General features: G+C 65.7%; 52 protein-coding genes. 32 read left to right on the top strand and 20 right to left on the bottom strand.

Going from position 1 to position 49,510, the window contains the following annotated elements; genetic code table 11:
• Both ACIP0B_RS14825 and ACIP0B_RS14830 read right to left on the bottom strand, forming a co-directional pair.
• The coding region (locus ACIP0B_RS14825) for an RND family transporter (RefSeq protein WP_400833059.1) at positions 1–2,207 on the bottom strand (2,207 nt) is incomplete at its 3' end.
• 28 nt (positions 2,208–2,235) lie between these two features.
• Positions 2,236–3,264 (bottom strand): WD40/YVTN/BNR-like repeat-containing protein, encoded by a 1,029-nt coding sequence (locus ACIP0B_RS14830; protein WP_400833061.1) that lies wholly within the window; start codon positions 3,262–3,264, stop codon positions 2,236–2,238.
• A 494-nt stretch (positions 3,265–3,758) separates the two neighbouring features.
• Between ACIP0B_RS14830 and ACIP0B_RS14835 the strand changes: the two genes are divergently transcribed.
• The 7 genes from ACIP0B_RS14835 (at position 3,759) to ACIP0B_RS14865 (ending at position 9,089) form a co-directional block, all read left to right on the top strand.
• Positions 3,759–4,349 (top strand): amino acid synthesis family protein, encoded by a 591-nt coding sequence (locus tag ACIP0B_RS14835; RefSeq protein ID WP_217892384.1) that lies wholly within the window; start codon positions 3,759–3,761, stop codon positions 4,347–4,349.
• A 31-nt stretch (positions 4,350–4,380) separates the two neighbouring features.
• Positions 4,381–5,214, top strand: coding sequence for an alpha/beta fold hydrolase (locus ACIP0B_RS14840; RefSeq protein WP_400833064.1), 834 nt, complete (start codon positions 4,381–4,383; stop codon positions 5,212–5,214).
• Positions 5,211–6,692 (top strand): aldehyde dehydrogenase, encoded by a 1,482-nt coding sequence (locus ACIP0B_RS14845; protein WP_400833067.1) that lies wholly within the window; start codon positions 5,211–5,213, stop codon positions 6,690–6,692. The genes ACIP0B_RS14840 and ACIP0B_RS14845 overlap by 4 nt, the downstream gene beginning before the upstream one ends.
• A gap of 12 nt (positions 6,693–6,704) precedes the next feature.
• On the top strand, positions 6,705–7,190 hold the full coding sequence (locus ACIP0B_RS14850; protein WP_400833069.1) for a flavin reductase family protein: 486 nt from the start codon (positions 6,705–6,707) through the stop codon (positions 7,188–7,190).
• A gap of 139 nt (positions 7,191–7,329) precedes the next feature.
• The gene (locus ACIP0B_RS14855) at positions 7,330–7,734 is read left to right on the top strand and encodes a carboxymuconolactone decarboxylase family protein (protein ID WP_400833071.1); all 405 of its coding nucleotides are present in this window, start codon (positions 7,330–7,332) and stop codon (positions 7,732–7,734) included.
• 37 nt (positions 7,735–7,771) lie between these two features.
• Positions 7,772–8,524 carry a GntR family transcriptional regulator gene (locus ACIP0B_RS14860; protein WP_400833073.1) on the top strand — a complete coding sequence of 251 codons (753 nt, stop codon included), beginning with the start codon at positions 7,772–7,774 and terminating at the stop codon, positions 8,522–8,524.
• A 1-nt stretch (position 8,525) separates the two neighbouring features.
• Positions 8,526–9,089 carry an NUDIX hydrolase gene (locus ACIP0B_RS14865; protein WP_085586815.1) on the top strand — a complete coding sequence of 188 codons (564 nt, stop codon included), beginning with the start codon at positions 8,526–8,528 and terminating at the stop codon, positions 9,087–9,089.
• Positions 9,090–9,322: 233 nt separating this feature from the next.
• Here the strand turns inward: ACIP0B_RS14865 and ACIP0B_RS14870 are convergent, their stop codons facing one another.
• Positions 9,323–9,619 (bottom strand): DUF1330 domain-containing protein, encoded by a 297-nt coding sequence (locus tag ACIP0B_RS14870; RefSeq protein WP_400833075.1) that lies wholly within the window; start codon positions 9,617–9,619, stop codon positions 9,323–9,325.
• A gap of 67 nt (positions 9,620–9,686) precedes the next feature.
• Between ACIP0B_RS14870 and ribBA the strand changes: the two genes are divergently transcribed.
• The 5 genes from ribBA (at position 9,687) to ACIP0B_RS14895 (ending at position 15,050) form a co-directional block, all read left to right on the top strand.
• Positions 9,687–10,796, top strand: a complete 1,110-nt coding sequence (gene ribBA, locus ACIP0B_RS14875; protein WP_400833077.1) for a bifunctional 3,4-dihydroxy-2-butanone-4-phosphate synthase/GTP cyclohydrolase II — start codon at positions 9,687–9,689, stop codon at positions 10,794–10,796.
• Positions 10,797–11,095: 299 nt separating this feature from the next.
• The gene (locus ACIP0B_RS14880; protein ID WP_400833081.1) at positions 11,096–12,121 is read left to right on the top strand and encodes an ABC transporter substrate-binding protein; all 1,026 of its coding nucleotides are present in this window, start codon (positions 11,096–11,098) and stop codon (positions 12,119–12,121) included.
• Positions 12,118–13,062 (top strand): ABC transporter permease, encoded by a 945-nt coding sequence (locus ACIP0B_RS14885; RefSeq protein ID WP_400833084.1) that lies wholly within the window; start codon positions 12,118–12,120, stop codon positions 13,060–13,062. Before ACIP0B_RS14880 ends, ACIP0B_RS14885 begins: the two co-directional genes overlap by 4 nt.
• A gap of 6 nt (positions 13,063–13,068) precedes the next feature.
• A complete protein-coding gene (locus ACIP0B_RS14890) occupies positions 13,069–13,878 on the top strand; it encodes an ABC transporter permease (RefSeq protein WP_085586821.1) in 810 nt (269 codons plus the stop codon).
• Between the two features lie 17 nt (positions 13,879–13,895).
• Entirely contained in the window at positions 13,896–15,050 is a 1,155-nt protein-coding gene (locus ACIP0B_RS14895) for an ABC transporter ATP-binding protein (RefSeq protein WP_400833086.1), read from the top strand.
• A 797-nt stretch (positions 15,051–15,847) separates the two neighbouring features.
• Here ACIP0B_RS14895 and ACIP0B_RS14900 read toward each other — a convergent pair.
• The 5 genes from ACIP0B_RS14900 to ACIP0B_RS14920 form a co-directional block, all read right to left on the bottom strand.
• Positions 15,848–17,212 carry an MFS transporter gene (locus ACIP0B_RS14900; RefSeq protein WP_400833088.1) on the bottom strand — a complete coding sequence of 455 codons (1,365 nt, stop codon included), beginning with the start codon at positions 17,210–17,212 and terminating at the stop codon, positions 15,848–15,850.
• Positions 17,213–17,364: 152 nt separating this feature from the next.
• Positions 17,365–18,798, bottom strand: a complete 1,434-nt coding sequence (locus ACIP0B_RS14905; RefSeq protein ID WP_400833091.1) for an NAD-dependent succinate-semialdehyde dehydrogenase — start codon at positions 18,796–18,798, stop codon at positions 17,365–17,367.
• The gene (locus ACIP0B_RS14910; protein WP_400833094.1) at positions 18,795–19,829 is read right to left on the bottom strand and encodes an aldo/keto reductase; all 1,035 of its coding nucleotides are present in this window, start codon (positions 19,827–19,829) and stop codon (positions 18,795–18,797) included. Before ACIP0B_RS14910 ends, ACIP0B_RS14905 begins: the two co-directional genes overlap by 4 nt.
• A 10-nt stretch (positions 19,830–19,839) precedes the next feature.
• Entirely contained in the window at positions 19,840–20,352 is a 513-nt protein-coding gene (gene fae / locus ACIP0B_RS14915) for a formaldehyde-activating enzyme (RefSeq protein ID WP_400833095.1), read from the bottom strand.
• A gap of 355 nt (positions 20,353–20,707) precedes the next feature.
• Positions 20,708–21,913, bottom strand: a complete 1,206-nt coding sequence (locus tag ACIP0B_RS14920; RefSeq protein ID WP_400833098.1) for an NAD(P)/FAD-dependent oxidoreductase — start codon at positions 21,911–21,913, stop codon at positions 20,708–20,710.
• Between the two features lie 338 nt (positions 21,914–22,251).
• Here ACIP0B_RS14920 and ACIP0B_RS14925 point away from each other — a divergent pair, with 338 nt between their 5' ends.
• Positions 22,252–22,800 carry an RrF2 family transcriptional regulator gene (locus ACIP0B_RS14925; protein ID WP_400833100.1) on the top strand — a complete coding sequence of 183 codons (549 nt, stop codon included), beginning with the start codon at positions 22,252–22,254 and terminating at the stop codon, positions 22,798–22,800.
• A gap of 74 nt (positions 22,801–22,874) precedes the next feature.
• On the opposite strand, the gene ACIP0B_RS14930 is transcribed toward ACIP0B_RS14925, so the two are convergent.
• Positions 22,875–23,210 carry a hypothetical protein gene (locus ACIP0B_RS14930; protein ID WP_400833102.1) on the bottom strand — a complete coding sequence of 112 codons (336 nt, stop codon included), beginning with the start codon at positions 23,208–23,210 and terminating at the stop codon, positions 22,875–22,877.
• Positions 23,211–23,409: 199 nt separating this feature from the next.
• Between ACIP0B_RS14930 and ACIP0B_RS14935 the strand changes: the two genes are divergently transcribed.
• Complete coding sequence (locus ACIP0B_RS14935) at positions 23,410–23,649, top strand: hypothetical protein (RefSeq protein WP_400833104.1); 240 nt, start codon at positions 23,410–23,412, stop codon at positions 23,647–23,649.
• Positions 23,650–23,734: 85 nt separating this feature from the next.
• Here ACIP0B_RS14935 and ACIP0B_RS14940 read toward each other — a convergent pair whose 3' ends face one another.
• Positions 23,735–23,923: a DUF2188 domain-containing protein gene (locus ACIP0B_RS14940; RefSeq protein ID WP_400833107.1), complete on the bottom strand. Its 189-nt coding sequence runs from the start codon at positions 23,921–23,923 to the stop codon at positions 23,735–23,737.
• Between the two features lie 209 nt (positions 23,924–24,132).
• On the opposite strand from ACIP0B_RS14940, the gene ACIP0B_RS14945 reads away from it, so the two are divergent.
• On the top strand, positions 24,133–24,495 hold the full coding sequence (locus ACIP0B_RS14945; RefSeq protein ID WP_400833108.1) for an NUDIX hydrolase: 363 nt from the start codon (positions 24,133–24,135) through the stop codon (positions 24,493–24,495).
• A 4-nt stretch (positions 24,496–24,499) separates the two neighbouring features.
• Here the strand turns inward: ACIP0B_RS14945 and ACIP0B_RS14950 are convergent, their stop codons facing one another.
• The 3 genes from ACIP0B_RS14950 to ACIP0B_RS14960 form a co-directional block, all read right to left on the bottom strand.
• Positions 24,500–24,742, bottom strand: coding sequence for a DUF1652 domain-containing protein (locus tag ACIP0B_RS14950; RefSeq protein WP_400833110.1), 243 nt, complete (start codon positions 24,740–24,742; stop codon positions 24,500–24,502).
• A 112-nt stretch (positions 24,743–24,854) separates the two neighbouring features.
• The gene (locus ACIP0B_RS14955; RefSeq protein WP_400833113.1) at positions 24,855–25,754 is read right to left on the bottom strand and encodes a polysaccharide deacetylase family protein; all 900 of its coding nucleotides are present in this window, start codon (positions 25,752–25,754) and stop codon (positions 24,855–24,857) included.
• 134 nt (positions 25,755–25,888) lie between these two features.
• A complete protein-coding gene (locus tag ACIP0B_RS14960) occupies positions 25,889–26,836 on the bottom strand; it encodes an ABC transporter substrate-binding protein (protein ID WP_400833115.1) in 948 nt (315 codons plus the stop codon).
• 294 nt (positions 26,837–27,130) lie between these two features.
• On the opposite strand from ACIP0B_RS14960, the gene ACIP0B_RS14965 reads away from it, so the two are divergent.
• The 4 genes from ACIP0B_RS14965 to ACIP0B_RS14980 all read left to right on the top strand — a co-directional run bounded on the left by ACIP0B_RS14965 (position 27,131) and on the right by ACIP0B_RS14980 (position 30,256).
• Positions 27,131–28,117 (top strand): aliphatic sulfonate ABC transporter substrate-binding protein, encoded by a 987-nt coding sequence (locus tag ACIP0B_RS14965; protein ID WP_400833116.1) that lies wholly within the window; start codon positions 27,131–27,133, stop codon positions 28,115–28,117.
• A 28-nt stretch (positions 28,118–28,145) separates the two neighbouring features.
• Entirely contained in the window at positions 28,146–28,985 is an 840-nt protein-coding gene (locus ACIP0B_RS14970) for an ABC transporter permease (protein WP_400833118.1), read from the top strand.
• Positions 28,986–29,037: 52 nt separating this feature from the next.
• Positions 29,038–29,718, top strand: a complete 681-nt coding sequence (locus tag ACIP0B_RS14975) for an SOS response-associated peptidase (RefSeq protein ID WP_400833120.1) — start codon at positions 29,038–29,040, stop codon at positions 29,716–29,718.
• A gap of 265 nt (positions 29,719–29,983) precedes the next feature.
• Positions 29,984–30,256, top strand: a complete 273-nt coding sequence (locus tag ACIP0B_RS14980) for a hypothetical protein (RefSeq protein ID WP_400833122.1) — start codon at positions 29,984–29,986, stop codon at positions 30,254–30,256.
• Between the two features lie 47 nt (positions 30,257–30,303).
• Here ACIP0B_RS14980 and ACIP0B_RS14985 read toward each other — a convergent pair whose 3' ends face one another.
• From ACIP0B_RS14985 to ACIP0B_RS14995, 3 genes are read right to left on the bottom strand one after another with little or no spacing between them, the layout of a single operon-like run.
• Positions 30,304–30,456 (bottom strand): hypothetical protein, encoded by a 153-nt coding sequence (locus ACIP0B_RS14985; RefSeq protein ID WP_400833124.1) that lies wholly within the window; start codon positions 30,454–30,456, stop codon positions 30,304–30,306.
• Between the two features lie 58 nt (positions 30,457–30,514).
• On the bottom strand, positions 30,515–30,829 hold the full coding sequence (locus tag ACIP0B_RS14990; RefSeq protein WP_400833126.1) for an AzlD domain-containing protein: 315 nt from the start codon (positions 30,827–30,829) through the stop codon (positions 30,515–30,517).
• Positions 30,826–31,524 carry an AzlC family ABC transporter permease gene (locus tag ACIP0B_RS14995; protein WP_400833128.1) on the bottom strand — a complete coding sequence of 233 codons (699 nt, stop codon included), beginning with the start codon at positions 31,522–31,524 and terminating at the stop codon, positions 30,826–30,828. The genes ACIP0B_RS14990 and ACIP0B_RS14995 overlap by 4 nt, the downstream gene beginning before the upstream one ends.
• Before the next feature lie 143 nt (positions 31,525–31,667).
• Here ACIP0B_RS14995 and ACIP0B_RS15000 point away from each other — a divergent pair, with 143 nt between their 5' ends.
• Entirely contained in the window at positions 31,668–32,054 is a 387-nt protein-coding gene (locus ACIP0B_RS15000) for a DUF2784 domain-containing protein (RefSeq protein ID WP_400833130.1), read from the top strand.
• Here the strand turns inward: ACIP0B_RS15000 and ACIP0B_RS15005 are convergent.
• Positions 32,051–32,578 (bottom strand): DUF3087 domain-containing protein, encoded by a 528-nt coding sequence (locus tag ACIP0B_RS15005; protein ID WP_400833131.1) that lies wholly within the window; start codon positions 32,576–32,578, stop codon positions 32,051–32,053. The genes ACIP0B_RS15000 and ACIP0B_RS15005 overlap by 4 nt on opposite strands.
• A 214-nt stretch (positions 32,579–32,792) precedes the next feature.
• Between ACIP0B_RS15005 and ppnN the strand changes: the two genes are divergently transcribed.
• From ppnN to ACIP0B_RS15020, 3 genes are all read left to right on the top strand, one after another.
• Positions 32,793–34,166, top strand: coding sequence for a nucleotide 5'-monophosphate nucleosidase PpnN (gene ppnN, locus ACIP0B_RS15010; protein ID WP_400833132.1), 1,374 nt, complete (start codon positions 32,793–32,795; stop codon positions 34,164–34,166).
• A gap of 224 nt (positions 34,167–34,390) precedes the next feature.
• Positions 34,391–35,128, top strand: a complete 738-nt coding sequence (locus tag ACIP0B_RS15015) for a response regulator (protein WP_400833135.1) — start codon at positions 34,391–34,393, stop codon at positions 35,126–35,128.
• A gap of 137 nt (positions 35,129–35,265) precedes the next feature.
• Positions 35,266–36,000: a substrate-binding periplasmic protein gene (locus ACIP0B_RS15020; RefSeq protein ID WP_400833137.1), complete on the top strand. Its 735-nt coding sequence runs from the start codon at positions 35,266–35,268 to the stop codon at positions 35,998–36,000.
• A gap of 130 nt (positions 36,001–36,130) precedes the next feature.
• Here the strand turns inward: ACIP0B_RS15020 and ACIP0B_RS15025 are convergent, their stop codons facing one another.
• Positions 36,131–37,561: an FAD/NAD(P)-binding protein gene (locus ACIP0B_RS15025; protein ID WP_400833139.1), complete on the bottom strand. Its 1,431-nt coding sequence runs from the start codon at positions 37,559–37,561 to the stop codon at positions 36,131–36,133.
• Positions 37,562–37,627: 66 nt separating this feature from the next.
• Positions 37,628–38,191 (bottom strand): helix-turn-helix domain-containing protein, encoded by a 564-nt coding sequence (locus tag ACIP0B_RS15030; RefSeq protein ID WP_400833140.1) that lies wholly within the window; start codon positions 38,189–38,191, stop codon positions 37,628–37,630.
• A gap of 85 nt (positions 38,192–38,276) precedes the next feature.
• Between ACIP0B_RS15030 and ACIP0B_RS15035 the strand changes: the two genes are divergently transcribed.
• From ACIP0B_RS15035 to ACIP0B_RS15065, 7 genes are all read left to right on the top strand, one after another.
• Positions 38,277–39,212 carry a DMT family transporter gene (locus ACIP0B_RS15035; protein WP_400833143.1) on the top strand — a complete coding sequence of 312 codons (936 nt, stop codon included), beginning with the start codon at positions 38,277–38,279 and terminating at the stop codon, positions 39,210–39,212.
• 573 nt (positions 39,213–39,785) lie between these two features.
• Positions 39,786–42,686, top strand: a complete 2,901-nt coding sequence (locus ACIP0B_RS15040; RefSeq protein ID WP_400833144.1) for a monovalent cation/H+ antiporter subunit A — start codon at positions 39,786–39,788, stop codon at positions 42,684–42,686.
• Positions 42,686–43,030, top strand: coding sequence for a Na+/H+ antiporter subunit C (locus ACIP0B_RS15045; protein WP_007986256.1), 345 nt, complete (start codon positions 42,686–42,688; stop codon positions 43,028–43,030). The genes ACIP0B_RS15040 and ACIP0B_RS15045 overlap by 1 nt, the downstream gene beginning before the upstream one ends.
• Positions 43,027–44,706, top strand: a complete 1,680-nt coding sequence (locus ACIP0B_RS15050) for a monovalent cation/H+ antiporter subunit D (protein WP_400833148.1) — start codon at positions 43,027–43,029, stop codon at positions 44,704–44,706. The genes ACIP0B_RS15045 and ACIP0B_RS15050 overlap by 4 nt, the downstream gene beginning before the upstream one ends.
• A complete protein-coding gene (locus tag ACIP0B_RS15055; protein WP_400833151.1) occupies positions 44,703–45,191 on the top strand; it encodes a Na+/H+ antiporter subunit E in 489 nt (162 codons plus the stop codon). The genes ACIP0B_RS15050 and ACIP0B_RS15055 overlap by 4 nt, the downstream gene beginning before the upstream one ends.
• Positions 45,188–45,466 (top strand): K+/H+ antiporter subunit F, encoded by a 279-nt coding sequence (locus tag ACIP0B_RS15060; protein ID WP_003225959.1) that lies wholly within the window; start codon positions 45,188–45,190, stop codon positions 45,464–45,466. Before ACIP0B_RS15055 ends, ACIP0B_RS15060 begins: the two co-directional genes overlap by 4 nt.
• Positions 45,463–45,825 (top strand): Na+/H+ antiporter subunit G, encoded by a 363-nt coding sequence (locus tag ACIP0B_RS15065; protein WP_400833153.1) that lies wholly within the window; start codon positions 45,463–45,465, stop codon positions 45,823–45,825. Before ACIP0B_RS15060 ends, ACIP0B_RS15065 begins: the two co-directional genes overlap by 4 nt.
• A 141-nt stretch (positions 45,826–45,966) precedes the next feature.
• Here ACIP0B_RS15065 and ACIP0B_RS15070 read toward each other — a convergent pair whose 3' ends face one another.
• Positions 45,967–46,407 (bottom strand): DUF3995 domain-containing protein, encoded by a 441-nt coding sequence (locus tag ACIP0B_RS15070; protein WP_400833155.1) that lies wholly within the window; start codon positions 46,405–46,407, stop codon positions 45,967–45,969.
• A 93-nt stretch (positions 46,408–46,500) separates the two neighbouring features.
• On the opposite strand from ACIP0B_RS15070, the gene ACIP0B_RS15075 reads away from it, so the two are divergent.
• Positions 46,501–46,887, top strand: a complete 387-nt coding sequence (locus ACIP0B_RS15075; protein ID WP_400833157.1) for a DUF2946 domain-containing protein — start codon at positions 46,501–46,503, stop codon at positions 46,885–46,887.
• Positions 46,888–46,979: 92 nt separating this feature from the next.
• Positions 46,980–49,112 (top strand): TonB-dependent receptor, encoded by a 2,133-nt coding sequence (locus tag ACIP0B_RS15080; RefSeq protein ID WP_400833160.1) that lies wholly within the window; start codon positions 46,980–46,982, stop codon positions 49,110–49,112.
• Positions 49,113–49,510: the final 398 nt, after the last annotated feature.

The raw sequence follows: 49,510 nt of genomic DNA on the forward strand, positions 1-49,510 counted from the left end.
CCAATGGCCAGGCACAAGCCGGTGAACAGCACCGCTTTACCGGTCGAGCGCAAGGTCTGGTAATAGGCTTCCTGCAACGGCAACCCGGCACGCAGGAAGCTCTCCAGCCGGCTGTAGATGTAGATGCCGTAATCCACGCCAATGCCCACCCCCAGCGCCACCACCGGCAGGGTCGCCACCTTCACCCCGATGCCCATGTACGCCATCAGCGCGTTGCCCAGCACCGAGGTCAGCACCAGCGGCAGGACGATGCACAGGGTCGCCGCCCACGAGCGGAAGGTGATCATGCACATGACCGCCACGCAGATGTACACCAGCACCAGGATGGTCAGCTCAGCCTGTTTGATGACTTCGTTGGTGGCCGCCTCGATCCCGGCGTTGCCGGCGGCGAGGATGAACTCCAGGCCTTCCTTGTTGTTGTCCGCGGCGAATGCCTGCACCGCCTTCACGGCACGGTCCAGGGTCTCGGCCTTGTGGTCGTTGAGGAACACCAGCACCGGCGCCAGCGAACAGTTGTTGTTGTACAGGCCGTCGGCCCGGGCGATGGAGTTGTTCAGCACGTCCGGGTTGCGCGACAGGGTCTCCCATTTCAGGTTGCCCTCGTTCATGCCCTTGATCATCTGCTTGGACACGGTCACCAGCGAGATCGCCGACTGCACGCCCTCGGTGTTCTGCATCTTCCACATCAGCTCGTCGATGGGCGCCATCGCCTCGTAGCGCGAGCAGCCTTCGGACTTGGTCTTGACCATCACCACCAGCACGTCGGAACTGGTGGAGTAGTTGCTGATGATGAAGTTGTTGTCCTTGTTGTAGCGCGAGTCCGGCCGCAGTTCCGGCGCGCCCTGGTCGAGGTCGCCGATCTTGAGGTTCTTGCTGTACCAGAGGCCGCCGCCGAAGGCGACCAGCGCGATCAGGATCGACACCGGCGCCACCTTGGAGTTGGCGAAGTTCGACAGCAGGCGCCAGAACGGATGCTCGCGGTTCGCGTCCTTCTTGCTCTTGGCCACGGCGCGCTTGCTGATGCCGACATAGGAGATCGCCACCGGCAGCAGGATCAGGTTGGTGAACACGATCACCGCCACGCCGATGGACGCGCCGATGGCCAGCTCGCGGATCACGCCGATGTCGATGATCAGCAGGGTGATGAAGCCGACGGCGTCCGCCAGGATCGCGATCATCCCCGGCAGGAACAGCTGCCGGAAGGTGCGCCGCGCGGCGGTCAGGGCGTTGTCCGCCTCGCTCGACTGCAAGGCGATGCCGTTGATCTTCTGCACGCCGTGGGAGATGCCGATGGCGAAGATCAGGAACGGCACCAGCATCGAGTACGGGTCGAGCCCGAAACCGAAGAAATGCATCAGCCCCAGTTGCCAGATCACCGCCACCAGCGTGGTGCTCAGCACCGCCACGGTGCTGCGCATGCAGTTAGTGAACCAGTAGAGCAGGATCAGGGTGATGACGAACGCGACGCCGAAGAACATCACCACCATCACCAGGCCGTCGATCAGGTCGCCGACCTTCTTGGCGAAGCCCACGATGTGGATCTTGACGTTGGGGTTCTGCGCCTCGAACTTGTTGCGGATCTTGTCCTCCAGCTCATGGGAGAACTTGCGGTAGTCCAGCGCCAGCAGCTTGCCCTGGTCCTGCGGGTCCGGGTAGGACTCCAGCAGCGGGATGTCGACGATGCTCGACTTGAAGTCGTTGGCCACCAGCCGCCCGACCTGGCCGGACTTGAGCACGTTGTTGCGCAGCAGGTCGAGGCTGTCCTGGGAGCCGTTGTAGCTCTGCGGGATCACTTCGCCGCCGGCGAAGCCTTCCTCGGTCACTTCGGTCCAGCGCACGCTCGGGCTCCACAGCGACTTGAGGCCGGAGCGGTCGACGCCGGAGATGTAGAACACCTCGTCGTTGATCTGGCGCAGGGTCTCCATGTACTCCTTGGAGAAGATGTCGCCGTCGGTGGCCTCCACCGAGATCCGCACCGTGTTGCCCAGGTTCGCCAGGTCGTTGCGGTGCTCCATCATCTTCTCGATGAACGGATGCTTGAGCGGGATCATTTTCTCGAAGCTGGTGGACGGCCGGATCAGCGTGGCCTGCCAGAACAGAAAGATGCTGACCAGCAGGCAGATCACGATCACTGCCGGGCGGTTGTTGAAAATCAGGCGTTCGAGGAACGTCGCCTTGTCCTGATGATGAGTGCTCAAGGAAGTCATAGCCCCGCCTTCTTATTATTGATCCGGCTCATTTGCCCAGCTCGGCGCCGTTGGGCGCCGTGATGCGTACTCCGCCCTGCCCGGTCAGGATCAGGTCGCCGTTGCCGGCGGCGGTGACCGACGACAGCGAAATGCGGTCGGGCCGGTTGAACACGCTGAAGGTCTCGCCGTTGTCGCTGCTGCTGATCACCGAGCCGCCGTTGCCGACGATCACGATGGAACCGTCGTCGAGCAGCGTGGCGCCGGACAGGCCGAACTCCAGGGAACCGCGCGCCGCCTTCAGCTCGACCTGCTCCCAGGTGCCGCCGAAGTCGGTGGAGCGGTAGAGGTTGCCGCGCAGGCCGTAGGTCAGCAGGGTCTGCGGCTGCGCGGTGCCGATCACGCCGAACAGCGAGCCTTCGTACGGGCCTTCGAGCTTTTCCCAGGTCTGGCCCCAGTCGGCGGAGCGGAACATGCTGCCCTGCTCGCCGACGATGAACAGCCCCGCGTCCTTCACGGCGGCGATGGCGTTGAGGTGGTATTGGTCTTCGTTGTCGAGGCGGTCGCTGATGTCTTCCCAATGCTGGCCGCCGTCGGTGGTCTCCAGCAGCGCACCGTAGGCGCCGACGGCGATGCCGCTGCTGGCGTCCTTGAACCAGACGTCGAGCAGCGGCGCTTCGCGCTTGAGGTCTTCGAACTGTTTGGTCCAGGTCAGGCCGCCGTCTTCGCTGGCGAGGATCTGCGCGTCATGGCCGACGGCCCAGCCGTGCCGGTCGTCGACGAAGTACACGGCGGTGAGCAGTTGCCGGGTCGGCACCTTGGCCTGGGTCCAGGTCTTGCCCTGGTCGTCGGAATAGAGAATGTGCCCGCGATCCCCGACCGCCACCAACCGGGCGCCGGCATGGACGACATCGAGCATCAGGCTTTTGGCGGCCTTGGCCGAAGCGGTGGAATAGACCGCGTCCGCAGGCGCCTCGTCGGCCAGTGCGCAGGCCGGAACGGTGGCCAGGCCCAGCAGGGCGCAGGCGGTGGCCAGCAGTGCGGTTTTGCGTAACGCCGGCGGGCGGCAACGAACCATAGACCTTCCCCTATTTATTATTGTTGGGCCATCGGGCCTTCAAGGGCGCCGCAAGGGTGCTCCGGGTGACCGGCCGGTCAGCTGCGCTGCATGCAGCATAGTCCTGAAACCCGCAGTCCAGAGCCCCTTCGGATGCTGGCTCATCCTATCGGGCTTTGGAAACGTCTGACAATCGGCGCCACGTTATCTTTTGTTAACCGCGAAACCGGTCTGTTGCAGACGAATGCTTGCTCGCGAATGCGCCAGGCCAGGCCACAAAGACGCGGGCCGGAGCGGCCCCATCGCCAGCAGGCTGGCTCCCACAGGGATCTGGGGTGAATGCAGAGTCTGTGGTCACAGCAGAACAATGTGGGAGCCAGCCGGCTGGCGATGACGGCTGAATGAACGGCCATTCGCCGGATGGATGACGCAAAACTTGCGAAGGGGACTTGCGCGATAGGTATTATGGTATACCATCAGACGCACAGACACTCTCAATCCCCACGGAGCAGCCCATGAGTTTCGAAATCCGCAAGATCGTCAGCTACGTCGAAGAGACTTTCATCGAAGGCGGCAAGGCCACCGACACCCCGGTGACCATGGTCGGCCTGGCGGTCGTGATCAAGAACCCGTGGCTGGGCCGCGGCTTCGTCGAAGACCTGAAACCGGAAATCCGCGCCAACTGCTCCGACCTCGGCGCACTGATGGTCGAACGCCTGGTGGCCGCCATCGGCGGCGCCGAGAAGATCGAGGCCTACGGCAAGGCCGCCGTGGTCGGCGCCGACGGCGAGATCGAGCACGCCTCGGCGGTGATCCACACCCTGCGCTTCGGCAACCACTACCGCGAAGCGGTCAAGGCCAAGAGCTACCTGAGCTTCACCAACAAGCGCGGCGGCCCCGGCACTTCGATCCAGATCCCGATGATGCACAAGGACGACGAAGGCCTGCGCTCGCACTACATCACCCTGGAAATGCAGATCGAAGACGCCCCGCGCGCCGACGAGATCGTCGTGGTGCTCGGGTGCGCCGACGGCGGCCGCCTGCACCCGCGCATCGGCAACCGCTACATCGACCTGGAAGAGCTGGCCGCCGAAAAGGCCCAGTGACCACAATAAGAAAGCATTGCAGGAGCGCTCCATGATTCGGCTCACCGCTGAACTCACCCCCGCCGGCACCAGTTATCTGGCGACCGGCCTCGGCCAACCCGTGGTGCTGATCCACGGCGTGGGCCTGAACAAAGAAATGTGGGGCGGCCAGATCGTCGGCCTCGCCTCGCAGTACCGGGTGATCGCCTACGACATGCTCGGGCATGGCGCCAGTCCGCGACCGGCCGCCGACACCGGCCTGCTCGGTTACGCCGATCAGTTGCTGGAGCTGCTGGAGCACCTGCAACTGTCCCAGGCCACCGTGATCGGGTTTTCCATGGGCGGCCTGGTGGCACGGGCGTTCGCCCTGCACTACCCGCAGCGCCTGCAAGGGCTGGTGGTGCTCAACAGTGTGTTCAACCGCACCGAGGAGCAGCGCGCCGGGGTCATCGCCCGCACCAGCCAGGCCGCCGAGCACGGGCCGGACGCCAACGCCGAAGCGGCGCTGTCGCGCTGGTTCAGCCGCGAATACCAGGCGGCCAATCCGGCGCAGATCGCCGCGATCCGCCAGACCCTGGCCGGCAACGACCCGCAGGGCTACCTGACCACCTATTCGCTGTTCGCCACGCAAGACATGTACCGCGCCGACGACCTGGGCAGCATCCAGGTGCCGACCCTGATCGCCACGGGCGAGCTGGATCCCGGCTCGACCCCGGAGATGGCCGAGCAACTGGCCCGGCGCATCCCCGGCGCGAAGGTCGCCGTGCTGCCCGACCAAAGGCATATGATGCCCGTAGAGTCGCCGCGCCTGGTCAACCAGATGCTGCTGGAATTTCTCGAATCCGCAAACGCCCGACAAAACCATATAAAGGGGATCGTTGCATGACACTCGCACGCTTTCGCATGTGCATCGGCGGAGACTGGGTCGACGCCCTGTCCGGCAAGACGTTCCAAAGCCTGAACCCGGCGCTGGCCGAGCCCTGGGCCGAGCTGCCCGATGCCGACGAGGCCGATGTCGAACGCGCTGTGCAGGCGGCCCAGACCGCCTTCGACAGCCCGGCCTGGCGTGGCCTGACCGCCACTGCGCGGGGCAAGCTGCTGCGCCGCCTCGGCGACCTGATCGCCGAAAACAAGGAACAGCTGGCCCAGTTGGAAAGCCGCGACAACGGCAAGCTGATCCGCGAGACCCGCGGCCAGGTCGGCTACCTGCCGGAATTTTTCCACTACACCGCCGGCCTGGCCGACAAGCTCGAAGGCGGCACCCTGCCGCTCGACAAGCCCGACCTGTTCGCCTACACCGTGCACGAAGCCATGGGCGTGGTCGCCGCGATCATTCCGTGGAACAGCCCGCTGTACCTGACCGCGATCAAGCTCGCGCCGGCCCTGGCGGCGGGCAACACCATCGTGATCAAGCCGTCCGAGCACGCCTCGGCGACGATCCTGGAACTGGCGCGCCTGGCCCTCGAAGCCGGCATCCCGCCAGGCGTGGTCAACGTCGTCACTGGCTACGGCCCGAGCACCGGCGCCGCCCTCACCCGCCATCCGCTGGTGCGCAAGATCGCCTTCACCGGCGGCGCGGCGACCGCCCGGCATGTGGTGCGCAGCAGCGCCGAAAACTTCGCCAAGCTGTCGCTGGAGCTGGGCGGCAAATCGCCGAACATCATCTTCGCCGACGCCGACCTCGACAGCGCGATCAACGGCGCCATCGCCGGGATCTACGCGGCGTCCGGGCAGAGCTGCGTGTCCGGCTCGCGCCTGCTGGTGCAGGACGAGATCTACGACGAGTTCGTCGGCCGTCTGGTCGAGCGCGCCCAGCGCATCCGCATCGGCAACCCGCAGGACGACAGCAGCGAGATGGGCCCGATGGCCACCGCCCAGCAACTGGCCGTGGTCGAAGGCCTGGTGGCCGACGCCCTCGCCGAAGGGGCGCGCCTGCGCATCGGCGGCAAGCGCCCGGCGGGCGTGGGCGACGGCTGGTTCTATGAGCCGACGCTGTTCGAGTGCGACCGCAACTCGATGAAGATCATGCAGGAAGAAGTGTTCGGCCCGGTGGCCTCGGTGATCCGCTTCAAGGACGAGGCCGAAGCGCTGGCGATCGCCAACGACTCGCAGTTCGGCCTCGCCGCCGGCATCTGGACCCGCGACCTGGGCCGCGCCCACCGCCTGGCCCGTGACGTGCGTTCGGGGATCATCTGGGTCAACACCTACCGCGCGGTGTCGGCGATGGCGCCCATCGGCGGCTTCAAGAACAGTGGCTACGGACGCGAAAGCGGCATCGATTCGGTGCTGGCCTACACCGAACTGAAAACGGTGTGGATCAACCTTTCCCAGGCGCCGATGCCTGATCCCTTCGTGATGCGCTAGGAGTCCTGCGACATGATCGAACCCGGCATTTACAAAGACGTGATGGGCTCGTTCCCGTCCGGGGTCACGGTGGTCACCACCCTCGACGCGGACGGCGGCATCGTCGGCATCACCGCCAGCGCGTTCAGCGCGCTGTCGATCGACCCGGCACTGGTGCTGTTCTGCCCCAACTACGCCTCCGACACCTACCCGGTGCTGCGCGACAGCCAGCGCTTCGCGATCCATTTGCTGTCCGCCGACCAGACCGCCGAAGCCTATGCCTTCGCCGGCAAGGGCAAGGACAAGGCCAAAGGCATCGCCTGGCACCTGAGCGAGCTGGGCAACCCGATCCTGGACAAGGCCACGGCGATCATCGAGTGCGAGCTGTGGCGCGAATACGACGGCGGCGACCACGCGATCATCGTCGGCGCGGTGAAGAACCTGATCCTGCCCGCGCAGCCGGTGACGCCGATGATCTACCACAAGGGCAAGCTCGGCGCGTTGCCGACACTGGCCTGAGAAAAACATGCAAGTCCCTGTGGGAGCTGCGGTGCGACGATTCGACTTGCCAGCGATGACGTCGGAACATTCAACATCAATGCCGACTGAACCACCGCTATCGCTGGCAAGCCAGCTTCCACAGGGTTTGAGGTGAGACATGATCAACGAAAAGTACGAACAGGGTTTGAAGATCCGCACCCAGGTGCTGGGCGACGACTACGTCCAGCGCTCGCTCCGCAACGCCGACGACTTCACCCGCCCGCTGCAGGAAATGGTCACCGAATATTGCTGGGGCCATGTCTGGGGCCGCGACGGCCTGTCGCTCAAGGAGCGCAGCATGATCAACCTGGCGATGATCTCGGCGCTCAACCGCCCGCACGAACTCAAGCTGCATGTGCGCGGCGCCTTGCGTAACGGCTTGAGTCGTGAGCAAATACGCGAAATTCTGCTTCAGGTCGGCATCTACTGCGGCGTTCCCGCGGCCGTAGACAGTTTCCGGCTCGCCCGTGAAGCCTTCGCCGAAGCCGACGCCGAGGCCTCCAGTCAACACTCGGCTGTCTGACCGCACCGCAAGGACAGCCACATTTAGAGCGGACTCCATGAAACGCCTGCCACTCGACGACAGCTTCAAGGTCAATCGCAACCCCGTCACCCTGCGCGAGATCGTGCTGGACAAGCTGCGAAGCGCCATCATGAACTTCCAGCTCCTGCCGGGCGACCGCCTGGTCGAACGCGACCTGTGCGACCGCCTGGGCGTGAGCCGCACGTCGGTGCGCGAAGCCTTGCGTCACCTGGAGTCCGAAGGCCTGGTGGAGTTCGCCGACGCCAAGGGCCCGCGCGTGGCGATCATCACGCTGGCCGACGCGGTCGACATCTTTGAGCTGCGCTGCGTGCTCGAAGGCCTGATCGTCCAGCTGTTCACCCTGCGCGCCAAGGCCAAGGACATCAAGGCCCTGGAGAAAGCGCTGGAGGAGAACCGCAAGGCCCTCAAGGACGGCGAGCTGCAACAGGTGATCGACTCGGTGCAGGGTTTCTACGACGTGCTGCTGGAAGGCTCCGGCAACCACATCGCCGCCACCCAGCTGCGCCAGTTGCAGGCGCGCATCAGCTACCTGCGGGCGACGTCGGTGTCCCAGGAAAACCGCCGCGGCGCCAGCAACCAGGAAATGGAAAAGATCGTCGAGGCGATCAAGAGCGGCGATCCGCTGGCCGCGCACCAGGCGTCGGTCGACCACGTGCGCGCCGCGGCCGCCGTCGCCCTCGACTACCTCAAGCGCAAGCAGGAAGAGACCGGCGCCACCCCGGCGATCACCCTGCCCATCGCGCTGAAAGAACCGCGCATAGGCCGCTGACATGTTCAGCCCGAGCTTTTGCCCGAAATGCGGCGGCGCTGACCTCGGTCAGCAGGTGCCGCCGGGCGATACGCACGAGCGCCTGATGTGCCGCGGCTGCGGCTACATCCACTACGTCAATCCGAAGATCATCGCCGGCTGCATCATCGAGCAGGACGGCAAATACCTTTTGTGCCAGCGGGCGATCCCGCCGCGTCCAGGCACCTGGACACTGCCGGCGGGCTTCATGGAAAGCGGCGAGACCACCGAGCAGGCGGCCGTGCGCGAAGTCTGGGAAGAAAGCGGCGTGCGCGCCGAGATCGTCTCGCCCTACTCGATCTTCAGCGTGCCGAAGATCAGCGAGGTGTACATCATCTTCCGCGCCATCGCCCTGGAGATCACCGGCCAATACGGCCCGGAAACCCTCGACTGCCAATTCTTCGCCCCCGAGGACATCCCCTGGGACAAGATCTACTACCCGGCGATCCGCCAGATCCTCGAACGCTACATCGAAGAGCGCCAGGCCGGCGTCTACGGCATCTACGTGGGTAACGACGACAGCGGCAAGATTCATTTCATCCGCTGATCGCGCTCCCCTGCAGGAGCGAGCCTGTTCGCGATGACGCCACCCGCCGCACCATCGACGGTGCCTGAAACACTGCCATCGCCAGCAGGCTGGCCCCCACAAGGGAACGTCGCTGCTGCGTGCCGGCCAACACCGCCCCCTGTGGGAGCGAGCCTGCTCGCGATGAGGCCGTCAGCCACACCCTCCACGGTGCCTGAAACACCGTCTTCGCCAGCAGGCTGGTTCCCACCAGGTCAGAGTGGTGCCACGCCTTCGACGATGATGACTTCCGCCCTCGCCCACTCCTCGCGATAGCTTTTCGCTTCCTGATACGCCGCCGAGCGATAGCACGCCACCGCCTGCTCGTAACTGTCGAACTCAATCACCACGCTGCGCTGCGGCGTCGCCCTGCCCTCCATCGCTTCGCTGCGCCCGCCCCGGGCGAGGAACCGTCCGCCGTACTCGGCGAACGCCTTCGGCGCGCGTTGGGTGTATTGGCTGTAGTGATCGGGATCGGTGACGTCCACGTGAGCAATCCAGTAAGCCTTCATAGTGACCTCTCGGTTGAATTTGTATTATGGTATACCACAAATATCCAACAGACACCGGGAGTCCAGCATGGCCTTCAACCGCATCGAAGAAATCCTCGAAGATTACCGCCTCGGCAAAATGGTGCTGCTGGTCGATGACGAGGACCGGGAGAACGAAGGCGACCTGCTGCTGGCCGCCGACCGCTGCACACCCGAGGCGATCAGCTTCATGGCCCGTGAGGCCCGCGGGCTGATCTGCCTGACCTTGACCGACGAACACTGCCAGCGTCTGGGCCTGGAGCAAATGGTGCCGAGCAACGGCAGCGTGTTCAGCACCGCGTTCACCGTCTCCATCGAAGCGGCGGTGGGCGTCACCACCGGGATCTCCGCCGCCGACCGCGCCCGCACCGTGGCCGCGGCGGTGGCGCCCGGTGCCTGCGCGGAGGATCTGGTGCAGCCCGGCCACATCTTCCCCCTGCGCGCCCGCGAAGGCGGCGTGCTGACCCGCGCCGGGCACACCGAGGCCGGTTGCGACCTGGCGCGCCTGGCCGGCTTCACGCCCGCTTCGGTGATTGTCGAGGTGATGAACGACGACGGCACCATGGCCCGCCGGCCGGACCTGGAAGCCTTCGCGCGCAAGCACGGGATCAAGATCGGCACTATCGCCGACCTGATCCACTACCGCCTGAGCACCGAGCACACCATCGAACGCATCGGCGAACGCGAGCTGCCGACCGTGCACGGCACCTTCCGCCTGATCACCTTCGAGGACCGCATCGAGGGCGGCGTGCACATGGCCATGGTGATGGGCGAGCTGCGCCGCGAGGAACCGACGCTGGTGCGCGTGCATGTGATCGACCCGCTGCGCGACCTGGTCGGCGCCGAGTACAGCGGGCCGCGCAACTGGACGCTGTGGGCGGCGCTGCAGCGGGTCGCGGCCGAAGGCCATGGCGTAGTCGTGGTGCTGGCCAACCATGAGTCCTCCCAGGCGCTGCTGGAGCGGGTGCCGCAACTGACCCAGCCGCCGCGGCAGTTCAGCCGTTCGCAGTCGCGGATCTATTCTGAAGTGGGCACCGGGGCGCAGATCCTGCAGAACCTGGGCGTCGGCAAGCTGCGCCACCTCGGGCCGCCGCTGAAGTATGCCGGTTTGACCGGCTACGATCTGGAAGTGGTCGAGAGCATTCCCTTCACCGAATGATTCCCCTGTGGCGAGGGAGCTTGCTCCCGCTGGACTGCGCAGCAGGCCCGGCCTTCGGTGAAGCGAGGGTCGCTGCGCAACCCGGCGGGAGCAAGCTCCCTCGCCACGGCCTGTGTTCCATGAGTGCTGAAGTCAAAGCTGCCGGATAACCGGTACGGCAAAATGCTTGCACAAAGCTTGGAATACCATAATATGATATTCCATAGACCGGACGAGCCGACCAAGCCGTCCCTCTACTGCTCCCGACAGGCGGGCAACAACGCAAGCCCGCTGAAAAACACAACAATGAGGGCGTGAAAATGGTGTTGAACAAAGCTGCAACCGCAATCCTTCTTGCGGGACTGCTGAGCGTGACCGGCCACGCTGCAATGGCCGCCGAAAGCGTGAACTTTGTCAGCTGGGGCGGCAGCACCCAGGATGCGCAGAAGCAGGCCTGGGCCGACCCGTTCAGCAAGGCCAGCGGCATTACCGTGGTGCAGGACGGCCCCACCGACTACGGCAAGCTCAAGGCCATGGTCGAAAGCGGCAACGTGCAGTGGGACGTGGTCGATGTCGAAGCCGACTTCGCCCTGCGCGCCGCCGCCGAAGGCCTGCTCGAACCCCTCGACTTCAAGCAGATCCAACGCGACAAGATTGACCCGCGCTTCGTCAGCGACCACGGCGTCGGCTCGTTCTTCTTCTCCTTCGTGCTCGGCTACAACGAAGGCAAGGTCGGCGCCAACAAGCCCCAGGACTGGAGCGCCCTGTTCGACACCAAGACCTACCCCGGCAAACGCGCCCTGTACAAATGGCCGAGCCCCGGCGTGCTGGAGCTGGCCCTGCTGGCCGACGGCGTGCCGGCGGACAAGCTCTACCCGCTGGACCTGGACCGCGCCTTCAAGAAACTCGACACCATCAAGAAAGACATCGTCTGGTGGGGCGGCGGCGCGCAGTCGCAGCAATTGCTCGCCTCCGGCGAGGCCAGCCTCGGCCAGTTCTGGAACGGCCGCACTTACGCCCTGCAGCAGGACGGCGCGCCGGTGGGCGTGAGCTGGAAACAGAACCTGGTGATGGCCGACATCCTCGTCGTGCCGAAGGGTTCGAAGAACAAGGACGCGGCGATGAAGTTCCTGGCCAGCGCCAGCAGCGCCAAAGGCCAGGCCGACTTCTCCAACCTGACCGCCTACGCCCCGGTCAACGTCGACAGCGTGGCGCGTCTGGACTCGACGCTGGCCCCCAACCTGCCGACTGCCTACGCTAAGGATCAGATCACCCTTGATTTCGCATACTGGGCCAAGAACGGCCCGGCCATCGCGACACGGTGGAACGAATGGCTGGTCAAATGAAAATGACGGCCACCGCGTCCCGTCCCTCCACTGCCGCCGGGAGCGCCGCCAGCGCTGCCGGTCCGGCCCCGGCCAAGGCGAGTGCAATGGCGCAGGCCCCGTCCCTCAAACAACGCTGGCGCGGCGCCGGCAACCTGGCCCCGGCCTTGCTGTTCCTCGGCCTGTTCTTCCTGGCGCCGCTGATCGGCCTGCTGCTGCGCGGCGTGCTGGAGCCTGAACCGGGCCTGGGCAACTACCAGCAGCTGTTCGCCAACTCGGCCTATGCGCGGGTGCTGCTCAACACCTTTTCGGTGGCCGGGCTGGTGACCCTGTTCAGCCTGCTGCTGGGCTTTCCGCTGGCCTGGGCGATCACCCTGGTGCCGCGCGGCTGGGGCCGCTGGATGCTCAACATCGTGCTGCTGTCGATGTGGACCAGCCTGCTTGCGCGCACCTATTCGTGGCTGGTGCTGCTGCAGGCCTCGGGGGTGATCAACAAGGCCCTGATGGCGCTGGGCATCATCGACCAGCCGCTGGAGATGGTGCACAACCTCACCGGCGTGGTGATCGGCATGAGCTACATCATGATCCCGTTCATCGTGCTGCCGCTGCAGGCGACCATGCAGACCATCGACCCGATGATCCTGCAGGCCGGCTCGATCTGCGGCGCCAGCCCCTGGACCAACTTCTTCCGGGTGTTCCTGCCGCTGTGCCGGCCGGGGCTGGCGTCCGGCGGGCTGATGGTGTTCGTGATGTCGCTCGGTTACTACGTCACCCCGGCGCTGCTGGGCGGGGCGCAGAACATGATGCTGCCGGAGTTCATCATTCAGCAGGTGCAGTCGTTCCTCAACTGGGGCCTGGCCAGCGCCGGCGCCGCGTTGCTGATCGTCATCACCCTGGTGCTGTTCTACTTCTACCTGAAGCTTCAGCCGGAATCCCCGGTTGGCGCCAGCAACGCGAGGTAAGCCGACATGCTCCTGACACCCAATGCCATGAGCCGCCGGATGCGCCTGGGCCTGTACGCGACGACCGGGCTGATCGGCCTGTTCCTGCTGCTGCCCATCGTGTTCATCGTGCTGCTGTCGTTCGGCTCGTCCCAATGGCTGGTGTTCCCGCCGCCGGGCTGGACGCTGAAGTGGTACGTGCAGTTCTTCTCCAACGCCGACTGGATGAGCGCGGCCATGGCCAGCCTGAAGGTCGCGGTGCTGACCACGGTCTGCGCCGTGGCCCTGGGCCTGCCGACCGCCTTCGCCCTGGTGCGCGGGCGCTTTCCCGGCCGGGAAATGCTCTACGGCCTGTTCACCCTGCCGATGATCGTGCCGCTGGTGATCATCGCCGTGGCGGTGTACGCGCTGTTCCTCAAGCTCGGCTACACCGGGACGATGTTCGCCTTCGTCGTCAGCCATGTGATCGTCGCCCTGCCGTTCACCATCATCTCGATCATCAACTCGCTGAAGCTGTTCGACCAGTCGATCGAGGACGCGGCGGTGATCTGCGGTGCCTCGCGCCTGCAAGCGGTGTTCAAGGTGACGTTCCCGGCGATCCGTCCGGGCATGGTCGCCGGCGCCCTCTTCGCCTTCCTCGTCTCGTGGGACGAAGTGGTGCTGAGCGTGATGATGGCCAGCCCGACCCTGCAGACCCTTCCCGTGAAAATGTGGACCACCCTGCGTCAGGACCTGACACCCGTGATCGCCGTCGCCTCGACGCTGCTGATCGGCCTGTCGGTGCTGGTCATGGTGATCGCCGCCGCCCTGCGCCGGCGCAACGAAATCCGCGCCTGAGCGCCCAGGAGTACGACATGAGTGCCGTGATCAAAGACGCATCCCAGCAGAGCGACAAACCCCTGGTCAGCCTGCGCCACCTGAACAAGCACTACGGCGACTTCGCCGCCGTGGACAACATCTCGCTGGACATCAAGGACGGCGAGTTCCTCACCTTCCTGGGCTCCAGCGGCTCGGGCAAGAGCACCACGCTGTCGATGCTCGCCGGCTTCGAGACGCCGAGCAGCGGCGAGATCCTGGTCAACGGCCAGTCGCTGGTGAACGTGCCGCCGCACAAGCGCGACATCGGCATGGTGTTCCAGCGGTACTCGCTGTTCCCGCACCTTTCGGTGCGCGACAACATCGCCTTCCCGCTGATGATCCGCAAGCTCTCCGCCGCCGAGCGGGACAAGCGCGTCGATGCGATGCTCAAGCTGGTGCAGCTTGAGCAGTTCGCCCACCGCCGGCCTTCGCAGTTGTCCGGCGGCCAGCAGCAACGGGTCGCCATCGCCCGGGCGCTGGTCTACGAACCGCGCATCCTGCTGATGGACGAGCCGCTCGGCGCGCTGGACAAGAAGCTGCGTGAAGACCTGCAGGATGAACTGCGCCAGCTGCACCGGCGCCTGGGCATCACCATCGTCTACGTGACCCACGACCAGGAAGAGGCCATGCGTCTGTCCCAACGTATCGCGATCTTCAGCCACGGCAAGATCGTCGGCCTGGGCAGCGGCTATGACCTGTACCAGAATCCGCCGAATGCCTTTGTGGCGTCGTTCCTCGGCAACTCGAACTTCCTGCGGCTCAAGGCCCAGGGCAACGGGGCGGCGGATTTCGAAGGGCAGGCGCTGTCGATCCGCCTCACCGCCGGCCTGCACAGCGGGCAGGACGTGCTGCTGATGGTGCGCCCGGAAAAGGCCCTGGCGCTGAGCGTGCAGCAAGCGGTCAACGAACCGCTGGCCGCCGGCTGGAACGAAGTGTCGGCCAAGGTGGTGGAGGTGCTGTTCCTCGGCGAGAGCCAAACGTGCAGCGTCGTGACGCCGGGCGGCACCTCGATGACGGTCAAGGCCCTGTCCGCCGCCGGCATGCCGCTCAAGGCCGGCGATCCGGTGCAGGTGCGCTGGGCCACGGCGGATGCGTGCGTGTACACCGAATGGGCAGAAAGCGACCTGAACAAGGCGGCCGGCGCCCACTGAATCCGCTAGCGCCACAAGACCCTGCGGGAGCTGGCCTGCCAGCGATGACGACGGCACGTTGGGCATCTCTGCTGCCTGATCCACCGCCATCGCCAGCAGGCTGGCTCCCACAGGTTTCGCCGTTGTCCGCAACATCCCCGCACACCACAAATCCCTGTGGGAGCTGGCTTGCCAGCGATGAGGCCGGTACTGCCGGCATCTCCGGCGTCTGACCCACCGCCATCGCCAGCAGGCTGGCTCCCACAGGTTTCGCCGGTGCCCGCAGCATCCCCGCACACCACAAAAACCTGTGGGAGCTGGCTTGCCAGCGATGAGGCCGGCACTGCCGGCATCTCCGGCGCCTGACCCACCGCTATCGCCAGCAGGCTGGCTCCCACAGGTAATCCAGGGTGATGGCAGGTTTCTGTGCCCATCACAGAAACCTGTGGGAGCTTGCCTGCAAGCGATAGGGCCGGCACTGCCGGCGTCTCCGGCGCCTGACCCACCGCTATCGCCAGCAGGCTGGCTCCCACAAGGGATCCCGGTTGTCCGCAGCATTCCTGTACACCACAAACCCCTGTGGGAGCTGGCTTGCCAGCGATGAGGCCGGCCCACCCAACATCACCGGTGTCTGACCCACCGCCATCGCCAGCAGGCTGGCTCCCACAGGGGACTACGGGTGTCCGCAGGCTCTTGGTTCACCACAAAAACCTGTGGGAGCTTGCCTGCAAGCGATAGGGCCGGCACTGCCGGCATCTCCGGCGCCTGACCCACCGCCATCGCCAGCAGGCGGGCTCCCACAGACGGGTCATCGTCGCTTAAACCGGGACAACCACCTTGGCGTCCGCCGTCACCGCGCCGTCCACCGGGACCTGCGCCTTGCAGGCCTGGCTCAGCGTCAGCGACTTGGTCTCCGGCGCCCAGGCCCAGGACAGCAGCGCGCCGATGGCCAGGATCGCCGCCAGGATGCCCATGGTCGGGCTCAGCCCGATGCCGGCCACGCTCACCGGCAGCAGGAAGGTGCTGATGGCCGAGCCGAGCCGGCTGACCGCCGTCGCCAGGCCGATGCCGCTGGCGCGCACTTCCGTCGGGAAGCTCTCCGCCGGGAACACCCCGACCAGGTTGCTCACCGCCGACAGCACCAGGGTGAACAGCCCGAACACCAGCACCATCAGCCACGCCGCACCGCCCGGCAGCACCGCGAGCAGGAACAGCGCCACCGCCAGAATGACGAACGAGTTGATCAGGAACCCGCGCCGGGTGAACTTGATCGTGCACCAGATGCCGATCAGCGCGCCGAGGATCAGCAGCAGGTTGAGCATCAGTTCCGTGCCGAAGCCTTCGGCCAGGCCCATCTTCTTAAGGATCGACGGCAGGAAGGTGTAGATGGCGAAGTACGGCATGACGATGCAGACGAAGAACAGGCAGTTGAACGCCGTGCGCTTGCGGTACTCGCGGCTGAACAGCACCGCGTAGCCCGAACGGTGTTCCGTGGAGCGGGTTTCGTCCAGCTCGACGTTGTCGCCCAGGAACCGTTTCACGACGGCCCGCGCTTCGGCCACGCGGCCCTGATTGACCAGCCAGCGCGGCGATTCCGGCGTGCCGATCCGCGCGATCAGGATCAACGCCGCCGGAATCGCCGACGAGGCCAGCATCCAGCGCCAGGCGTCGTCGCCCAGGCTGAGCATGGCGGTACCGACGAAGGTCGCGGCCACGTAGCCGAAGGTCCAGATCACGCTGAACGAGCCGAGCAGCACACCCCGGTGCTTCTTCGGCGCGAACTCGGCGAGCATCGCGTGGCCGACGCTGAAGTCGCCGCCCAGGCCGATGCCGATCAGCACCCGGCACAGGAACAGGCTCATGGCGGTCTCGACGTAGAACTGCATCACCGACGCCAAGGTGATGAGCACGAAGCTGACCAGGAAGATCTTCTGCCGGCCGACCTTGTCCGAGATCCAGCCGAAGAACAGGCTGCCGAGAAACAGCCCGATCAGCGCCGAAGAACCGATCAGCCCCTGCCAGAACGCATCCAGGTGCATCTGCGGGCTGAGCAAGGTGAAGGCGATGCCGATCAGGCCGAGGATGTAGCCGTCGGTGAAGTGCGCGCCGAAGGTCAGGCCGGCGATCTTGAGGTGAAAGCGCCCGATGGGCAGGTCATCGATCTTGATGGGTTGAGCGGACATGTTCGTCTCCAATTGTTGTTATTGACGGAGAAACCGATTGCGCTTGCTTCATGATTCGCTGTGGAGGCGGTGTGTCAGTGACCGGGGCGTTGCCCGCGAAGGCGTCAGCCCAAGCACCGCAGACAGCCGCCCCCGCAGACGGGCCGAGCGGGCTAGAGACCGCCCATCAGCAGGTACTTGATCTCCAGGTAGTCCTCCAGACCGTACTTCGAACCCTCGCGCCCGAGGCCCGATTCCTTGATGCCGCCGAACGGCGCAACTTCCGTGGAGATGATCCCTTCGTTGATCCCGACCATCCCCGCCTCCAGCCCTTCGGCCATGCGCCAGACCCGGCCGATGTCGCGGCTGTAGAAGTACGCCGACAGGCCGAACGGCGTGGCGTTGGCCGCCGCCAGCACTTCCTCTTCATCCTTGAAGCGGAAGCACGCGGCCACCGGGCCGAAGGTTTCGTCCTGGGCGATGAGCATGTCGCCCGAGGCGTCGATGAGGATGGTCGGCTCGTAGAACGTGCCGCCGAGGGCATGCCGGCGGCCGCCGCACAACAGCGTGGCGCCCTTCTCCAGCGCATCGCTGACGTGGGCCTCGACCTTGGCCAACGCCGCGGCGTTGATCAGCGGGCCCTGTTCGGTGTCGCCCTCCAGCGCAGGGCCGACCCGCATGGCGGCGACCGCCTCGGCGAGCTTGCCGGTGAAGGCTTCGAAGACGCCGTCCTGAACGAAGAAGCGGTTCACGCAGACACAGGTCTGCCCGGTGTTGCGGAACTTGGAGGCCATGGCGCCTTTGACGGCCGCATCGATGTCGGCGTCGTCGAACACAATGAACGGTGCGTTGCCGCCCAGCTCCAGCGAAACCTTCTTCAAGGTGTCGGCGGCCTGGCGCATCAGCAGCTTGCCGGTGCGGGTGGAACCGGTGAACGACAGCTTGCGCACCACGCCGGACGCTTGCAGCGCACCGCCGATGGCCACCGCATCGCCGGAGACGATGTTGAACACCCCGGCCGGAATCCCCGCCTGCTCGGCCAGCACCGCCAGGGCGAAGGCCGACAGCGGGGTTTCCTCCGACGGCTTGAGAATCATCGTGCAACCGGCCGCCAGCGCCGGGCCGACCTTGCGGGTGACCATTGCCAACGGGAAATTCCACGGGGTGATCGCGGCAACCACACCGATGGCCTCCTTGGTCACGATGATGCGGGCATCGGCCTTGTGGCTCGGGATCACATCGCCGTAGGCGCGCTTGGCCTCCTCGCCGAACCACTCCAGGAAACTCGCGGCGTAGACCACCTCGCCCTTGGCTTCAGCCAACGGTTTGCCCTGCTCGCGGCTGAGCAGGGTCGCCAGTTCCTGTTGGTGGGCGAGCATCAGCTCGCTCCAGCGCTTGAGGCGTTGGCTGCGCTCCTTGGCGGTGAGCTTGCGCCAGGCCGGCAACGCGCGGTCGGCGGCTTCGATGGCCCGGCGGGTTTCTTCGGCGCCGGCCTTCTGCACCTCGGCGATCACCTCACCGTTGGCCGGGTTGAGCACCGGGTACGTCGCCCCGCCCTGCCCCCATTGGCCATCGATGAAGTTGCCGTGACGGATCAGCCCGTTCATGCCACCGCCCCTTTCAAGGAGAAACGCTCAAGGCCCGGACGCGGCGTGCGCAGGATGCGCTTGCCGGCGGTGTAATCGTTGATCACGTCGCACGGGGTGTAGTTGCGCTCCAGCTCATGCAGCTCTTCGGCATCGAGCTTCGTGTCCAGCGCCGCCAAGGCGCTGTCGAACTGCGCGGTGGTGTCGGCGCCGACCAGCATGCAATCCACGCCCGGATGGTGGGCGACCCAGGCCTGGGCGATCTGCGCGTTCGACACGCCGCGGGCACGGGCCACGCGCTGCACCGAATGGGCGATCTCGAACGAGGCTTCGTCGCTGTACATCTGCTGGGTGAAGAAGTCGGTCTGGTTGCGGGTCGACTGCACGTCGCCGGTCAGCAGGCCCCGGGCCAACGGGCTGAACACCGACACGCCGATGCCCTGGTCGCGGCAGAACGGAATCATCTCGCGCTCTTCCTCGCGGTAGGCGCAGTTCAGCTGCAGCTGCATGTTGATCGGCTTGACCCAGCCGTTGCGCTCGCAGGCCATGAGGAGCTTGGCCAACTGGCCGGTGAGCATGGTGGACACGCCGATGTAACGTGCCTTGCCGGCACGCACGATGTCGTTCAGCGCGCCCATGGTCTCTTCGACCGGGGTGTTGATGTCGAAGTAATGCAGCATGAACACGTCGACGTAATCCATGTCCAGGCGCTTCAGCGAAGCGTCGATGCTGTCCATGATGTGCTTGCGCGAATGGCCGCTGGCGTTGAGGCCGCTGCGGGTGCCGTAGCCGACCTTGGTGGTGATCACCAGGTCCTCGCGCCGGGCCAGGCGCTTGACGATGCGCCCCACCACTTCCTCGCCGACGCCGGCGGAATAGAAGTCCGCCAGGTCAATGAAGTTCACGCCGTTGGCCAAGGCGTGGGCCACGATCGGCTCGCTCTGCTTTTCATTGAAGATCCACGGTTTCCAGTCCGGGGTGCCCATGTTCATGGTGCCCAGGCACAGGCGGGAGACTTGCAGGCCGGAGTTGCCCAAACGGATGTATTGCATGGCGCGGACCTCAGGCTTTGGGGGTGTAGAAAGGGTTGCTGATGTGGTTGACCACATCCTTGAGCTGCGCGGTTTCCGGCTTGCCGGTCAGGGCAGCTCGGATCGCGGTGCGACAGGCGTTGTAGTTGTTCCGGTACACCGCATCGAGGTCGTCGCAGGCCGGGTTGACCCAGTTGGCGGTGACGATCGCCCACTCGTCCTCGGCCTCCGGCGGCAGCGTGCCGTCGAGCAGCGCTTCGAGCACGGCCTTGGCGATCCCCGCCTGGGACGCGCCCCACGTGGCGTTGCCGTGCAGGTCGCCGACGATGGCGGCCTTGTTCACGTAGAGGGTCATCGGCTTGACCGGGATGTTCGGCTGGGCGATCACCATGAACGGACAATGGCCCTGGCTCGGCGACGCCAGGCTGCTGGCGAACGCCTGCCCGGCCGGGCCGTTGCGCGGGCCGATCAGGATGTTGATGTGCGCGGCGTTCACGCCCGGGCCTTCGAAACCTTCACCGATATAGAGGTCGAGTTCTTTCATCTGTCATTACTCTGGGTGGCGCGGAGGGATCAATAACGGACGCGGGGAGACGTGGCGGGCAATCGGGACATGGCTGCAAACGCTCTCTGGTTGTTATTGATGAGCTGTGTCTGCGATTTTTTAGCATCGGGTTTCGGGCGGGACGTAACCATTAAAAATCATGGGGCAATGACTTTTGGTCATAGCCTTCGCGCAGGCAAAAAAAAGCCCTTGAGTGAACTCAAGGGCTAGAGGGTACCGTGGCGAGGGAGCTTGCTCCCGCTGGGGTGCAAGGCGCCCCTTTGAGGCTTTGCGATGGGGCCGCTGCGCGACCCGGCGGGAGCAAGCTCCCTCGCCACAAGGCTTTACGCAGTGATCAGGCGACCACGGGGATCATCGGATCCGCCGCCGCCAGCGCAACGGCGCGGTCAGCCGCCGGCGGGTAGATCCACTGGGTGTTGATCTGGGTCTTGAGCGACTTGCCCTCCTCCTTCTCCAGCTTCACCTGGCGGTCCCAGCCTTCGGTGTACACCGCCCCCCACGCGCCCAGGTCCAGGCAAGTGACGTATTTGGGCTGGCTGTACGGCGTCGGCTCGACCCCGAGGATCTGCGCAGCCACGTTGTTGCCCGCATGCCGGCCCAACGAGATGGCGTGCTGGCAGGTCATCAGGGCGAAGTTGCCGATGTCGTCGGTGGCCGCGTAGGCCACATCGCCGGTGGCGAAGATGTCGTCCTGGCCGATCACTTTCAGGTGCGCATCGACGTGCAGGCGGCCCTGACGGTCGCGCTCGGCGGGAATCTGCTCGGTCAGGGAACTGGCGCGCACGCCGGTGGTCCAGACTACGGTGTTCGCCTCGATGCGCTGACCGTCGGACAGGGTCACACCGTTTTCGTCGACCGACAGCACCGACACACCCAGTCGCCATTCAACGCCCAGCTCTGCACTGGCCTCGGCGATCTTCACGCTGATCGCCTCGCCCATGGACACGCCGATCTTCTGGCCGCGGTCGACGACGATCACCCGGATGTCCGCCTGGTCGCCCAGCACTTCGCGAAGGCGTGCCGGCATTTCGGTCGCCGTCTCGATCCCGGTGAAGCCGCCGCCGGCCACGACCACGGTGTTGCGCGCCACGCTGTGCGGCCGGTCGGCCAGGGCCTTGAGGTGGTTCTCCAGGCGGATCGCCGACTCGATCTGGTCGACATCGAACGCATGCTGCGCCACGCCCGGGGTGTCCGGCAGGGCCAGGCCGCTGCCCGAAGCCAGCACCAGCTTGTCGTAGTGGAAGACCTGCCCGGCGCCGGCGGCATCGGTGTAACCCACGGTCTTGGCCTGCGCATCGATGGTGTGCGCCGCACCCTTGATGAAGTGCACGCCGACCGCCTCGAACAGCTCGGCCAACGGTGCGGCCAGTTGGTGGGCGTTCGGCTCGTAGAAGCGCGGACGCACGCGCAGTTCGGCCTGCGGCGCCAGCACCGTCACGTCGATGTTGTCCCGATTGTGAAGGTCCACCAGGCGGGTGGCGCTCAAGGCGCTCCACATGCCACCGAAACCTGCGCCGATCACCAGAATGTGCTGTTTCATCGTTGTCTCCCGGCACGTGGCCAAGTCATGGAAAAAGGTTGGGCGGGTCTTGCCCGCCGGGGTGCCGACATACGCGTTGAGGGTTCAGGCGCAACGGGCATCCCCTTCGACAACGGCGACTCTATTGGTCGCCGTTACATTCAACAAGTCAGATTTTACGATCATTAAAATCGAAAACTTCGATAGTTAACCGTGACAACCCTCCCTGTCCAAATTGCATTTTTCCTAGTAAACAAGCCGAAAAGGCCTACCTGCACGGTAGAAAACCCTGGCGCCCTGCATTTGCCGCCCCGTTCAAGGCCTGATAACATCGGCGACAACTAAAGTCGGAGATAGCTATGTCGCTTTACAGTGCGGGCGTCGAGTACGGCATCCACTGCCTGATCTTTCTGGTGGGCAACGGCGGTGACAGCCGCGAAGCGAGCGTGCGCGACCTGGCGGACCTGCAAGGCGTGCCGCTGGACTACCTGGCCAAGATCTTCACCAAACTGGCCAAGGGCAAACTGGTGACCGCCACCGGCGGCGTGCGCGGCGGCTTCACGCTGGCGCGGCCGGCGGATGAAATCACCCTGCTCGACATCGTCAACGCCATCGACGGACGCAAGAACATTTTCGAATGCCGCGACATCCGCGGCCGCTGCGCCCTGTTCGACGGCTCGCCGCCGGACTGGGCGGTGGAAGGCACCTGCTCGATCCACGCCGCCATGATGACCGCGCAGAAGCGCATGGAAGAGGCTCTCGCCCAGCAGACCATCCTCGACATCGCCAGAAGGGTCGGTCGCAAGGCGCCGCCGCAGTTCGGCAGCCAGGTGGAAGACTGGATGCAGGAGCGGCGCGAGAAGAAGGCCGGCGGATCGGCGATCCCCTTGGTCGACCTTTCCGACTGATCCTCAGCGCACAGGCAAAAAAAAGCGGAAACCGATACCCGGTTTCCGCTTTTTTCACGCTGGCCCGACCGCCCTCAGAGGCAATCGCGCACGGCCTTGCGCAACGACCCGGACTTGGCCCACGGCGGTCCCTGGTACAGGGACACCCGGCTGCCGTCCTTGTACTTGACGATGTCCAGGATCTCGTCGGCGGTGACGATGCTCGGGGCGGTGATGCGGTAGCCGTTGGAGATGGCGGTCTGGGTGGTCTTGGGAATGTCCTGCTGCCACAGCGGCAGCACACATGCGGCGTAGTCCTTGGGGGCCTTCTCGCTGGTCTTGCTGACATTCGGTTCGCCCGGCACCAATGACGCCGGCAGTGAGCAACCGGCCAGCGCCGCGAGCAGCATGCCCCCGATCAACATCCGCATAGTGAATCCTTCTTTCAGAAAAAACGCGAATGTACCCTGTAACTGTGCGGACATCCATCGTAGCGCACTGCCTTCAGCCGCCTGGAGCGCAACCCGCAGCGCCGGATCGGCATCCGTTCAGCCCGGCGACAGGCGACCCTTGCCCCGCGCCCCGAAAATGCGGCTACTCTTCTGTACCGAGAATGTTCCGGAGGTGATCATGCGGCTCAACGAATACGAACACGAACTACAGCGCGACCTGCAAAGCGTCGCATCGGACCTGCGCTGGTCGGCGGTCGATCTCAAGCGCATCGCCGAACAGCTGCGCAAGTCCGGCAACGAAGCGGACGCCCAGGCGGTGCTCAGGTCCTGCGAAGTGCTGCAAAGCGACGAGGAACGCCTGCAGCTGTACGCCAGGGAGGTGAAGGCCCGGGCCATCAGCCGGACCAAGGTGCACTGAGCCCCGCCGCACAACCAGACACCCAACAAAAAGCCCCGGACATCCGGGGCTTTTGCGTCATGGCCCTGTGAGCCTCAAAGCGCCCTCAGCCCGATCGGCGGGCGCGGGTGCGGCTCCTGTAGCCCGGCAGCGCGGCGGCATACGCCAGCGCCTCTTCCCGGCTGGCGAACGAGGCCAACCGGTCGCCCTGTGTGCAGACCCGCCAGGGGCCATTGTTCACGCTGAGTACGTCGTAGCCGTTCATGTGCATCTTGTTCAGCATCGCAATGCTCATAGGCACCTCCTGTCCGCTCGCGATGAAACAGCTTCACGCCTGCACCTTACACCCGGACCGCGGCGCTGTGCCGACCGGACGTCGCACCGGCGGGCGTCAAGCCTTCGGCACTTTTGTGACCTGCCGGCACTCAGAACCTCTAACCCCCTGCGCGGCGCGAATATTGCAGATTCGTGACAGATTTATGACAGACGGCAATCGGGTAACAAATGAAAGTACGTGCAACCGTGATCTGCGAGCAGGACCGGCACATTCTCCTGGTGCGCAAGGCCCATTGCCGCTGGTCGCTGCCGGGCGGCAAGGTCGAGCCCGATGAGACCCGGGTGCAGGCCGCTGCGCGGGAACTGCAGGAGGAGACCGGCCTGATCGCCGACGGGATGCTGTACCTGATGGAACTGCAGACCGGCAACACCCGCCACCATGTCTACGAAGCGTCTGCGCCGGAACCGGGCCTGGCCCGTCCGCAGAACGAGATCGTCGAATGCCTGTGGCAGCCGTTGGACACGGTGCACACGCTGAACGCCAACGAGGCGACCTTGCGCATCGTCCGCGCCTTCCAGCGCCGGCTCTGAGCGCTCAGCCGGCGAACGCCCGGCGCCCGGCACTCATTTCGGTGCGCAACTCACCGATGAAGTTGGAAATGTCACGAATGGTGACCAGATGCTCCGGCGAAACGCCGTTGAGCAGAAGATCGACGCGCCCGCTCTCAGGCTCGTACACCTTGATCTGCAACAGGCCCTGCGCGGTTTCGGTGCAGTCGCAATAGAGCGGGCGGAATCCGGATTCCACGATGCGGCAAATATCGGCGATGGCAAGCATGGGCGCAGCCTCACAGGCGTCTGATCCTTCGACCGGTTGAGCATAGATGAGCCTTGCGCACTTTGCCGCGTCAGCAAATGCCAACCGTTTCACATCCTTGGCATGCCGCCGGTCAGTGGGCGTTGCGGTCCCAGATCCAGTTCCAGACCCCCGGCAGGCGCACCGGATCCGAACTCTGACGAACGGTACGGGCCAACGCCGCCTTCTCCAGCGCGGCGTGATCGTCATAGAACGGCTTGTCCGCCAGCCGCACGCCGGTGGCGGCGGCGCTGTCGAGCAGGATCTGCAGGTATTCGCGGGCATGCCGCGCGGTGTAGCGGTTCAGGTCATGGAACGTCACCACCACCGGAATCACCCCGTCGACCGTCGGCAATTCGCCGAGGGCGATCCGCTCCCGGACTTCCGACAACTGGCGCAGCATGTTCGCCCGGCGCCTGGGACTGCCGTTGAAGCCCCAGATCTTGCCGTCGTTGGCGCTGAGATCGGTCAGCAGCACGCTCAGGCCATGCCGTTGATAGGCGGCGAACGTGCGCTTGTCGTAGTTCCAGAACGGCGGACGCAGCAGCACCGGCGGCGCGCCGGTGATGGCGGCGATGTCCGCCGTGCCGTTGGTCAGCGCCTCTTCGAGCTCCGCAGGCTCCAGCGAACGGTGGTTGGTGTGCCAGGGCGTGGCCGTGTGGAAGCCCAGCACATGCCCTTCGGCGTGCTCCCGGCGCATGAGGCTGCGGCCGATGTCGCTGTTGCCGGCCCGCGGGGCGCGGGTCTGGACGAAGAACACCGCCTTCAGGTCCGGCTGCACCGGGTTGACCTTGAGGCTGTCGAGCACGGTGGCGGTCGGGTTCCAGAAACTGGAGGCGCTGGGGCCATCGTCGAAGGTCAGCAGGAAGCGCACCGGCGCCTGGGCCTTGAGCCGGGTTTCGGTCTGCGGGGTCATTTCGATGGGAGCGGCGATGCACCCGGCCAGCCCGACGGCGACGGCCACTGCGCTGAACAGCCTGAACCAATGCTTCATGTCTTGCCTTGCGCCCGACCGTGACGGTCATGTTGTCGATTGGCAAAACTCCCTCGCCGCCGCTGCCTCCCTGCGATCCGCCGAAGCGGACCGGGGTTGGATCAAGGTACGCGGGGTTTGGTTCCGGCACCCGCTCAGTTCGTCAGCGCCTTCTCGAACGACGTGTCGATGATGCCCGCCGTGGCCAACGGCGCCGGCAGTGCCTTGACCTTGTACAGGAAGTCCGCCGTGCCTTGCAGGTCGCTGGCCGCCTGCCCGTCCACCGGGCCGACCGTCATGTGCGCCTGGCGCAGCCAGTGCCGCGACACCGCCTGATCCAGGTTGGCCTTCTTCGCCCACAGGTCCGCGTACTCGTCAGTATGGCTGTCGACCCAGGCCCGCGCCTTTTTCAGCCGGGAAAGAAAGTCGGCGATCGCCTCACGCTTGGCGTCGATGGACGGCGCGGACGCGGCGATGGCGCTCAAGCCCGGCATCAGGTTCTTCGCCGTGAGGATCGGCCGGGCCCCGGAGAACACGATCTGCTGGGAAATGTACGGTTCCCACACCGGAAACGCATCGATGCCGCCCTGGGGCAGCGCGGCGGCGGCATCGACCGGCATGAGCTTGACGAAGTCGACGTAGTCCTCCGGCAGGCCGCCCTGCTCCAGCGCCCGCAAGGTCAGTTGCTGGCTCCAGGCACCGGGCCAGTAGGCGACTTTCTTGCCTTTGAGGTCGGCGACGGTCTTGACCGGCGAATCCTTCGGCACCAGTAAAGCGATGGTGTCCGGGTTCTGCCGCGACACGCCGATCAGCTTCACCGGCGCCTGTTTCGCGGCCAGGAACAGAAAGCCCGAGTCGCCGAGAAAGCCCAGGTCCAGCGACCCGGCCTGCAAGGCCTCGGCCAACGGCGCGGCGGCCTGGAAGTGTTTCCAGTCGACGGTGTACGGCGCGTCCTTGAGCACGCCGGACGCCTCCACCGATGCGCGGATGTTGTAGTAGTTCTGGTCGCCGACCTGCAAGACCAAAGGTTCGGCAGCATAGGAAAACGGCGAAGCAAACAAAGCACCAGTCAATGTGGCGCGCAGGAAACGGGAGAACGTCATGGCGGAGACCTGTGGGCGGGTTTTCCATAGACCATAACGCTCTTATAAAAAGATTTTGAAATTCGATTTATACATAAGCTCAGCACGGACACTGCGCACTGTCCGACCCACAACAGCGCCTCGGCGAAGTGTTTTCCCGGCAACACTTCGTGAAACCGAAAGCGGCACAAACCCCAATGAATACGGGGCAAAACGCTTATGGCACAGAGCCTGCATTATTCCACTCATGCAGGAAGCATTCGATAGAAACATCCATTTGGACATAAGACCTGTTGCCTTGCCGGAGCGCCCCCGATGACATCCTTCCTACCGTTCTCCCGCGCCAAAACCCTTCTCGCGGCCTGGGCCGTGGCCCTGAGCCTGCAACCGGCGGCCCAGGCCGCCGAAGCCCCGCCGGCTGAAGTGCACCTGGACTACGCCTATTACTCGCCGGTCAGCCTGGCCCTCAAGCACCTGGGCTACCTGGAAAAGGCCCTGCCGCAGAGCAAGGTCGGTTGGGTGCTGAGCCAGGGCAGCAACCGCTCGCTGGAGTACCTCAACAGCGGCGGCGTCGATTTCGCCTCCTCCGCCAGCCTCGCCGCCGTGCTCAGCCGGGCCAACGGCAGCCCGATCAAGTCGGTGTACGTCTACAGCCGCGCCGAATGGACCGCGCTGGTGGTGCGCAAGGACTCGCCGATCCAGAGCGTCGCCGACCTCAAGGGCAAGAAGATCGCCGCCACCAAAGGCACCGACCCGTACCTGTTCACCCTGCGCAGCCTGCAGCAGGCCGGGCTGAAAAAGGACGATGTCGAACTGGTGCACCTGCAGCATCCTGATGGCCGCACGGCCTTGGAGAAAGGCGATGTCGACGCCTGGGCCGGGCTCGACCCGCACATGGCCGCCAGCCAGGTCCAGGCCGGCTCGCGCCTGCTGTACCGCAATCCGGACTTCAACAGCTACGGGGTCGTGAGCGTCACCGAGCGCTACGCCAAGGAGCACCCGCAGACCATCGACACCGTGATCAAAGCCTACGAACAGGCCCGCGAGTGGGCGGTGAAGCACCCGGACGAGTTGGCCAAACTGCTCGCCGACGAATCCGGCCTGCCGCTGGACGTGGCCAGGCTGCAACTGTCGCGCACCGATCTGGGCCGTCCGCAGCTCACCGCCGGGGATGTGCAGGCCTCGAAGGCCGCCGCGCCGATCCTGGTCTCGGAGGAGCTGGTGCGCCGCGGGGTGAATGTCGATCAGGTCATCGACCAGTTGATCGACACCGGCTTCCAGCCCACCGTCGCCGCCCAGTGACCGAACCGGCGCAAAGGGAGAACCGCCCATGAGCCATGACCTGCCCGCCCGCCTCGCATTGGCGTCGCCGCGCCGCCCATCCGCGAAGCTGAGCCCGCATTGGCGACGGCGCCTCAAAGGCCTGGCCGTGCCGCTGCTGATCGTCATCGCCCTGGAAATCATCGTGCGCAGCGGCTGGCTGCCGGCCTATCAGATGCCCGCGCCGAGCGAGATCGCCCTGACGCTGACCGACCTGGCCGAAGGTGCGCTGTGGAAGCACATCGGCGCCAGCCTGGTCCGCGTGCTGGCGGGCTTCGCCATCGGCGCGGGCCTGGCGCTCGTGTTCGCTTCCTGGGTAGGCCTGAGCCGCGAGGCCGAGGCCTACCTGGAGCCGACCTTCGCCGCGCTGCGCTCGATCCCGAGCCTGGCCTGGGTGCCGCTGTTGCTGCTGTGGCTGGGCATCGACGAGACGTCGAAAATCGTACTGATCGCCATCGGCGCGTTCTTTCCGGTGTACGTCAATGTCGTCGCGGCGATCCGCGACATCGACCGCCGGCTGGTGGAGGTCGGGCACATCTACGGGTTCAGCCGCCTGCAGCTGGTGCGCCGGATCCTGTTGCCCGCCGCCCTGCCCGGCCTGTTCACGGGGCTGCGCAGCGGCATGAGCCTGGCCTGGATGTTTCTGGTGGCCGCCGAACTGATCGCCGCCACCAAAGGGCTGGGCTACCTGTTGAGCGACGGGCGCGAAACTTCGCGGCCGGACATCGTGCTGGCGGCGATCATCGTCCTGGCGCTGCTGGGCAAGCTCAGCGACGGCCTGCTCGCCGCGCTGGAGCGCCGCTGGCTGGCCTGGCGCGACACGTTCAAGGGCCAGGGCGACACGGTGTGAACCGGACAACTAAGCTCAAGGCTAACGTGGCCGGTTGCCGGAGGTTCGGCGCATGTGCGGACGACTGTCGCAGTACCGGGGCATCCACGATTTCGTGGCGGTCCTGAGCATTCCCGATGCGCTGATCAATCACGTCGGCGACGCGCCGCTCGCCCGCTACAACGCTGCGCCCACCACGTCGCTGGCCATCCTCCATCAGCACGAACGGCACCTGTACGCCGACAGTCTGCGCTGGGGCTGGCGCCCGCACTGGGCCAAGGACCGCGCGACGCCGATCAACGCACGGGTGGAGAAAGTCGCCCACGGCCCGTTCTTCCGGGCGATCTGGCGACACCGCCTGATCGTGCCCGTGGACAATTGGTTCGAATGGGTGGACACGCCCGACAAAAGCCGACAGCCCTGGCTGATCCGTCGCGCCGACCATGGCCCGATTTTCTGCGCCGCCATCGGCCAGTTTCCGACACCCGGCACGCCGTCAAAGGAAGACGACGGATTTGTCATCATCACCGCCGACAGTGAAGGCGGCCTGCTCGACATCCATGACCGGCGCCCGCTCGTGCTGTGCGCCGAGCGGGTGAACGAATGGCTCGATCCTGCCACGCCCGCCGAACGGGCGGAGCAGATGCTGCTGTTCGACACCGAACCGGCCGGCGCCTTCCAGTGGCACAAGGTCGGCAAGGCCATCGGCAACGCCCGCAATCAGGGTGCGCAATTGATTCAGCCGACGGATTAAATAAACCCCGCAGCGGCACGTCATTTAGAGGAGAGATCCGCGTGCTGTCCCCCTGCGTTACAGGGGGTGTATCAACCGCGAGACAACACCGTGAAACAATCGTTCGAGCGAACTAACCGCCTGTCTGACATTTCAATCGTCATACATACATTTAGATGCACTACGGATAGCATGCGCGCCGCATTTCCAATTGGCACTTTAGTTGACCGAAGAGTCAACAGACCAGGAATCCCCGACAAACTCAACATCCTTGCAGAGAACCAAGTTGCGCGACGATTTTGCAATCAAACAGGCCAGTGGCCTGGAGTGTATTCACCTGTCCATGACAGAGCGCTTTCAACTCGACTGTTTTATCGGCCACTACATAAAGACCCGAAACCTGCGTGACGTACCCGATATCGACCGCATCCTGCGCACCACGCTCGAAAGCTATCCCTGCCACCCGCCGGTGATGGTCAACGAGCTCAACGCCTGGATCGACAAGACCTTGGGCTATCGGGCTTCCCACCCCGATTTCACGCAGCTGGACGATCTCTGAGACAACGCAAAAGCCCCGCACGAGCGGGGCTTTTGCGTTTCAGCCGATCAGGGTTTCAGCGGGCGCTCCTGGTCTCGGTCGGACAGCTCCCGGCCATCGTCGTGTTTCCAGGTCTGTTCTTTGTGCTTTTCCCGCTCGATCTCTTCTTCGCTCGGTTCATCGTCATCGATGGGTTCCGGAGGTTTTCGCTCGTTTGCCATGTTCGCCTCGCTGTCGGAAGTCATCCTTAGAGCGTAGAACACTTTTCAAACGCGCAACTTACAGCCACCAGCGCAACAGAAAGAAGAACGCCATGCTAAATAGCATGCTAAGCAACGTATTGCGCGTGTAAATCACCAGCCCGATCGCCACCAGAGAACTGATCAGATACGGGTTGTCCCACTGAAGATTCAGTTGCCGGTCCGGCATGAACACGATCGGCCCGCAAATCGCGGTGAGCATGCCCGGCACGGCAAACCCGAGAAACTGCCGGGCGTTGCTGCTCAGGCGCACGGGCAAGCGCGGCTCCAGGAACACGTAACGGTTGAGGAACACCAGGATTCCCATGCCGACAATCACTGCCCAAACCATCATGCGCGCCCCCGATACAGCTTGTTGCAGACAAACCCCGCCGTCATCCCGGCCAGCCCCGACAGCACCAGCGCCGAGCCCCATTGCCAATAGCTGAACAGCACCGAGCAGAACAGCGACACCGCCACGCAGACCACCGTCGGCACGTTGCGCACCACCGGGGCGATCAGCGCGATGAAGGTCGCGGCAATCGAGAAGTCCAGACCCAGGTGTTCCAGCCCCGGAATGCTGCTGCCCAGCACGATGCCGGCCAGGGTGAAGAGGTTCCAGGCGATGTAGAACGTCAGGCCCACGCCCAGGGCGTACCAGCGGTCGAACTGCTGGCGGTCGTGCTGGCTGGTCAGGGCGAACAGTTCGTCGGTGAGCAGGAAGCCCAGGCCCAGGCGCCAGCGACCCGGCAACGGCGAAATCACCGAACGCATGCTCATGCCGTACAGCAAGTGCTGGGAGGTCAGCAGCACGGTGGTCAGCAGGATCGAGAACAGCCCGGCGCCGCCCTTGAGCATGCCGATGGCCACCAACTGGGCGGCGCCGGCGAACACGATGCTCGACAGCCCCTGGCCTTGCAGCGGCGTAAGGTTGGCTTCGATCGCCATGGAGCCGGCCAGCAGGCCCCACGGCGCGGTCGCCAGGGATAACGGCATGATCGCCGCCGCACCGCGAAGGAACGCGCTGCGCGGCATGAGTGAGTCAGACATAACGCTCTTCAACCGGAATACAGGGCCGCCGACTCTGCCATTGAACGCCCGTTCATGGCTTGAACAATCTTGCGCACTTGGGGCCGCCATCCCCCCCGACTGGCGTACCATGGCCCCATCCACCACCGCGTCAGGGAGACGACATGCTGTACCGAATCGCCGCCGACGGCCTCGTGCTGTTCCATCTGCTGTTCATTCTGTTCGTGCTGTTCGGCGGACTGCTGGCGCTCAGGTGGCGGCCCTTGATCTGGCTGCACCTGCCGGCGGCCACCTGGGGCGTGCTGGTCGAGGTGCTGCACCTGACCTGCCCGCTGACCCGCTGGGAAAACCTGATGCGCCACGCCGCCGGCCAGACCGAGTACGCCGGCGGTTTCATCGAGCACTACATCTGGCCGATCATTTATCCGGCGGGGCTGACCCCGCAGATCCAGCTGGCGCTGGGCAGCGTGGTGCTGGCGGTCAACCTGCTGGTGTACGGGCGCCTGATCCGCCGGTGGCAGCGGCGGCGCGCCGCACGCATTCCGTTCTAGCGGGCGCCGGGCTTCAGCGCTTGCAGCCAGGCCGGGTCGAGGCGCGTCTGTGCGGGGTCGATGCCCAGCGCCGCCATCCGCGCCTCGTGCTGTTCGGCTTCCCGCCGCAACTGCCCATGATCGCTGGAGTTGCCGTCCAGTTCATGCATCTGGCTCAGGCCCAGGTGATAGAAGCGCAGCACCTTCATCGCCGTCGGATCATCCCGCTCCACCGCCGCCGTCACCTGATGCATGACATTGGTGACGCTCATCAGGCTGCGCTTGAGCCGCCAGCCGTACACCGCCGGCGCCATCCAGGCCTGATGCCAGAAGCGTCCGCGCAACAGCGCCGCGGTCAGCAGGAAGCCGGCGAACACACCGCCCACGTTGAACCGCAGGTTGTCGCCGCCCGGCTCGCCGAACAGCGAAACCGCCGCGGTGGAAAACAGCATCGCCAGCACCAGGAACAGCACCGCGATGATCAGCGTGCTGCGCCGGGTCTGCTGGCGATAGGTGACGGCATCGATCGGCTGGATCTCGAACATCGCGACAGGCTTCCGGGTCTTGAGTTAAAAAGAGGCTGGCGCATTATCGCCAACGGGACGGATTTAGCTATGCTGGAGCGCCCTTTCATCTTTTCACCGTCCGACGGGGACATGGCGACACCACGCAATCCGTGCCACATTCATTCATGGATACACACCATTCGGATACCGTTGGCCCGCTTCACCGCAACGGCATCGTTTTAAGGATCACCGCATGACCCAACGACACGTCATCAATGCCTCGGTCAGCCCCAAAGGCAGCCTGGAAACCCTTTCCCAACGTGAAGTCCAGCAACTGAGCCAAGCCGGATCCGGCAGCACCTACACCCTCTTCCGCCAGTGCGCCCTGGCCATCCTCAACACCGGCGCCCACGTCGACAACGCCAAGACCATCCTGGAAGCCTACAAGGACTTCGAGATCCGCATTCACCAGCAAGACCGCGGCGTGCGCCTGGAACTGCTGAACGCCCCCGCCGACGCCTTCGTCGACGGCGAAATGATCGCCAGCACCCGCGAGATGCTGTTCAGCGCCCTGCGCGACATCGTCTACACCGAAAACGAACTCGATGCCTTGAGCATCGACCTGAGCACCTCCCAGGGCATCAGCGACTACGTCTTCCACCTGCTGCGCAACGCCCGCACCCTGCGCCCGGGCGTCGAGCCGAAAATCGTCGTGTGCTGGGGCGGCCACTCGATCAACACCGACGAATACAAGTACACCAAGAAGGTCGGCCATGAGCTGGGCCTGCGCAGCCTCGACATCTGCACCGGCTGCGGCCCGGGCGTGATGAAGGGCCCGATGAAGGGCGCGACCATCGCCCACGCCAAGCAGCGCATCCACGGCGGCCGCTACCTGGGCCTGACCGAACCCGGCATCATCGCCGCCGAAGCGCCGAACCCGATCGTCAACGAACTGGTGATCCTGCCGGACATCGAGAAGCGCCTCGAAGCCTTCGTGCGCGTCGGCCACGGCATCATCATCTTCCCCGGCGGCGCCGGCACCGCCGAGGAGTTCCTGTACCTGTTGGGCATCCTGATGCACCCGGACAACGAAGGCCTGCCGTTCCCGGTCATCCTCACAGGCCCCAAGCACGCCGCACCGTACCTGCAGCAGCTGGACGCCTTCGTCACCGCCACCCTCGGCGAAGCGGCCAAGCGGCATTACCAGATCATCATCGACGACCCGGCCGAAGTCGCCCGGCAGATGACCCAGGGCCTCAAGGCCGTGAAGCAGTTCCGCCGCGAGCGCAACGACGCGTTCCACTTCAACTGGCTGCTGAAGATCGACGAGGGCTTCCAGCGCCCGTTCGACCCGACCCACGAAAACATGGCCAACCTCAAGCTCCACCGCGACCAGCCGGCCCACGAACTGGCGGCCAACCTGCGCCGGGCGTTTTCCGGGATCGTCGCCGGCAACGTCAAGGACAAGGGCATCCGCCTGATCGAGGAACACGGGCCGTACCGGATCCGCGGCGACGCGGCGATCATGCAGCCGCTGGACCTGCTGCTCAAAGCGTTCGTCGCCCAACACCGGATGAAACTGCCGGGCGGCGCGGCGTACGTGCCGTGCTACCAGGTCGTGTCCTGACAGGCTAAACCTGTGGGAGCGAGGCGTGCCCGCCACCCTTCTGGGTGGCTGGCACGCCGTCATCGCGGGCAGGCTCGCTCCCACACTGTTTTGCAGTGACCGCAGATTGCGCATTCGCCGCCGATCCCCCTGCGGGAGCCAGCCTGCCGGCGAAAGCGTCAGCCAAGACATCGCCGGATCAGGGCAATGAAGATCCGGACAAACCAACAACAAGAGCGCCAGCCATGGATCACATCAACCACATCCTCATCGTCGACGACGACCGCGAGATCCGCGAACTGGTCGGCGGCTACCTGACGAAGAACGGCCTGCGCACCACCGTGGTCGCCGACGGCCGGCAGATGCGCAGCTTCCTCGCCGCCGACACCGCGGACCTGATCGTGCTCGACCTCATGCTCCCCGGCGACGACGGCCTGGTGCTGTGCCGCGAACTGCGCGCCGGCAAGCACAAGGCCACGCCGATCCTGATGCTCACCGCCCGCGACGACCAGACCGACCGCATCCTGGGCCTGGAAATGGGCGCCGACGACTACCTGACCAAACCCTTCGCCGCCCGCGAACTGCTGGCCCGGATCAACGCCGTGCTGCGCCGCACGCGGATGCTGCCGCCCAACCTGCTGATCACCGAAACCGGCCGCCTGCTGGCGTTCGGCCGCTGGCGCCTGGACACCACCGCCCGCCACCTGCTCGACGAGGACGACACCCTGGTCGCCCTGAGCGGCGCCGAGTACCGTCTGCTGCGGGTATTCCTCGACCATCCGCAAAGGGTGCTCAGCCGCGACCAGTTGCTCAACCTGACCCAAGGCCGGGAGGCCGACCTGTTCGACCGCTCCATCGATCTCTTGGTCAGCCGCCTGCGCCAGCGCCTGCTGGACGACTCCCGCGAGCCGACCTACATCAAGACCGTGCGCAACGAAGGCTACGTGTTCTCCTACGCCGTGGAGATGCTCGCCGAATCCTGACCCCTGTGCCAAGGACGCCATAGCAACCCGCCACTACCGATAAGCCTTGCTCTCTGACGCAAAAGCCCCGGTGATTCCTCGGGACAGGCAACACGCGCCCGTAATAAGCTGCACGTTTGATTTTTCAGGGACGATCCATGAAACGCCTCGCCGCCTGTCTGCTGTCATTGCTGGCCCTGACGGCCCACGCGGCGGAGCTGCGCCTGCTCACCGACAACCATCCGCCCCTGCACTTCCAGCAGGGCGACCGCCTGGTAGGGTTCGGCGTGGACGTGGTGCAGGCCCTGGCGGAGCAGACCGGCGACCACATCCACCTTCAGCAGGTGCCGTTGCTGCGGGCCTTGCGCATGGCCAGCGACTCGCCGGACACCGGCGTGTTCACCGTGCTTCGCACCGACGAGCGCGACGACCGCTACCAATGGGTCGGGCCGCTGGTGGAGGTCGAAACCGCGCTCTACGCCCATGAAAACCTGCAAACACCGATCCGCAGCCTGCGCGAGGCCGACCACCTGGGCCGGATCACCGTGCCGCGCAAATGGCTGGCCTACAGCTATCTGCAGAAGCAGGACCTGAACAACCTCTACGGCGTGGAAACCCCGGAGCAGATGATGCGCCTGTTCAGCCTGGGACGGACCGACTTCGTGGTCTCCGACACCCTGTCCAGCGCCTCCCTGGCCCGCGAGCAAGGCATGGAGCCAGGCCGCCTGCAGTATCAGATGCCGCTGATGAAGCAGGACACCTACATCGCCTTCTCCCGCCAGACCGACCCCCGCCGGGTCGCCCGCTGGCAGCAGGCGCTCGACGCCTTGCGCGCCGACGGGCGACTGGAGGAAATGCGCCAGCGCTGGCTGGTGGACAGCTTGCCGCGCTGACCGGAGCTTCTTCTTCGATGGCCTTGCGGGCCTCATCGCCAGCAGGCTGGCTCCCACATGGGTGTTGTGGTGCAGCTAAAACGGCGGGAGCCAGCCTGCTGGCGATGAGGCCCACAACAACGCTCCCGAACTAAAGCCCCGCCAACTTCACAGCCAACGCCTTGGCCTGCGCCGCCACATCGGTGACCGCCGTGCTTTCCCACCACATCCCGCGCAACGGCGGGCCCATGGCGAACAGGCACGCTGACACCTGCCCCTGGGCATCCACCACCGCGCCATCCGCCGTGGCCGCGATCCCCAGCGCCAACGGCCCCGGCCGCACCAGCCCGCGCGTGAGCATCTGCTGCGGCAGGGGTCGCGCCACCCGGCGCCAGTCGTACTCGATGCCGCTGGAGTTGATCAGCGCCGCCCCGCTCACCCAGCAGGTATCGGCCTCGCCCCGGCGACGGATGCAGATGCTCACCCCACCCTCCGGCATCAGCTCCTGCCCTTTGTACGAAGCGGCCTGAATGCTCAGCCGCCCTTCACGTTGCAGACGTTCGACCACCTCGGCGCTCAAGGGCGGCGAACGGTGGTGATGGCTTTCCCACCACGGCCGCACATGGCGCACGAACTGCCGGCGCTGCGCATCGCTGGCCTGGCTCCATAGGCGGCCGATGTGCGCCCGCACCGTGTCCAGCGGCGCCTGCCAGTCGATGCCTTGGGCGATGGCGTCGCGGCACTGCCGGCGCAGTTCCCGCAGCAACTGGCGGGGGCTGCGGATAGCGTGATCACCGGCAAGAAAATCCACCCACGCCGGTGGCTGCCTGCGCACATGGGGCAGAAGGCCGTGACGGGAAAAGACCTTGATCGGCCCGCGGTGCCCGGCCTGTTCGAGCGAGACCACCGCGTCGACCATGGTCAGGCCGGAGCCGATGATCAGCACCGTGGCGTGGGGATCGAGCCGGCGCATCGCGGTCACGTCCCAAGGGTCGAGCGCCGCGGCGTTCAGGCCGCTGGAGTGCATCTGCGGTGTGCGGGCGGCGGGGAACAGGCCGGTGGCGATGACCGCATGCGCGCCTTGCAGGAGCCGGCCGTCGTTCAGCGTGACCTGCACCGAACCGGCCCCGACCTGCACGTCCACCGCCTCCGCCCGCACATGCTCGACGGTCGAGCCGTACGTCGCGCCCGTCCGTTGCGCTTCGGCCAGACGCTGCTGGACATACACGCCGAACAGGCCCCGGGGCGGAAACAGTTCGCTGACCGGCACCGATTGCCGGTCCGACTCCGGCCAGCCGCCGGCGGCGATGTGGGCGGCGAGCCATTGGGTCAGGTCGTCGGCGTTGTCCGGGTCGACGCTCATGCGCGCCGCGTTGCCGTTGAGCGTGTGCCCCAGCTCCACCGCGCTGTAGGCCTCGCCGCGGCCGAGCTCAGTCCGAGGCTCGACCACCAGGATCCGCCGCCGTCCCGGCAGGCGCAGCAACTGCGCCGCCAGCAGCGTGCCGCTGAGGCCGCCGCCGATGACCAGGATATCGGCCTGACGGGTCGGGGCATTCGCCTGTCCGTATTCGGGGTGTGTCATCCGTTGCGCCGCTCCGTCGTTGGGGTCTTGCCACATTAAGGGAACGGCCGGGGAATGTCCTGCCGCTCAGATCACCACGTTGCGCACGAAGCGCGCCGCCACCTCGCCATCGTTGCGGTAGCCGTGGGGCTGGTTGCTGGCGAACATGAAGAACTCGCCGGCGGCGATCCGCTGCGGGCGGTCGCCCAGCATCAAGGTCAGGCAGCCTTGGAAGACGAAGATCTGCTCGCTCCAGCCCTCGGCGTCCGGTTGCGAGGGGTACACCTCGCCCGGTTGCAGGCACCACTCCCATTGCTCCACCGCGCGGGTGGCGGTGGCCTTGGACAGCAGCACCGCCTTGCTGCCGGGAATGCTGCCGGCCCAGGCCAGTTCGTTGATGCGGCCAGGGTCGCGGTTGTCCGGCGCCTGGATCAGGTCGCTGAACGCCACGTCGAGGGCTTCGGCGATACGGTCCAGGGTGGTCAGGCTGACGTTGTTCTCGCCGGCCTCGATGGCCACCAGCATGCGCCGGCTGACCCCGGACTGTTCCGCCAGGGTGGCCTGGCTCATGTCGATGGCGTGACGCAGGCGCCGCACGTTCTGGCTGACATGCTGGAGGACGGATGTTCGCGGCGGGGAATCTTTGTGCACTATATTGCTCACTCGGTGGGGTTGGGCAGTATACTGCGCAACGTTGGGCGCATTGTGCGTTCCCCTCCTCCTAGCGTGCAAGGTCATGATGTCGGTCAATTCCCCCCAAACTTCCCCGCGTGTCCCCCGGTTCAGCAAGGCCGAAGCCGTCCTTGTCCTGATCACCATGCTTTGGGGCGGCACGTTCCTGCTGGTGCAGCATGCGATGACCGTCAGCGGCCCGATGTTCTTCGTCGGCCTGCGCTTCGCCGCGGCGGCCAGCATCGTGGCGCTGTTTTCGTGGAAGCACCTGCGCGACCTGACCCTGTTCGAGCTGCGCGCAGGCGCGTTCATCGGCGTGGCGATCATGCTCGGCTACGGCTTGCAGACCGTCGGCCTGCAAAGCATCCCCAGCAGCCAGTCGGCGTTCATCACGGCGCTCTACGTGCCGTTCGTGCCGCTGCTGCAATGGCTGGTGCTGGGCCGCCGGCCCGGGCTGATGCCGAGCATCGGGATCATGCTGGCGTTCACCGGCCTGATGCTGCTGTCGGGGCCGTCCGGGGCGTCGCTGAACTTCAGCCCCGGCGAAATCGCCACGCTGATCAGCGCCATCGCGATCGCGGCGGAAATCATCCTCATCAGCACCTATGCCGGCCAGGTCGATGTACGCCGGGTGACGGTGGTGCAACTGGCGGTGACGTCGGTGCTGGCCTTCCTGATGGTGGTGCCGACCGGCGAGGCGATCCCCTCTTTCTCGTGGGTGCTGGTGTCCACCGCCCTGGGGCTGGGGGCGATGAGCGCGGCGATCCAGGTGGCGATGAACTGGGCGCAGAAGAGCGTGTCGCCGACCCGCGCCACCCTGATCTATGCCGGTGAGCCGGTGTGGGCCGGCATCGCCGGGCGGATCGCCGGGGAACGCCTGCCGGCGATTGCCCTGGTGGGCGCGGGGCTGATCGTGGCGGCGGTGATCGTCAGCGAACTGAAGACCAAGGCCAAGGGCACCGCGGCCGAGACAGCGCTGGGGCGCGAGACCCAGGGTTGAATCACTGAGGGCGGCGGCGCCTGACCCGGCGCCATCGCCAGCAGGCTGGCTCCCACAGGGGATAGCGGGTGTATGCAGGATCTGCGTCACCACCAAAACCTGTGGGAGCTTGCCTGCAAGCGATGAGGCCGGCACTGCCGACATCTCTGCCGCCTGACCCACCGCCATCGCGGGCAAGCCCGCTCCCACAGGTATCCCGGGTGTTCGCAAGATCCATGTACACCGCCAAAACCTGTGGGAGCTTGCCTGCAAGCGATGAGGCCGGCACAGCCGACATCTCTGTTGCCTGACCCACCGCCATCGCGGGCAAGCCCGCTCCCACAGGTATCCCGGGTGTTTGCAGAATCTAGGTACACCCCAAAACCTGTGGGAGCTGCGGTGCGACGATTCGACTTGCCAGCGGTGAGGCCCGCGATCCGACGCAGAGGCCATCACCGGCGCCATCACGCCCCCTGAAACAATGTGAAGCAGGAAATTTCCGACTACCTTGTAGGATTCTGAGACATCCTGGCGTTTGGTGATCGGGGAACTGGCACGTATGATGCTTCACAAACTTCCGCAGATTAGAAGCCTATGTCCCTGATAGTTCTACTGCTTCTGCCTTTCCTGGGCAGCTGTCTGGCCGCGGTGCTGCCGCACAACGCACGAAACGCCGAATCCCTGCTGGCAGGCCTGGTCGCTCTGGCCGGCACCGTCCAGGTCGCGTTGCTGTACCCGCAAATCGCCGACGGCGGCGTGATCCGCGAAGAGTTCATGTGGCTGCCCAGCCTGGGCCTGAACTTCGTCCTGCGCCTGGACGGCTTCGCCTGGCTGTTCTCGATGCTGGTGCTGGGCATCGGCACCCTCGTCTCCCTGTATGCCCGCTACTACATGTCGCCGGACGACCCGGTGCCGCGCTTCTTCGCGTTTTTCCTGGCGTTCATGGGCGCCATGCTCGGGCTGGTAATCTCCGGCAACCTGATCCAGATCGTGTTCTTCTGGGAACTGACCAGCCTGTTCTCGTTCCTGCTGATCGGCTACTGGCACCACCGTCACGACGCCCGCCGCGGCGCGTATATGGCGCTGATGGTCACCGGCGCGGGCGGCTTGTGCCTGCTGGCGGGGGTGCTCATCCTCGGCCATGTCGTGGGCAGCTATGACCTGGACAAGGTCCTGGCCGCCGGCGACCTGATCCGCGCACATGCCCTCTACCCCGTTCTGCTTCCCCTGATCCTCATCGGCGCCCTGAGCAAGAGCGCCCAGTTCCCCTTCCACTTCTGGCTGCCCCACGCCATGGCGGCGCCCACGCCGGTTTCGGCCTACCTGCACTCGGCGACCATGGTCAAGGCCGGGGTGTTTTTGCTGGCGCGGCTGTGGCCGTCGCTGTCCGGCAGCGAAGAATGGTTCTACATCGTCAGCGGCGCCGGCGCCGCCACGCTGCTGCTCGGCGCGTACTGCGCGATGTTCCAGAACGACCTCAAGGGCCTGCTGGCCTACTCGACCATCAGCCACCTGGGCCTGATCACCCTGCTGCTGGGCCTGAACAGCCCGCTGGCCGCCGTGGCCGCGGTGTTCCACATCCTCAACCACGCCACGTTCAAGGCCTCGCTGTTCATGGCCGCCGGCATCATCGACCACGAGAGCGGCACCCGCGACATCCGCAAGCTCAACGGCCTGTTCAAACTGATCCCGTTCACCGCCACCCTGGCGATGGTGGCCAGTGCGTCGATGGCCGGCGTGCCGCTGCTCAACGGCTTCCTGTCCAAGGAAATGTTCTTCGCCGAAACGGTGTTCATCAACGCCACGGCCTGGGTCGAAGCGGCGCTGCCGATCGTCGCGACCCTCGCCGGCACGTTCAGCGTCGCCTATTCCCTGCGCTTCACCGTGGATGTGTTCTTCGGCCCGACCGCCACCGACCTGCCGCACACCCCGCACGAACCGCCGCGCTGGATGCGTGCGCCGGTGGAGTTGCTGGTGCTGACCTGCCTGGTGGTGGGGATCTTCCCGGCCCAGGTGGTCGGCCCGCTGCTGGCTGCGGCGGCCACGCCCGTGGTCGGCGGCACGCTCCCTGAATACAGCCTGGCGATCTGGCACGGCCTCAACGCGCCGATGATCATGAGCCTGATCGCCATGTCCGGCGGCATCGTGGTGTACCTGCTGCTGCGCAACCAGCTCAAGCGCGGGCGTTTCAGCTTCCCGCCGCTGGTGGGCCGCTTCAACGGCAAGCGCCTGTTCGAGCGCAGCCTGGTGGCGATGATGCGCCTGGCCCGGCGGCTGGAGCGGCGGATCGGCACCAAGCGCCTGCAGGCGCAGCTGTTCCTGATGGTGCTGGCGGCGGTGCTCGCCGGCCTGATCCCGATGCTGCACAGCAGCCTGAGCTGGGGCGACCGGCCGAAGATTCCGGGCTCCATCGTGTTCGTCACCCTGTGGCTGCTGGCGATCGCCTGCGCCCTGGGCGCCGCGTGGCAGGCCAAGTATCACCGTCTCGCCGCCCTGACCATGGTCAGTGTCTGCGGCCTGATGACCTGCGTGACCTTCGTCTGGTTCTCCGCGCCGGACCTCGCCCTGACGCAACTGGTGGTGGAAGTGGTGACCACCGTGCTGATCCTGCTCGGCCTGCGCTGGCTGCCCCGGCGGATCGAAGAGGTGTCGCCGCTGCCCAACAGCCTGCGCAAGGCGCGGGTGCGCCGGGTGCGCGACCTGCTGCTGTCGGTGGCCGTCGGCGGCGGCATGGCGCTGCTGTCCTATGCGATGCTGACCCGCCAGACCCCCAACGACATCTCGTCGTTCTACCTCAGCCGCGCCCTGCCCGAGGGCGGCGGCAGCAACGTGGTCAACGTGATGCTGGTGGACTTCCGCGGCTTCGACACCCTGGGCGAAATCACCGTGCTGGTGGCCGTGGCCCTGACCGTGTACGCCCTGCTGCGCCGGTTCCGCCCGCCGAAGGAAAGCCTGCAGCTGCCGGCCCAGCAACGCCTGCTGGCGCCGGACGTGGTCACCGACCTGGTCAACCCGCGCTCGGCCAGCGACACCGCGCTGGGCTTCATGATGGTGCCGGCGGTGCTGGTGCGCCTGCTGCTGCCGATCGCGCTGGTGGTGTCGTTCTACCTGTTCATGCGCGGGCACAATCAGCCGGGCGGCGGCTTCGTCGCCGGGCTGGTGATGTCGGTGGCGTTCATCCTGCAATACATGGTCGCCGGCACCCAGTGGGTCGAGGCGCAGATGAGCCTGCGGCCGCTGCGCTGGATGGGCACCGGGCTGCTGTTCGCCACCGTCACGGGGCTGGGGGCGATGGCCGCCGGCTATCCGTTCATGACCACCCACACCTGGCATTTCGGCGTGCCGCTGCTGGGCGACATCCACATCGCCAGCGCGCTGTTCTTCGACATCGGCGTGTACGCCGTGGTGGTCGGCTCGACCCTGCTGATCCTCACCGCCCTCGCCCACCAATCGGTGCGGGGCCATAAAACCGCCGCCGCCAAAGGAGCCGTCTGATGGAAGAAGTCATCGCAATCGCCATCGGTGTGCTCGCCGCCTCCGGCGTCTGGCTGATCCTGCGTCCCCGGACGTTCCAGGTGGTCATGGGCCTGTGCCTGCTGTCCTACGGCGTCAACCTGTTCATCTTCAGCATGGGCAGCCTGTTCATCGGCAAGGAGCCGATCATCAAGGACGGCGTGCCCCAGGACCTGTTGCACTACACCGATCCGTTGCCCCAGGCGCTGGTGCTGACCGCGATCGTCATCAGCTTCGCCATGACTGCGCTGTTCCTGGTGGTGCTGCTGGCGTCCCGGGGCCTCACCGGCACCGACCACGTGGACGGCCGGGAGCCCAAGGAATGATGGCGATGACTCACCTGATCGCCGCGCCGATCCTGCTGCCGCTGCTGACCGCCGCCATCATGCTGATGCTGGGCGAGCGGCACCGGCCGCTGAAGGCCAAGCTCAACCTGGCCTCCAGCCTCGTCGGCCTGGGGATCGCCGTGGCGCTGCTGGCCTGGACCCAGACCACCGGCGTGCCCGGCTCCATCGGCGTGTACCTGCCGGGCAACTGGCAGGTGCCGTTCGGCCTGGTGCTGGTGGTGGATCGGTTGTCGGCGCTGATGCTGGTGCTCACCGGGATCATCGGCGTCAGTGCCCTGCTGTACGCCATGGCCCGCTGGGACGGCGCGGGGTCGAGCTTCCACGCCCTGTTCCAGATCCAGCTGATGGGCCTGTACGGCGCGTTCCTGACCGCCGACCTGTTCAACCTGTTCGTGTTCTTCGAGGTGCTGCTCGCCGCCTCCTACGGCCTGATGCTGCACGGCTCGGGCCGGGCGCGGGTGTCGTCGGGGCTGCATTACATCTCGATCAACCTGCTGGCCTCGTCGCTGTTCCTGATCGGCGCGGCGCTGATCTACGGCGTCACCGGCACGCTGAACATGGCTGACCTGGCGCTGAAGATCCCGCTGGTGCCGGAGGCCGACCGAGGCCTGCTGCACGCCGGCGCGGGCATCCTGGCGGTGGCGTTCCTGGCCAAGGCCGGCATGTGGCCTTTGAACTTCTGGCTGGTGCCGGCCTATTCCTCGGCCAGCGCGCCGGTGGCGGCGATGTTCGCGATCATGACCAAGGTCGGCGTCTACACCCTGCTGCGCCTGTGGACGCTGCTGTTCTCCGGCCAGGCCGGGGCGTCGGCGTACTTTGCCGGCGACTGGCTGATCTACGGCGGCATGGCCACCATCGTCTGCGCCGGGGTCGCGATCATCGCCGCCCAGCGCCTGGAGCGCATGGCCAGCCTGAGCATCCTGGTGTCGGCGGGGATCCTGCTGTCCGCCACCGGTTTCGCCCAGCCGAACCTGGTGGCGGCGGCGCTGTTCTATCTGGTCAGCTCGACCCTGGCGCTGAGCGCGCTGTTCCTGCTGGCCGAACTGATCGAGCGTTCGCGCACCGCCACCGAGGTGCCGCTGGAGGACGAAAACGAACTGCTGCCGCGCCCGCAGGAAGCCGCTGCACCGGTCAAGGGCACCAACCTGGACGACGACCAGCAAGCCGTGGTCGGCCAGGTGATTCCCTGGACCATGGCGTTCCTGGGCCTGAGCTTCATCGCCTGCGCGCTGCTGATCGTCGGCATGCCGCCGCTGTCCGGGTTCATCGGCAAGCTCAGTCTGATCGGCGCGCTGCTCAACCCGCTGGGCCTGGGCGCCGGCGAGCCGGTGTCGCCGGCCGCGTGGTCGCTGCTGGCGCTGCTGATCCTGTCCGGGCTGGCCTCGCTGATGGCCTTCTCGCGGCTGGGCATCCAGCGTTTCTGGTCGCCGGAGGAGCGCCCGTCGCCGGTGCTGCGCAAGCTGGAATGCACGCCGATCCTGGTGCTGCTGGGCCTGAGCATCGCCCTGACCTTCAAGGCCGAGCCGCTGCTGCGCTACACCGAAGCCGCCGCCGATGCCCTGAACAACCCGCAGCAATACGTGATGGCCGTGCTCGGCACCCGCGCCGTGCCGAGCCCCGAAGCCAAGGCCGCATTGCAGGAGGCCCACCCATGAAGCGTCTGTTCCCTGCCCCCTGGCTGTCGCTGGCGCTGTGGCTGCTGTGGCTGGCGCTGAACCAGTCGGCCAGCCCCGGCAACCTGCTGCTCGGCGCCGTGCTGGGGTTCGCCGCGCCGCTGATGATGCGCAAGCTGCGCCCGCAGCGGATCCGCATCCGCCGTCCGGGCACCATCCTGCGCCTGTTTTTCCTGGTCGGCCGGGACGTGATCCACTCCAACCTGGCCGTGGCCTGGGGCGTGCTCAACGCCGGCCGCCGTCCGCCCCGCTCGCGCTTCGTCAAGGTGCCGCTGGACCTGCGCGACGCCAACGGCCTGGCGGCGCTGTCGATGATCACCACGGTGGTGCCCGGCACGGTGTGGTCGGAGCTGGCGCTGGACCGCAGCATCCTGCTGATGCACGTCTGGGACCTGGAGGACGAGGCGCAGTTCATCCAGCACTTCAAGACCACTTACGAGCGGCCGCTGATGGAGATTTTCGAATGAGCCCGTTGCTGTCGAACGCGATCCTGCTCACGCTGTTCCTGTTTTCCCTGGCGATGGTGCTGACCCTGATCCGCCTGTTCAAGGGGCCGTCGGCCCAGGACCGGGTCCTGGCGCTGGACTACCTGTACATCGTCGCCATGCTGATGATGCTGACCCTGGGCATCCGTTACTCCAGCGACACGTACTTCGAGGCGGCGCTGCTGATCGCGCTGTTCGGCTTCGTCGGCTCATTCGCGCTGGCCAAGTTCCTGCTGCGGGGCGAGGTGATCGAATGAGCGCGCCATTGTCTTTGTGGGTGGAGATCCCGGTGGCGATCCTGCTGGTGCTGGGCGGCACCTTCGCGCTGATCGGCGCCTTGGGGCTGCTGCGCATGAAGGATTACTTCCAGCGCATGCACCCGCCGGCCCTGGCCTCGACGCTGGGTTCGTGGTGCGTGGCGCTGGCGTCGATCCTGTGCTTTTCCGCGTTCAGCGAGGCGCCGGTGGTGCATGCCTGGCTGATCCCGATCCTGCTGGCGATCACCGTGCCGGTGACGACCCTGCTGCTGGCGCGGGCGGCGCTGTTCCGCAAGCGCATGGCCGGGGACGATGTGCCGGCGGAGGTGAGCAGCCGGCGGGGTGAGAGCGAGGGCTGACCTCAGGATGCGGGGTGTCCTTGCCGACGCCATCGCCAGCAGGCTGGCTCCCACAGGGCATGGCCGAGCCTACAGATTCTGTGCGCACCGCAAAAAACTGTGGGAGCCCGCCTGCTGGCGATGAGGCCGGCACAGGCCACCTCAAACCCAGGCCACCGTCAGCAGCCCCGCCCCCAGCACCGTGCACAGCGGCGAATAGAACCAGGTGTCGAGCCAGGCGAACCGCGAGGCCTTCACCTCCTTGAAGAAGCCCACCAGTTCCGAGTCGCCGATGGCCCGGGCGAACATCAGCAGCGCAATCGCGCTGATCACCCATTGCAGCGACCGGTGCTGCACCGTCGGCAGCCACCACCCCACCCGCAGGCACACCAGCGCGGCCACCGACAGCAGCGCCGCCGCCACCGCCAAGGTGATCCAGCCCGACGGCTTGAACGCCGGCCGCAACGTCGCCACCCCATCCGCCACCGGCACCTGCGGCACCACCGCGGCCACGGCCCACTGCCCGCCCAGCGCCCAATACACATGCACCAGGCTGATCACCGCAAACACCGTGACCAGCCCTCGAGCCAAGACAAACGTCATGGTCGCGGTTCCTTGTTTTCGATTTGAACAAAATCATCCTAGACGGCATTTTTCCAAGTGCACGACCGTTCGACCTTGGGTAAAGTGCCGCCCATGAAATTCACCCGTTCCGATCGCTCACTGCTGGCCTGGATGCTCTACTGCTGCGTCCTGTTCAACGTGTTCGCCTGCAGCATCGGTCACGGGCAGATGGTCGGGATGCAGCTCAACGGCCTCGGCGGCCAGTTCTGCGCGGTCGATCCGGCCACCCAGGCGCCGCTCGCCGCCAACCCTTCCGAAGAGAAACTGCCGACCCTGGCCAAGGCCTTCGGCTGCCCGCTGTGCTCCACCGGCGGCATGGGGCCGGCGTTCAACTCCAGCCTGACCCTGGCGATCCTGCCGGAACAGCACAGCCCGCCGCTGCCGGCCATCGTCAGCGCCGACCTCCCCGCCCGCTTCGCCTGGCCTTCGGCCAACCCCCGCGCCCCGCCGCTCGCCTGAGTGCCCTTGCCCTTTTGATTCGTCAGCCCACTGCGCCAACGCGCGGCGTTCGCCTGTGCGCTGACTCCTAGACAAGCATTCAGGATTCAACGATGAAACAACTCACTTTGCTGGCGAGCCTGTGCGGCTGCCTGTCCGTCAACGCCTGGGCGCAATCCGCCGTGGACCTGGCGCCGATCACCATTGACGGCGAATCCGCCGCCGAACCCGGCCTGAGCCTGGACGGCTCCAGCGGCATGGCCTCGCGCCTGGGACTGAGCGTGCGCGACACGCCGGCCTCGGTGGCCGTGGCGAACCGCAACGACATCGAACGCCACGGCGCGCAGAACTTCCAGGACGCCGCCAACACCCTGCCCGGCGTCAACGCCAGCGCCCCGCCGGGCTTCGGCGGGTTCGTGTCCTACCGCGGCTTCACCAGCAGCCAGATCACCCAGATGTTCAACGGCGTCAACGTGTCCGGCGGCCTGGCGCGGCCGGTCGATGCGTGGATCTACGATCGGGTGGAACTGGTCGGCGGCCCGTCGTCGCTGATCAACGGCGCAGGTTCGGTCGGCGGCTCGCTCAACTACGTGACCAAGCTCGCCACCCGCGACGAGCAGGCCGTCGAAGGCCGGGTCAGCTACGGCACCTTCGACACCGCCGAAACCGCCTTCGGCCTCAACCATGCCCTGACCGAGCCCGGTGCCGACGTGCAGCACTACGCGCGGCTGGACGTCAGCCACAACACCGGCAACGGCTACATCGACCGCCAGGAGCGGGATGCCTGGAGCGTGGCGTTCTCCCTGCTCAGCGACCTGACGCCCGACCTGTCGCACACCCTGGCCCTGGAATACCAGGACGAACACGAAGACAGCCCGTACTGGGGCACCCCGGTGCTCAACCCCAAGGCCGGCGAGCTGAAGATCGACAAGCACAACCGCTTCAACAACTACAACGTCGAGGACGGCCGCTACGAGCAGCGCACGATCTGGGTACGCTCGATCATCGACTACCGGATCAACGACAGCACCACCCTGCGCAACACCCTCTACCACCTGGACAGCCAGCGCGACTACCGCAACCTGGAAACCTACCAGTACAACGCCGACAACAGCGCGGTGAACCGCTCCACCGCCTATCAGGTGCGGCACCAGGGCGAACAGAACGGCAACCAGTTCGAACTGCGCCACGACAACACCCTGTTCGGCCTCGACACCACCTGGTCCGGCGGCTTCGAGTACAAGGTCAACCAGACCACCAACTCACCGCTCAACGTGAAGGGCGCGAGCACGGTCGACCCCAACAGCTACCGCCCCGGGCACTTCTACGACATTCCCGGCACGAAGCCGGGATTTGTCAGCGACAAGACCAACGAAGTCACCACCAAGGCCCTGTTCGCCGAAAACCGCCTGGCGCTGACCGACAAGCTGGCGCTGCTCACCGGGCTGCGCTACGACGACATCGACCTGGACGTGACCAACCACCGCGCCGTGACCGCCAGCAACCCGAAGCATCTCAAGCGCAGTTGGGAGCCGGTCACCGGGCGAGTCGGGCTGACCTACCAGTTCATTCCGTCGGCCAACGTCTACGTGCAGTACAGCACCGCCGCCGAACAGCCGAACGGCACCCAGGACTTTGACGTCTCGACGGGCAAGCAATGGGAGATCGGCAGCAAGTTCGACTACCTGAACGGACGCGGCTCGGCGACGGTGGCGGCCTATACGATCGAGCGCAAGGACTTCGCCGTGACCGATCCGCTGGATCCGACCCAGAGCATTCCGGTGGGCCAGCAGACCTCCAAAGGCATCGAGATCGCCAGCTCGCTGCGCATCACCGACCGGTTGCTGGCCGAGGGCAACTTCGCCTGGGTCGACGCGCAGTACGACGATTTCACGGAGAAGAACGCTGCCGGCGTGGTGGTCTCGCGCAAGGGCAACACACCGACCAACGTGCCGGACCGGGTGGGCAACCTGTGGCTGACCTATGACTTCTCGCCGCAATGGCAAGGCGGGGTCGATGCGCGCTACGTGGCGTCGGTGTACGCCGACACGGCCAACACCATGACCGTGCCGTCGTACACGCTGTTCGGCAGCTTCCTGAGCTACAAGGTCAATGCGCACACCACCGTCACCGGCCGGGTGCGCAACCTGACCAACGAGGTCTACGCGGAGTTCGCCCATGTGTCGCCGGCGTACTACCTGGGCACGCCGCGCACCTTCGAACTCGCGGTGCAGACGCGCTTCTGACTCCCGCCGCCATCGCGGGCAAGCCCGCTCCCACAGGTATCCCGGGTGTTTGCAGAATCCAGGTACACCACAAAACCTGTGGGAGCTGGCTTGCCAGCGATGAGGCCGGCAATGCCGATATCTCCGGTGCCTGACCCACCGCCATCGCCAGCAGGCTGGCTCCCACAGGTGTCCCAGGTGTTTGCAGAATCCAGGCACACCCCAAAACCTGTGGGAGCTGCGGTGCGACGATTCGACTTGCCAGCGATGAGGCCGGCACTGCCGGCATCTCCGGTACCTGACCCACCGCCATCGCTGGCAAGCCAGCTCCCACAGGTATCTCGGGTGTTTGCAGAATCTAGGTACACCACAAAACCTGTGGGAGCTGCGGTGCGACGATTCGACTTGCCAGCGATGAG

Origin of the sequence: Pseudomonas sp. NPDC089534 (assembly GCF_044749305.1) — a bacterium.
GTDB lineage: Bacteria > Pseudomonadota > Gammaproteobacteria > Pseudomonadales > Pseudomonadaceae > Aquipseudomonas > Aquipseudomonas ekonensis.

Coding starts and splice junctions, on each gene's coding strand:
- ACIP0B_RS14830 (WP_400833061.1), bottom strand. CDS start 3,264: ATGGTTCGTTGCCGCCCGCCGGCGTTACGCAAAACCGCACTGCTGGCC.
- ACIP0B_RS14835 (WP_217892384.1), top strand. CDS start 3,759: ATGAGTTTCGAAATCCGCAAGATCGTCAGCTACGTCGAAGAGACTTTC.
- ACIP0B_RS14840 (WP_400833064.1), top strand. CDS start 4,381: ATGATTCGGCTCACCGCTGAACTCACCCCCGCCGGCACCAGTTATCTG.
- ACIP0B_RS14845 (WP_400833067.1), top strand. CDS start 5,211: ATGACACTCGCACGCTTTCGCATGTGCATCGGCGGAGACTGGGTCGAC.
- ACIP0B_RS14850 (WP_400833069.1), top strand. CDS start 6,705: ATGATCGAACCCGGCATTTACAAAGACGTGATGGGCTCGTTCCCGTCC.
- ACIP0B_RS14855 (WP_400833071.1), top strand. CDS start 7,330: ATGATCAACGAAAAGTACGAACAGGGTTTGAAGATCCGCACCCAGGTG.
- ACIP0B_RS14860 (WP_400833073.1), top strand. CDS start 7,772: ATGAAACGCCTGCCACTCGACGACAGCTTCAAGGTCAATCGCAACCCC.
- ACIP0B_RS14865 (WP_085586815.1), top strand. CDS start 8,526: ATGTTCAGCCCGAGCTTTTGCCCGAAATGCGGCGGCGCTGACCTCGGT.
- ACIP0B_RS14870 (WP_400833075.1), bottom strand. CDS start 9,619: ATGAAGGCTTACTGGATTGCTCACGTGGACGTCACCGATCCCGATCAC.
- ribBA (WP_400833077.1), top strand. CDS start 9,687: ATGGCCTTCAACCGCATCGAAGAAATCCTCGAAGATTACCGCCTCGGC.
- ACIP0B_RS14880 (WP_400833081.1), top strand. CDS start 11,096: ATGGTGTTGAACAAAGCTGCAACCGCAATCCTTCTTGCGGGACTGCTG.
- ACIP0B_RS14885 (WP_400833084.1), top strand. CDS start 12,118: ATGAAAATGACGGCCACCGCGTCCCGTCCCTCCACTGCCGCCGGGAGC.
- ACIP0B_RS14890 (WP_085586821.1), top strand. CDS start 13,069: ATGCTCCTGACACCCAATGCCATGAGCCGCCGGATGCGCCTGGGCCTG.
- ACIP0B_RS14895 (WP_400833086.1), top strand. CDS start 13,896: ATGAGTGCCGTGATCAAAGACGCATCCCAGCAGAGCGACAAACCCCTG.
- ACIP0B_RS14900 (WP_400833088.1), bottom strand. CDS start 17,212: ATGTCCGCTCAACCCATCAAGATCGATGACCTGCCCATCGGGCGCTTT.
- ACIP0B_RS14905 (WP_400833091.1), bottom strand. CDS start 18,798: ATGAACGGGCTGATCCGTCACGGCAACTTCATCGATGGCCAATGGGGG.
- ACIP0B_RS14910 (WP_400833094.1), bottom strand. CDS start 19,829: ATGCAATACATCCGTTTGGGCAACTCCGGCCTGCAAGTCTCCCGCCTG.
- fae (WP_400833095.1), bottom strand. CDS start 20,352: ATGAAAGAACTCGACCTCTATATCGGTGAAGGTTTCGAAGGCCCGGGC.
- ACIP0B_RS14920 (WP_400833098.1), bottom strand. CDS start 21,913: ATGAAACAGCACATTCTGGTGATCGGCGCAGGTTTCGGTGGCATGTGG.
- ACIP0B_RS14925 (WP_400833100.1), top strand. CDS start 22,252: ATGTCGCTTTACAGTGCGGGCGTCGAGTACGGCATCCACTGCCTGATC.
- ACIP0B_RS14930 (WP_400833102.1), bottom strand. CDS start 23,210: ATGCGGATGTTGATCGGGGGCATGCTGCTCGCGGCGCTGGCCGGTTGC.
- ACIP0B_RS14935 (WP_400833104.1), top strand. CDS start 23,410: ATGCGGCTCAACGAATACGAACACGAACTACAGCGCGACCTGCAAAGC.
- ACIP0B_RS14940 (WP_400833107.1), bottom strand. CDS start 23,923: ATGAGCATTGCGATGCTGAACAAGATGCACATGAACGGCTACGACGTA.
- ACIP0B_RS14945 (WP_400833108.1), top strand. CDS start 24,133: ATGAAAGTACGTGCAACCGTGATCTGCGAGCAGGACCGGCACATTCTC.
- ACIP0B_RS14950 (WP_400833110.1), bottom strand. CDS start 24,742: ATGCTTGCCATCGCCGATATTTGCCGCATCGTGGAATCCGGATTCCGC.
- ACIP0B_RS14955 (WP_400833113.1), bottom strand. CDS start 25,754: ATGAAGCATTGGTTCAGGCTGTTCAGCGCAGTGGCCGTCGCCGTCGGG.
- ACIP0B_RS14960 (WP_400833115.1), bottom strand. CDS start 26,836: ATGACGTTCTCCCGTTTCCTGCGCGCCACATTGACTGGTGCTTTGTTT.
- ACIP0B_RS14965 (WP_400833116.1), top strand. CDS start 27,131: ATGACATCCTTCCTACCGTTCTCCCGCGCCAAAACCCTTCTCGCGGCC.
- ACIP0B_RS14970 (WP_400833118.1), top strand. CDS start 28,146: ATGAGCCATGACCTGCCCGCCCGCCTCGCATTGGCGTCGCCGCGCCGC.
- ACIP0B_RS14975 (WP_400833120.1), top strand. CDS start 29,038: ATGTGCGGACGACTGTCGCAGTACCGGGGCATCCACGATTTCGTGGCG.
- ACIP0B_RS14985 (WP_400833124.1), bottom strand. CDS start 30,456: ATGGCAAACGAGCGAAAACCTCCGGAACCCATCGATGACGATGAACCG.
- ACIP0B_RS14990 (WP_400833126.1), bottom strand. CDS start 30,829: ATGATGGTTTGGGCAGTGATTGTCGGCATGGGAATCCTGGTGTTCCTC.
- ACIP0B_RS14995 (WP_400833128.1), bottom strand. CDS start 31,524: ATGTCTGACTCACTCATGCCGCGCAGCGCGTTCCTTCGCGGTGCGGCG.
- ACIP0B_RS15000 (WP_400833130.1), top strand. CDS start 31,668: ATGCTGTACCGAATCGCCGCCGACGGCCTCGTGCTGTTCCATCTGCTG.
- ACIP0B_RS15005 (WP_400833131.1), bottom strand. CDS start 32,578: ATGTTCGAGATCCAGCCGATCGATGCCGTCACCTATCGCCAGCAGACC.
- ppnN (WP_400833132.1), top strand. CDS start 32,793: ATGACCCAACGACACGTCATCAATGCCTCGGTCAGCCCCAAAGGCAGC.
- ACIP0B_RS15015 (WP_400833135.1), top strand. CDS start 34,391: ATGGATCACATCAACCACATCCTCATCGTCGACGACGACCGCGAGATC.
- ACIP0B_RS15020 (WP_400833137.1), top strand. CDS start 35,266: ATGAAACGCCTCGCCGCCTGTCTGCTGTCATTGCTGGCCCTGACGGCC.
- ACIP0B_RS15025 (WP_400833139.1), bottom strand. CDS start 37,561: ATGACACACCCCGAATACGGACAGGCGAATGCCCCGACCCGTCAGGCC.
- ACIP0B_RS15035 (WP_400833143.1), top strand. CDS start 38,277: ATGATGTCGGTCAATTCCCCCCAAACTTCCCCGCGTGTCCCCCGGTTC.
- ACIP0B_RS15040 (WP_400833144.1), top strand. CDS start 39,786: ATGTCCCTGATAGTTCTACTGCTTCTGCCTTTCCTGGGCAGCTGTCTG.
- ACIP0B_RS15045 (WP_007986256.1), top strand. CDS start 42,686: ATGGAAGAAGTCATCGCAATCGCCATCGGTGTGCTCGCCGCCTCCGGC.
- ACIP0B_RS15050 (WP_400833148.1), top strand. CDS start 43,027: ATGATGGCGATGACTCACCTGATCGCCGCGCCGATCCTGCTGCCGCTG.
- ACIP0B_RS15055 (WP_400833151.1), top strand. CDS start 44,703: ATGAAGCGTCTGTTCCCTGCCCCCTGGCTGTCGCTGGCGCTGTGGCTG.
- ACIP0B_RS15060 (WP_003225959.1), top strand. CDS start 45,188: ATGAGCCCGTTGCTGTCGAACGCGATCCTGCTCACGCTGTTCCTGTTT.
- ACIP0B_RS15065 (WP_400833153.1), top strand. CDS start 45,463: ATGAGCGCGCCATTGTCTTTGTGGGTGGAGATCCCGGTGGCGATCCTG.
- ACIP0B_RS15070 (WP_400833155.1), bottom strand. CDS start 46,407: ATGACGTTTGTCTTGGCTCGAGGGCTGGTCACGGTGTTTGCGGTGATC.
- ACIP0B_RS15075 (WP_400833157.1), top strand. CDS start 46,501: ATGAAATTCACCCGTTCCGATCGCTCACTGCTGGCCTGGATGCTCTAC.
- ACIP0B_RS15080 (WP_400833160.1), top strand. CDS start 46,980: ATGAAACAACTCACTTTGCTGGCGAGCCTGTGCGGCTGCCTGTCCGTC.